The 57,671-nt window shown below is 49.2% G+C and carries 18 protein-coding genes and 2 rRNA genes (2 of these 20 only partly in view); 5 read left to right on the top strand and 15 right to left on the bottom strand.

Annotated features, from left to right (window positions below; translation table 11 throughout):
- The 9 genes from HUF19_RS01485 to HUF19_RS01445 all read right to left on the bottom strand — a co-directional run.
- On the bottom strand, positions 1 to 97 hold the start of the coding sequence (locus tag HUF19_RS01485) for a thrombospondin type 3 repeat-containing protein (RefSeq protein ID WP_260998176.1). It extends 3,488 nt beyond the left edge of the window; 97 of the gene's 3,585 nt are visible here — the first part of the coding sequence; the start codon lies at positions 95 to 97; the stop codon falls past the left edge of the window.
- Positions 98 to 103: 6 nt separating this feature from the next.
- Entirely contained in the window at positions 104 to 904 is an 801-nt protein-coding gene (locus tag HUF19_RS01480; RefSeq protein WP_260998175.1) for a hypothetical protein, read from the bottom strand.
- Positions 901 to 1,719, bottom strand: coding sequence for a peptidylprolyl isomerase (locus HUF19_RS01475; RefSeq protein ID WP_260998174.1), 819 nt, complete (start codon positions 1,717 to 1,719; stop codon positions 901 to 903). The genes HUF19_RS01480 and HUF19_RS01475 overlap by 4 nt, the downstream gene beginning before the upstream one ends.
- Positions 1,720 to 1,745: 26 nt before the next feature.
- On the bottom strand, positions 1,746 to 37,883 hold the full coding sequence (locus HUF19_RS01470) for an IPT/TIG domain-containing protein (protein WP_260998173.1): 36,138 nt from the start codon (positions 37,881 to 37,883) through the stop codon (positions 1,746 to 1,748).
- Between the two features lie 219 nt (positions 37,884 to 38,102).
- Positions 38,103 to 38,897: a DUF817 domain-containing protein gene (locus tag HUF19_RS01465; RefSeq protein WP_260998172.1), complete on the bottom strand. Its 795-nt coding sequence runs from the start codon at positions 38,895 to 38,897 to the stop codon at positions 38,103 to 38,105.
- 3 nt (positions 38,898 to 38,900) lie between these two features.
- Positions 38,901 to 39,437, bottom strand: a complete 537-nt coding sequence (locus HUF19_RS01460; RefSeq protein ID WP_260998171.1) for an SPOR domain-containing protein — start codon at positions 39,435 to 39,437, stop codon at positions 38,901 to 38,903.
- A 77-nt stretch (positions 39,438 to 39,514) separates the two neighbouring features.
- On the bottom strand, positions 39,515 to 41,200 hold the full coding sequence (gene argS, locus HUF19_RS01455) for an arginine--tRNA ligase (RefSeq protein WP_260998170.1): 1,686 nt from the start codon (positions 41,198 to 41,200) through the stop codon (positions 39,515 to 39,517).
- 553 nt (positions 41,201 to 41,753) lie between these two features.
- Positions 41,754 to 42,353 (bottom strand): FMN-dependent NADH-azoreductase, encoded by a 600-nt coding sequence (locus HUF19_RS01450; protein WP_260998169.1) that lies wholly within the window; start codon positions 42,351 to 42,353, stop codon positions 41,754 to 41,756.
- A 378-nt stretch (positions 42,354 to 42,731) separates the two neighbouring features.
- A complete protein-coding gene (locus tag HUF19_RS01445) occupies positions 42,732 to 44,114 on the bottom strand; it encodes a ribonuclease J (protein ID WP_230331860.1) in 1,383 nt (460 codons plus the stop codon).
- Positions 44,115 to 44,357: 243 nt separating this feature from the next.
- On the opposite strand from HUF19_RS01445, the gene HUF19_RS01440 reads away from it, so the two are divergent.
- Both HUF19_RS01440 and HUF19_RS01435 read left to right on the top strand, forming a co-directional pair.
- On the top strand, positions 44,358 to 45,059 hold the full coding sequence (locus HUF19_RS01440; protein WP_260998168.1) for an AzlC family ABC transporter permease: 702 nt from the start codon (positions 44,358 to 44,360) through the stop codon (positions 45,057 to 45,059).
- Positions 45,056 to 45,382 (top strand): branched-chain amino acid transporter permease, encoded by a 327-nt coding sequence (locus HUF19_RS01435; protein ID WP_260998167.1) that lies wholly within the window; start codon positions 45,056 to 45,058, stop codon positions 45,380 to 45,382. Before HUF19_RS01440 ends, HUF19_RS01435 begins: the two co-directional genes overlap by 4 nt.
- A 22-nt stretch (positions 45,383 to 45,404) precedes the next feature.
- Here the strand turns inward: HUF19_RS01435 and HUF19_RS01430 are convergent, their stop codons facing one another.
- Positions 45,405 to 46,115, bottom strand: a complete 711-nt coding sequence (locus tag HUF19_RS01430; protein WP_260998166.1) for an HNH endonuclease — start codon at positions 46,113 to 46,115, stop codon at positions 45,405 to 45,407.
- 482 nt (positions 46,116 to 46,597) lie between these two features.
- On the opposite strand from HUF19_RS01430, the gene ilvD reads away from it, so the two are divergent.
- Together ilvD and HUF19_RS01420 are read left to right on the top strand one after the other, a co-directional pair.
- Entirely contained in the window at positions 46,598 to 48,433 is a 1,836-nt protein-coding gene (gene ilvD / locus HUF19_RS01425) for a dihydroxy-acid dehydratase (RefSeq protein ID WP_260998165.1), read from the top strand.
- Positions 48,434 to 48,496: 63 nt separating this feature from the next.
- On the top strand, positions 48,497 to 49,753 hold the full coding sequence (locus tag HUF19_RS01420; protein ID WP_260998164.1) for a hypothetical protein: 1,257 nt from the start codon (positions 48,497 to 48,499) through the stop codon (positions 49,751 to 49,753).
- 62 nt (positions 49,754 to 49,815) lie between these two features.
- Here the strand turns inward: HUF19_RS01420 and HUF19_RS01415 are convergent, their stop codons facing one another.
- From HUF19_RS01415 to HUF19_RS01405, 3 genes are read right to left on the bottom strand one after another with little or no spacing between them, the layout of a single operon-like run.
- On the bottom strand, positions 49,816 to 51,105 hold the full coding sequence (locus HUF19_RS01415) for a cyclic di-GMP phosphodiesterase (RefSeq protein ID WP_260998163.1): 1,290 nt from the start codon (positions 51,103 to 51,105) through the stop codon (positions 49,816 to 49,818).
- Between the two features lie 59 nt (positions 51,106 to 51,164).
- A complete protein-coding gene (locus HUF19_RS01410) occupies positions 51,165 to 52,595 on the bottom strand; it encodes an ATP-binding cassette domain-containing protein (RefSeq protein WP_260998162.1) in 1,431 nt (476 codons plus the stop codon).
- 6 nt (positions 52,596 to 52,601) lie between these two features.
- Positions 52,602 to 52,946, bottom strand: coding sequence for a histidine triad nucleotide-binding protein (locus HUF19_RS01405; RefSeq protein WP_260998161.1), 345 nt, complete (start codon positions 52,944 to 52,946; stop codon positions 52,602 to 52,604).
- Between the two features lie 214 nt (positions 52,947 to 53,160).
- Between HUF19_RS01405 and HUF19_RS01400 the strand changes: the two genes are divergently transcribed.
- Positions 53,161 to 54,189, top strand: a complete 1,029-nt coding sequence (locus HUF19_RS01400; protein ID WP_260998160.1) for a hypothetical protein — start codon at positions 53,161 to 53,163, stop codon at positions 54,187 to 54,189.
- A gap of 511 nt (positions 54,190 to 54,700) precedes the next feature.
- On the opposite strand, the gene rrf is transcribed toward HUF19_RS01400, so the two are convergent.
- Positions 54,701 to 54,816: ribosomal RNA gene (gene rrf, locus HUF19_RS01395) — 5S ribosomal RNA — on the bottom strand.
- Between the two features lie 150 nt (positions 54,817 to 54,966).
- Positions 54,967 to 57,671, bottom strand: a 23S ribosomal RNA gene (locus HUF19_RS01390); it runs 183 nt beyond the window's last position.

Raw genomic sequence — 57,671 nt, 5'->3', positions numbered from 1 at the left:
CATTAGCAAATAATGGGGAACACTGGTTCACATATCCATACGCTGATGATATCTGAAACAAAGAAAAAGCAATGACCAATCTGGAAAGGTATTTCATAAGCCATTAATCGAGATACTCGATTTCCTTGCTGAATTTTAGCCGTTCTTCCTGGAGGGCTTCCCTTAAAAAAGAAGGGGCCAATGATTTCCGAATATCAGATGAGACTTCAGCCAAAGGTTTTGGGCTGCCTTCTCTCTTACTTTCAATATGCAGAACTTCCTGAATACCTCCTGCCCGAACCCAATAATCCCGGCCGACAATCAGATCATCTGGCAAGGAAGGGTATGTCCCTTTCAACTGCTTTGAGCTATATAGCGCTGAAGAGACTTTCTTAGCACAATCTAGTTTCTCAACCTCTGTGATTACAGACTGCTCTCGAGACGAATCAAGCCAGACGGGCTTTACAGCGCATTGATCTGATAGGGAAATTACTGTAAGGCGATACTTCTCTCCACCTCCAAACTGATCAAGATGCGAGAGATAATAAGATTCAACATCTTTCTGGGATGGTACTTTTCGGGGTAAATTTCTTTCAATATATTCTTTTGCCAGAAGTTCACGTCGATAAGCCTGGGTTGCAAGCTCAATTTTAGCGAGTTCCTCTTCACTCATCATTTCCTGCTGCTTCTGCGCAAAGAGGAGCGTTAAAGCCATGCTGTCTACTAACTGACGGCGCTGCTCTGAATTATTAAGAACGTTCACGGCACCTTTACCCGCCAACCTTGACGCCTGATATTCAAGCTCGTCATAGGAAATGCTGCCATTGCCAACTTTTGCCACAATATTCTGAACGGGCTCGTCTGACACCTGATTGCAGGATGCCAGAAAAAAAACAGGGATCAGTGCCAGAAGCCGCACCATCATTCAAGCTCCGCCAGATTCAGCTCAATATCATAGACTGACAATAAGCGATCAAGCTCTGCCTGCTTCGCTTTAGCTTTCAGCATATGACGGATTTCACCTTTTACATCATCCAGTGATTTACGGATTACTTTCGGCTCTTCCAGCACTTTCACAATATGGTAGCCATACTCAGTCAACAGAGGATCGCTCACTGCGCCAGACTTTGTACTGAATGCTGAGCTTGAAAATATTGGCGATATTGAGCCACGTTTAATCCAGCCTAAGTCTCCACCTTTCTTCCCGGATATTTTGTCGTCAGACCGGCTTTTTGCCAGCTCTTCAAACGACTCGCCAGCCCGAAGTTTTGAGTGAATTTCAAAAATATCGGTTTTCACTTTCTGGATTTCATCTTCTGTCATGCCTGAATTCGTACGAATAAGAATATGTGCAACATGCACACGTTCTTCTTCATACTCACTTGCATGATTGGAAAAATAATTTTTCACAGAATCATCCGTGACCCGATCATTAATGAAGGATTCAAAATACCGGCTTACAATCATATTCCTGCGATAGTCGGATACAGCCTGATTGATCTCTGCCAGGTCTACTGAATCTTCGCCTAAAATCGCCTTCTCCAAGGCAACTCCCTGAGCATACTGTTTAAGAATGCTCGCCTTATTTTCCGGACGGTCTTCCTGAACGCCCTTCACTTTCAGATAGGTCGAGAACTCCTCCGGCGTAATACGCTGGCTGTCAACCTTGGCCACATAGTCGGAATCGGAGCAGCCAACCAATAGCACTGCAATTAAAATGGACATAGTGTTCTTAATCATATTCAATCCTTATCAATAAATTAAATTCAAACTGGTAATGGATTCGGCATAATCGGCGGCCTGAATCGATGCAAATTCTGATCATACGCAGGTCTGATCTTCTTCGTAACAACCCCACACAACTCCGATCCAATCTTAAACAATAATTCTTCCTCATCAACAAGCTCAGGCGAGCAGCTCATACAGCCAAAAAACTCTGAATTATCAAGCGACGGGTATGTGTATGACCAGCTATAAATATCTTCCATCCTGATCATTGTCTCCACACCTTCCTTCCCAATAGATACAGAATCTAAAAAGTATGGCGATGAGATTGAAAAAGCCGAGTAGAAATTTTCATGTTCAGGAGACCAATAAGGAAGTGTCAATGCCTCGATTTTTATAGAATCTTCACAATACTCCTGGGTAACCGGAAGTACTTCAAAGGTAAACGATTCTGTATCGTAGAAGCTACCATTGACAAACACCCGCAGGAATCCGGTTTTTCCATCCAGAGTTTCATTCAGATAGATGCTTAAAGAATTCCATGTATCCCCATCAGAGCCCTGATGATTCCAGCCTTCGGCACTTTCAGGAAAGAATCCAAAAATCCAGTCTTCAGGTAACGGGGTCTCCGGATCATCATCAGGCCAGCCAGCTGATGAACTATAAGCCCTTGTCGTTCCATAAAAAGCGAATACCGATCCCAGATATTTATCTTCAAATGCCACCAACGAGTCCCGATCTTTAATAAAAGAAACACCCTCTCTTTCCGTCGAGTTGTAGATTACTCTCATATCATTACCCAGGCTGGCCAACGGCGCAGGTTCACCATCGACCATCAGCACTATCGCAGCAGGTGCGTTAAAGGAATAGCGCAAACCAAACGCATCTTCGATACGATCTCCGACATGATAACGCAGCACTTTATTTTCCGGATCGACCGCATCTACATAAACATTGAAGTACGGTTCAGAAACATCCACACCGATATCACCGCTGTAAATTTTATCGTCATTTTCAAACTGCATCATTACCTGCAATTTCCCGCCGTTCCTGACATATTCCAATGCGGCATTCAGCAACAGATATCTTGGACGTGAATCACCATTACCTCCCGAACGGAACTGCGGCTCCTGATTGCTCGGTTTATACAGAATGAGGTCGCAGTCTGTTGTTAATGGGAATTCGATAAGTTCCCACTCCTCAGTCATTTCACAGATACGCCACTCAGCTCCTGCCGGAGGCGTGATAAGCAATGAGGTATACTCAAAACCTGAAACACCGAAAAGAGCAGAATAATCCGTAATCAGAATCTCCGGATCATAATCATAAACTTTAAAGGCATCGAAAGACTGCACAGATTCAGGCAAGGCTTCAATATTACCCGGTGCTACAACATCAAAGGATACATTTTCCCGGATTATTGCCCCGGAAGACAAATCCATAAGAATAACCTGATCCTGATAGGCTCCAGGCGGCAGAAGACCAGATAAGTAGACCGGAATATCAACAACAGTCTGATCGACTGACGTGTAGAAGCCAAATGCTCCCTCGCACGAGCCACCGCCATCACCACCATAGATGCTGAAACCATCCAAATAAGATGCACCACTGTAGCAGCCTGCCTTCAGATGGTCTTCAAACATAACAATATATCCACGACCACCGATAGGGGTGCCGTTAATACTGATGGACTTATCCAGCTCCAGCTTTAATCGCAGATTAACCAGGCGATTGCTCCCCAGGGCCAAGACAGGGCGATTCAGACTCTGAATACTGGAATCCGGCCGGGTATTAATATCGATACCAGCAGACAATGTCGGCGGCAATGTACTCCACTCAGGGGTTGTTGCATCACTTACAAAGCGATCAAAATCCTGCCATAGCGCTGTTAGCTTAGATTGCTCCGAATAGTTGGAAGTAATCATCAAGGATTCTGCCCCTCCCAACTTGTAACTATTGCTGAATTTTAACGACAATGCTGATAGCGGGGTTAATGAACCACCTGAGCCAGCAAACAACTGAGGCCCTATGTGCAGTAAATCCGGAGAGTAGAACATATTACTATTAACCGGCTGTGCAAAACCTGGGCTACCGTAGTAACAACCTGTGCAGTTAAGACTGAAGCTATGCTCAGCAGATGACCCAAACCAGCTCATCGGAAGCCTTAAGCCAGTCCACCACTGAATGTCTGAACCAGCCGTTGTTTTAATGCCTCTACTTCGATACAGATCAATATGACTGAGCTCTGACAACAACAGAGGATTGCTGACTGACGGCATCAATTTTAACCACTGCAACAGTTGCGAATCACGCAGAGTGATTGTTGAAACTTCCTCTCCTCTGGCATTACTGAGAACCAAACGAACGCCATTTGCTTTAACGTCTTCGGCATTGGCTGAAATATATTTACCCAAAACTTTGGTAAAATGCAGCCACTGCGGATCATCGCTGAACAGCATGTTACCAGCCGCTGGTAGTGTCCAAGGCTGAGCGAATGTATTCAGATTATTATCCAATACACCACGGTTTAATAAGTAGGCCTCATAAACCGCCCATCGCTCTGATTTCAGCTCAAAGCTCAGCGGTTTCACAACCGGGAACAGCGAAGATGACGAAGATTCTAATTGTGCAATGAAAGCTTTTTCAGCATCCATACTCATCGGATATTCCAGCGCATTTCTGCCCAGTTGCTGGGCACTGATGATTAACCGATAACCAGACTCTGCCGCCAGATCACCATCAAAATGCAGGGTAATAAGAAGATCTTCACCGCTGATCTCCTGATTTTGCACACTGCCGAGGCGGAGCTGGTCAATATTCTGCGAACCCGATGCATTGGCAAGGTAGAAATAAGGAATATCCGTAAGTTCCGTTACTCCTGAGATGCGATAAGTCAGGGTCAGCCCATCATAGACAGGGCTAATCGTGCTGAATTCATAAGAAACCACGGAGTCATCTGCAAAGGTTGATATTTCACCAGGTCCTTCTTCCAACGAAACACTCCCACCCTCAGCGTTCTGCACCGTCAGGAAGACAGAGGACGGGGTATCGTTCATCACACGCAGCAGCCAGGTAGAGATCAGCGTGTCAGCTTCATGAATTGTTACACTCTGATCTCTGGCTGTTCTCACCGGAATACTGACTGCAAGAGTATGCTCTGTACCATTAATATCCCTGACCGTCATTTCAACGGGAACCAGCTCCGGTGCATCTGTCAGCTCACGTTTAACATACAGGGCAAAGCGCAGGTCATTCTGCTGAGGCTCTATTCCGTCGAACTGCGCAGACGACTGCTCAGCCAGGCTGTCTTGCGGCACAGCTTCCGGCCAGTCAAATATATTGATCAGACCCATATCGCAGCCAAGCAATGAGTCTTCGCCCGTCAGATTACCACGCTGATCATAAACGGCCTGACAGAAGGAGGTATCCTTACCAGCACTTGTATCGAACCCAACAGGCTGACCATTCACTCTTACCGACATTACCTGAACATCAGCCAGAGTTTCGATTTCCATCAGTACAATGTTTCGATCGGTATTCCGGTACAGTGCTGCATCATATCCGGCATCAATTAAACGGAGTTGTGGTGCAGGCAACGCCGCACCGCCCTGCACATGGATAAGCTGCTGTGCATCAACCTGAGGCAACTCGGTAAGATAAGCCCGCACAACCGTCGTTCCACTTCCTGCAATTTCAACCTGTTGCGTGCCTGCCGGAATACTGACAACAGCAAGATCACTGCTGTTCAGCGTATACAGCCCAGCCATGCCACTGATATCCAGCCATACCGACAGGTTTTCGTCAGCAAAATGCGCTCTGATTTCCGGCTGGTAAGTTGTGCCGATATCACCAGCCGTAAAGTCGCGACTGGTTTGAATAAATTCAAGCTTATCGATAAAGAATGGGTCGATAGCATGATCGTCCGGATTGTTCGGATCCGACAGGGACACATATTCGACATAGTCCGGAATGCCATCGTTGTCAGAATCAAATCCGGATTCACCAACCGCAATCGTACCCAGCTGGCGTTCTAAGCTATCAGAAAGTCCATCATTGTCGGTATCGTCATTATCGTAATCCGTGCCGAATATGAATTCTTCAGCATTCGTTAAACCATCCTGATCGACGTCTTCATCACCATCCGAAATACCATTGCCATTAGTATCCGCCAGAGTAGGATCAAATTCTGTCCGGCTATGCTCATCCCAGTTACTGATACCATCACCGTCAAAATCGCCATCACGGGTCAGCATACGGATTGGCAGCGTATTGCCGAATGCTGGATTGCTGTATGCGTAACTGCTAGCACTGGCGCTCAAGATACGAATCTCGCCATCGGTAAAGCTATCCGTCAACATCCATGGCATAACCCAACGGCGCTCGGGGCCATTAAAGTCTGCCGGAATCTCATCCGTCAGCCCGGACAACATGACTCTGGCATCCTTAATATCGTAATAGTTGCTTGCTGTCAGGGCCTGCAGTTCCAGCGCATCATCTTCGATTTGATATGTTTTACTCGCTGCAATATAGATATCCGGAGTGTCAATCCAGCTGCTGCTGCCAACCTGTGCAGGGCGGAATGCCTTACCTGTAGCCACAGACTGTACATTCAGATCTTCGTGCTTCAGCTGGTAAGTACGGCTAATAACCATATTCTGAGCTGGTGTTACCCGAAGTGTTGTTCCTTCTTTTTCCACGGACTCAGCCAATACGTTTTCGATACCCGTTGAACGTAAGATGAATAGATCCCCTGCCGCACGACCCGAAGGAAGTTCGACGGCTTCATCAAATTCAAATATCAGCTGTGGACGAAGAGCAGAAACACCAGGCTGCCATGTAATATTCAGCAATCCCGGACCTTTCTGTTCAACCTGAACATCAAACGAAGTATTCAGATAGCGATAAGCTTCATCTTCAAATATTAAACTGAGTTGGTGTGTTCCTGCGTCTGAAAACAGCAAACTGAAAGAGGACACGCCGTACCAGATATAATTAGAGAGCAGAAGATGACTATCTTCCATGATTCTGTAATAAAGGCCCCGATCCTGTGTCTGGTTACCAAAACGATCGAACAGGCGTACCTCATAACTCAGCTGATCTCCCGTTTCGATTTCTCCTTTGACCGACCCCGGATTCAGCTGGAACTGGTCACGAACAAATACTATTCGCGCCTCATCTGCCAGAGCCGGACGAACATTCACTGGCAACTGATTGCTCTCTGTTAAAGCTGTGCCATTGCGGTAATAAACAGTCAGCGCAGTATCAACAGAGAATTGGTAATTTCCTGCTGTTTCCGCTGCGGAGACAGTCAGGTTCAGCGGTTGCTGCTCAAGTGTGAAGCTGAGCACTTCAACACCGTCAGCGGCGGTCGTAATATCACCGGCAGAATCAAGAGCAAAGTGGAACCCGCTATCCAGGCGTATCTGAATATCCTGTGCTGCGGTGTTGACCGGTATATTGCCAGCCTTATCTGAGGGCTTCAGCGTCAGCTGGATTTCTCCACCAGCAACCACATTCTGGCTGTATTCGGCGATGACGCCGGTAAGCTGACCGGCCTCAACATGGATAACCGATTGCGCTGGTTGCAGTCCAAAGCGGGAATCAGCATAGGCAGACAGAACATAATCCCCGGTTGTCAGGCTACTGTTCAACGCCCACTCTGCGTAACCTGCAGAGGATGTTGCTGTGCGTCCCAGATAAGTTTGATTATTTGCATCGTTCCGGCGGGCGATGTACCAGGTAATATTTTGTGCGGCAACACCCCGTGCAGCATCATCCTCCAGTACCACCTGATATAACGGACTTTCATCCGGTGTAATAAAGGCCGGATTAACATCGGCATTAACAGTAAAGCGGACCTGATTTGGCCGGCTGGTTACAGGCAGTTCATAAATTGAAGAAATATCCTGCTGACCAAAGCGGTCAACAACCTGCAACAGGAAGCGGAACTGACTCAGGTTACGATCTTCGGCAGCAACCGGAACTCGCACCGTACCATCCATACAGGTAAATTCGAGAATGACCTGTCCTGAGGTGTTCAGGACATTACAGCTTAACTGTTGTCTTCCAGCATCATCTACCGTCGCAATTCCACTTAATCGGATACTGGCTTTTTCGCCATAAATAGCAGCCTGTGGCAGCTCAACAATCAGCTTACTAATATCTGGCTGCTGATCTTTTTTCAGCAATACCGGAACCGGATACTCCTGCGTTCTGCCTGTGCGGTCTGCAACCCGGAGAGAAAGCGTATGCGATTCATCTCCTTGCTGACGCACGGTACGCTCATCCTGCAACTGCAGATTAAGGGCACTTTGCTTACCCTGCAGGCTCAACGTCTGCTCCGCATCCAGCCAGCGGATACTCGCCGCTTCAAGCCATACGTCATCCCTGACACTACCTGTCAGACTGAGCGTATCACCTTCAATAATCTGAATACCCTGCGTATCGGGTAATGAGAGACTGATATTATTTATTGTCAATGACGTAATTTCAGGAGGCGTATTTTCAATAACGGTCAGTGCCCGCATTTCTTCAGATTGATTACCGGCATAGTCTGATGCGACCACACGGTAGTTCAGCGAGGCTCCCGCAGAATTAGCAACATCATTAACAGACAAGATAGTGTCGTCAAAAATGGCCGCTTTCAGTTCGCTCTCACGGTACAGAAGAATACTTTGTACGCCACTTTCATTATCAGCCGCGGTACTGATAACACTGAAGTTCTCATCGGAGATCACTGTATCAATATCAACAACCGGCTCACCTGTCAGAACAATATTAAGCTGTGGAGACTGAACATCTGTCTGGCGCTGAATCTGGCGAGCAGCAGACTCAGCAAAGTTGCCATAGATATCGACGGCCCGTGCTTTCAGCCAATAACCGTCTTTTTCAATACCGAAATTACGGCGGATAATAAACTCAGGGCCATAATGTTTCGCAATCAGCTCATAGGGGCCAGCCTCAGCCGAGGCCATGTAATATTCAACAAGCTGAACAGGCTGACTGGCCTCATGGAGCACAGCCTCAATCTGCAATGGTGCCGGATAATAGCTGATACCAGGAAAATCCAGACTAACCGTCATATCATTGCCTGGCAGGTCACGTGACTGTAAATCTGCGCGGGTAACCGATCCTTCATAGATACGGCCATAATGATCCTGAACTCTGGCCCGGATATTAATCGACTGTCCATTCAGCAACCAGCCAGGGACAATATCACTGTAATTTCCAAATGCCGGCAGCGAATAACTCAGATTTTCATTTAAAGAAATATCGGATGCAGCGATAGAAGTATTATCACTGAGTTCGAAGTCTAAGAATTCGCCGTAAGCAAAGGTGTTGCGGCGACCAGGGCGCACAACATCTGCTGAAGCCCTTTGAATACCGGTACTTACATGCTCAATGGTGACGGTACCATCGACAAAACCAACAGCCAGATACGGGGAAGATGCAGCCAAAGCTGTAATTTCTGTTTCGTAACTGAAATCACCTTCCAACTGCAGGTTATCCAGCTGAACTGCCCGCAGTTCTGCGGTCAGTTCTGTTTCATAAGCCACCCAAAGCAGCCCACCCGCAAGGGCAATCTGACTGACATGTTTCGCATCCGGCAGCGAATACCCATGCACTTCACCATTGTCCGGTGTGTAGTACTGCAGACCACTTTCCTGACGTAACCAGATTCTTCCGGATTCAGCAGCGATTTGCCGCACAGGCTCAGTTAAGCCGATATCATGCTGATACCAGCGAACATCGTATGGATGTATTGGCCATTCCGGGAAGTAATATTCCAGTAACTGACCATTATCTGTCGCCACCCACAGGGCATCCTCGCGCCATGTTAAAGCGGCAACTTTCGCGTTGCCAGGTAACGCCAGAACAACTTCTCCGCTATCAGGATCATCATCCGACACAATATGCAGAGTTCCACCATCAGCCACAGCAACATAAGGCTGGCTTACCGCCATATATGCAGGCTCAAAACCACGTATCCGGGTTTTCTGAGTTGCTGCTGGATCAGTCAGATGAACAACCACATCAAGATCCTTCTTCGCAACCCACATTCCATGATCGGTATGACCAAGCGCTGCGACACGTTCTGCATATGGTGAACTGAGATGCCGGGAGTGCCACTCGCCATGATCATATGCCATGCGGTAAGCACCATAGTGGTCGGCAGCGACATACAACTCGCCCATCCACCAGTCCATCGCTGATACACGACCACCAGGCTTATAGCGATCCATAAACGATGGCCGTGCATCAGCATCAACGCCGATTCTCCAGCGCTTACCATTAGCCGCGTAAAGGTAACCGTTACTCAGTAATAGTTGCTGACGCGAAATACCTTGCAGATCAACATAACCAAGAGACTGAACCTCTGGCAGCAAATCATCAGCAAGGATGACAAGCTGATCGGCATCTGCAACCAGCGCCAGAGATCCTGCGACACTGATAGCCTGCTCACTGACAGGGAAAATACCTGCACTGGTAAATTCACTCAGCTCATCACTCTGCAGCGTAAAGCGCTGCAATTCACCACTTTCAAACTGTATCCAGTAATTATCATGGTGACGAACCAACCATAATGGCGACGCATTGAATTCTTTTAATTTTTTGTCATCCAGCCACAGAGCCTGCTGTTGCAAATACAGCAAATGATCCCCGGCAACGACAGAAGATGTAAGCGTATCACTGAGCGACCAACCAGATTCGGCGTGCAGAGCATTACCAAATATTGTGAACCGGGCCATCTGACCCTGCCCCCAGGTCCAGAGGTAACGGCCATTCAGTGCAATTCCATTCAGGCCCACCATTGGATGATGCGCCACCTGCTGATAATTAAGGTCGCCATCAAAAATGCTGATACCCTCTTCGGTCAGTACCACCAAACGACGCCCAAGCGCTTCAACTGCAATGATATTCTGACTGGTTTCCAGCAGCATCTCGCCAGCTTCGTTCTGCACTGTACGACCTCGGGCAAAAACAGTATCCCCCACTCTGGCAACGCCATCAGAGAAGGAAGCGACATCGGCCTGAGGCTGTAATTTAAATGGCGCAAGAATTACAACGCGATAAACAGCCGTATCACTGTTCCCCTTTCCGTCATCGACATAGGAACGCACCACGACTTCCTGTGCATCGTCGGGAATATCAACCCGCAGGAAATTCTCAGCGGAAGCCAGGATATTTCCCTGAATATCTTCCACCAGAATTAAACCCGTATTAATGCTTTCAGTATTGCCACGCTCCAGTTCCAAAGCGGAACCTGCAAGCTGAAATTGCGGCACACTCAGTGCAGCACTGATCGACTTAACTAAAGGTACGGCCTTCAGCGCAACCTTACTCTGGGTGAAATACAGCTCATCCCCATAATAAGCCTGAACTTTTACATAGTAATTTTCTGCCAGGTCCAGAGCAGGAAGCTGCAGATTAACATCACCGTCACAACCACCAACATTAACAGCACTGATTGCCTGACCATTAAAGTCCTCCAATATGACACGGCTGTATCTGACAGCGGGCATCCCGACACAGTCAAACCGGACCCGCAGCCAATCAGTTTCGCGATATGCCGCATTATTTTCCGGACTCAGAATATCAATACGCCCTTCGCTTTGATTCGCAGTTCCAATCCAGTCATAGGTTTTGGCTGTACCTGATGCATTAAAAGTATGACTCAGACTTGAAGACATTGGCTGCCACCACTGCCAGCCCAGACCCGCCAGCGGAGCAACTTCAGTATCGTCCGTATTCGATATAACAACCGGCTCACTATCCGGTGTAACAAGCAATGGAACATTTCCCTGCTCAGCAAGAGTCTGCCCCGCCGGACTTACCAGCACCTGGTCAGTAAATACAGGCTCATTAAGCAACAGAGATTCTTCCCCTGAACCTGACATACCAACATAACTGACAACAATACTGGACATTGCAGCGTGATATGGCAGAAGCCAGTTATACCGGTCAATTTCATGCAGTATTCTCTGCTGGCCTGAAGTATCCCGTGCAACAACAGTTAACGGCTGGTCCGAACTGATGTGATAACCGGTTTTCGCGTTCTCCACGCTGAAGGCAGGAGTAACAGAATCACCAATGACTTTTTCCCTGACAACCAGATCAGTTCCATTAAAGTAAGCGAAACGGTGACTACCAATAATAAGACGCTGCACTTCCGATAGCAGGCCAATCTGCTCGGCGCTACGTACCGCGTGCCAGGTTCCATTGTTCAGTTGCAGCCACCAGATGTTGTCGTCAGGCACCAGAGCCTGAACCGGCTCAGCAACAGAATATTCTCCATCAGATACCAGACCTTCATCTGTCAGCTGGTAGAAATCAATACGCTGACCCGCGTTCAGCGCAAAGCGCTTATTAACAACCGCAAAAGACTGATAGCGCTCTGAATTGAAACGTTGTGCTTCATAAAGACCAATCAGACCATCAATCACCGTTGGCTGGATATCGACAAGGGCATTGTCCGTCAGTACCCACAAATGGCCAGCATCGTATACGGTACTGATAATCTCACCCGGCGTTACACCCGGCAGGTCGGTTATTGTGGTTCCGGTCAGCTGCCACGCCAGAATCGTGTTACCGGCCTGAGCAAAAAGCAGATCGCCATTCATTCCAGCCAGATCACCGTGCAAGGCAACATCCGTAATAACCGTTGGAATATTGTCACGCCATTCAAGCAGGCGAACGCGGTTCGCACCGGAAATTTCATAGGCAACAGCTACCCGGTCTCCATCGACCTGAATACTGCGAACAGTACCTTCAGCAGAACGATAAACCTCTGCATTTTCCACCTGTAACAGGAAGCCACCATAGACCTGGTTCAATGCGGAAACAAAGCCAAGTGAAAGGCTGTTTTTCGCATCAACAAAGCGTTCTGTTCCTGCCTGAAGAGACAACAATGTCTGGCTGCCAGACTGCAAATAAGGCAGGACATTCAGTGTTTTTCCGACTGAGGCGTGATTGCCACTCAGATCATACAAATGCGCGGACAGTGACAGTTCTGCGGAAGCATTGCCGGCTGACAGCTGTACATCATGCAAGGCATTCTCCTCGCCGAACGGTACATCGGAGTCACCGTTTTTCTCACCGGTCAGACGGATAAATGAATTATCCGCCTGATCTGAAATTTCAGGCTCAGCGGTCGCCGCGAAAAGCAACTCAGTTCCTGACAGCAGTTGATTGTCTGGTTCTGTAATCAGGAGCGGTACCGCTCCAAGAACCTCATCATCTTCAATATTGATATAAGCCTGAGCACGAACCTGCCCGTTACTGAGAACCCGGATAACCGCCGCCGAGGCACCGTTCACCGACGGTATGGCAAAGTCGACCGTAGCTCTTACAGTTGCTTTATCAGGCTGGCTGAGTATCCGGTCGGCAGGATTATCAGGATGACCTTCTTCACCACCGATCCAGAATTGCACGGTCGCTTCTTCCAGGTTCTGCATTTCAATCAGAGCATTTAAGACAGTACGCTCTTTAATACTGACGCCATTAGCCGGAGCCAGCAGACGTATAGCGGGCTCACCCAGCTCAGCATCATACGGGGTTAACAGAATCTCACGGCCATTAGCAACCGATGCCTCGACACTCTGATTACCGTTCGGGTCCGTTGCCCGGACACGAATCCGGATATCATCGGGATACGCGTCATGGGTCGGAGTAAACGACAACCGGTTTGGCTGTTGCAACGACTCCCAGGCGCCATCATTGACCGATGCCTCAACACGTTCAACACCGTAGCGGTCAAATGAGCGGATCAACACATCCAGTGGCAGATCCCATGGCACATAACCACCATGCTGAGGTGAAACAATACGGATATCCGGCGGAGTGATATCTTTATGCAGAGTATAAGAAGCCGAGAATTCTTTACTGCCGTCGATTCCAAACGGCACGCGAACGCGAACCGGAATACTGGCTTGCTGCTCTCCCTGATAATCCAACAGCATATCGGCCAGTTTTGGCTGGAATATATCAGCATAAACGTCGACAGATACGCCATTACTTACTGCCTGAGTAACCACAGGCTTCCAGCGTCCGCGTTCAAACAGGTCAATGCGTACTGCCTGAAGATCAATCAGTTCAATATCGCCAGCGACCGTAAACTTCAGCTGACTGTCGCTTACCTCTTCAATAACATCCGGCGTTGTGGAAAATCCGGCCAGATTAATCTGAGGGTCTTTCAGCGGAACCTGAATGGTTCTGTGCGCCAGCATTGCTCCGTCACTGACAGTCGCAGCCAGCGTCAGGTCCTGCTGTGCCAGCGCAACAACAACCGGGAAGGCTCCGGCTGAACAGTATTCATTTCTACTATTCTGACCCAGCTCCGGGCCAAAACTCAGGCCGGCATCATTGCTAATACGATATTTTATCCGTAATTGATCTTCTGGCTGAAGATTATCTTCCGCCACAAAACGCAGGCAGTGCACTTTACTGCGGGTCAATGCGACAGAAGACGTAATTTCCTCATCATTGGCAGCGTTCAGTAACCGTATATTGGTAGGGGCTTCACGATCCAGCGTACGGGTTTCTGCGACAAAACTCCCCTGATCATCAATGCTGTATGACTCGACCGGAAGATTGCCATAAATATCAGCAAGACCGAATAATTCCAGGCGATAGACGGAATTATGATCGGTGAAAGCCGTGCTGCGGTTGCCCAGCTGAATTATGCGTCCATTATTCAGCATTTTCAGCTCAAATCGCTCCGTCACATCGTCCGTTACTATCTGGCCATTAGCATACAGTGTGCGCGATACACGGTAGGCCGGCAGCTGCATTGGCTCATCAGCCTCCAGTGTCAGAGGTTGTTCGTAATAATATTGATTAACCAGCTCCAGCTTCGGTGGAGTATTGTCCACCACCCTCAGAACAGAGGATTCAATTTGCTCAGTGGTCTGTTCGCGAACAATAACCACATGATATTCACGACCAACTTTATAGGCTTTATCTTTAGAACGTACCGGCACCAGGAAAGACAATTCATTGCCTGAAGCTTTGTGCTGTACACGATAAGTGTCTTCCAGCTCAAAACCGTCTTCGGCAGGTATCCAATAAACGTCAAGCCCGGCACTGTTACCCGCCAGAGTCATCCGGATAGTATCCCCCCCTGTATCGCTGACCGTAGTGGGATCTGGCAGGTCAGATACTACTGCCGATATGACCAGCGGTTGCACAATGTTGAGTGCCGCTGGCGTACTGAAGATCTCGGCGGCGGTATGCAGATGCAACGGTTTAATACCCAAAGACTGAGCAGAGAAACTGAAACGGATATATGCGGAGCTGCGTTCCGCATCCGTCAGATCAATATCCGCCTCTCCGATTTTCAGTGACTGCACCTGATCAAACGCCGCACCAGATAGCTTAAGCTGATGAGTGCCCCCCAGCGTAACCGTATCCGGAGATAAGGCTCCGACTTCAGGCTCTCCGATATCAAAGGCAAGTGGTGTCATAAACTGATACTGACGATCATGTAACAGCTCAAGGCCATCAACATACTGCCGTAATTGATCCGTCAACTGCAGATAATAAGTACTTGCTGGTTGCAGCTCCCCTGCATAAGTCTCCAGAAGCAAATGATGATCGACAGGACGTGATATACCGTCGGCCATGCTTCCATCGGATGATTTCAGTGAAATATCTGCTCGTGCCCAGTTCGGGTGCAACATCGATAACGGTAAATAAATATTGGCACTGCTGCTGCGAATAACGGACAAGTTTTCCGGAGCCGCGGTCAGCACTGGAATCCGGGTGTGATACAACTCTCCGCTCCGAATCCACTCGGCCAGACCTGCACGATAATTCAGGTTCCGGTTGCCGGTTCCTTGCAACTGATAGCGGGTTATCTCCTGCAGCGCAACCTGGTGAGCATCATCAAAATTGATGTCATATACCATCTGGATGTGTGCTGATGTATTCATCACTACCAATATTTCACCGTTCAGACTAACCAGAGCATTAGCCGGAATACTGGTCAACCCTGCCTGTTGCTGGCGGTCAGTATCGAGCCAGTGTAAGCGGGTACCATCGACAACTGCTGCTAAACCATGGTGCATAACCAACTGCTGGGGATGAATTGCAGCATGAGCCAAAGTTCTCGAACCAGCATTACGGCTCAGCGGCAAGCTGATCAGCTGTGTTGCCGTTAGTATATGTACTTCGCGATCAGAAACCGCAACATCAACCACTGTGCCGGAGATCGGCTGGGAGTCCCACTCACTACCAGTGGCATGGGCGAAATAAACTGCTTGTTGATCCCAGGCAATCAGCTGACGGCTTGTAGCTGCAATTCCTTTAAATCCAAACTGCTGAGGATTTGAGATTTCATTAATCAACTCCGGTGCATAGACATTGCTGATGTCATATACAAATACTGAACCGGATTTATTCATCAGAATGTACAGGAAATTTCCGCTCAGTCTTATCTGCTCAACACGATCACTTTGTGGCATTGAGAGGGATGACAGGAAAGACGGTATATCACTCTCATCGGTGGTCAGTAATTGCACGGTAGACGGATAAGCTCCGCGGCTGATCGCCAGCAAGTCACCATCACGGGTGTAGTCGTTCACAGTAACGCCACTGCGCTCAGGCTCCAGCTCAACCCTGAGCTGATTATTTTCAGCAGAACCAATGCCCTCATTTGCAACCACAATATGCAGAGTGCCGAGCGTATTGTCGGGTTGATCAAAGGCCAGAATATCGTCACGTAAGAGTTCAACATTCCGTGCAGGTTTGCCGTTTACAGAAACAGAAGTGAATGGACCATAGCCCTGCCCTTGTATTGCCAGTCTGTGTTTTTCGTTGTAACCAAAAATCTGGGTAGATGACTCGACACTGACATCAGATTCCCGGTAGCGTCCTGCCAGAGAAATCGATGGATCAGCAACAACATTCAGACGACCTGTATACGTTTCCGAGCTCTGGCCATCACCAATACTGATGGCATACAGTGCATTCTGATTCTGAGCGTCAGGGAGCGGCGGCAGTGTAATGCGGATATGGGTGTCACTAATCCACTCAATCATCGATGGATCGATAATTACATCGCCAATCTGCACCGTCATACCGGGATAGAAACCGCTGCCAAACAGATCTAAAGTTTGACCTCCCTGCCAGCTGATATATTGACTGCTTACCTTAGTCAATTCAGGACGAGTATAATCACGATAAATAAAATCCGTACGATAACGGCCATGCAGAGGCTGCCCATAAATATCCAGCACATCTTCGCTGACTCTCAGCTCATACTGAACGCCATCCTCAAAGGCAAAGTCCGGAATGATACTGACCTTTGTCAGTCCATTAGTAACTGTCTGACTGAAACTCAGGGCAATAGGGGCGCCTGATTTATACAGGCGGATATTATTGTTATTAACCGTTAATTCGCTAACAACCCGGTTAAACGTCAGACTGAGTGTTTCATTTTTCAGCAGGGCTTTGCTCACCCCCGGGTGCTGATCAACGATAACAAACAAGTCATTCTCAATCGTAGCAACCTGACCGCTAATGCCAAGTCCAGGAGTAGTTTCGTATGGATTTTCGTAAGGCTGATCACTATTAACCAAACCATATGCCGTACCGGCATAAAGCGCTGCTGGCTGAACAATCAGACTGGTCGTATTCCCCAGAACCGAATAGTAATAATCCAGAACCGGCTGACGACTGAAGTCTCCATGCAACCAATCCGAGATATTAAATAACTGCACATCACCTTCCTGAGCAGCCACATATAAGGTTTGCCCTTTGAGGGTGATGCGATCTGCACTCATATCACCATTAGCAATGAGATACTCAAGGCGCGCCTCGCCTGCCAGTTGACCACCATACGCAAGGTCATCCACATAGACCTGAATACTGCCTAACGGCCCGGTAGCAACCAGATATTCTTTGCCAGCATCAATAAAGTCATAAGGTCTGATACGGCGCCCGTCATTATTAACGGTTTCAATAACATCAATCAGTTTGTAGTCTGAGGTACGCATATCCAGGCTAACCACCCGGCGCGCAATTGTCTGTACGACCCACAACTTATGGCCATTACTGGATAAACGATACGGTGACCCGCCGATATCTGTTGTACTTATATGGGCTATGCGCTCAAAGTCATCATCCTGCTCCCGATAAATATCAATGCCCAGCGCATGAGCAATATAAATCTGCCCCTGATGTATCAGTACATCTCTGATAGCGCCGGGGGTTGCAATATCCTTGAGCAGGAATGGGTCTGTAGCCAGTGTGGTATCAAAAATAAAGAAGCGATTTTCTGCTGCCGCGACCAGACGGTCACCCGATACTTCAACATCAACAAAGGCTCCGTCTTTGCTACTGCCTTCAAAATGATAATTCAATACCTGATCAGCAATCTGATTAGTGACCAGCTGCGGAGCCACAGGATCTGAAGTATTGATAATCATCAGCCTGGCTTTCTTGCCGTAGCGGGTCGGCAGCTCTTTGCCTTCGCGGTTTCTTGGTGTGAATTCGCCACCCGTTACGGCATACAGCAATTGATTCTGGTAGGCCAGTGCGGCAACCGGAGAGGGTGCATCAGTTGGCATATCCAGCTTGCCAACCGGCTGCCCCGCATAGAAATATTCTTCCGGTGCCTGCGACTGCTCACCGGAGAAATATGGATTCTCGATTCTGACAGCCTGATAGCCGAATGAGTTAGATGGCGCAATAACCTGTGCATGGTTGGCACTGATCAGACGCAGGTTCCCTGCCTGATTCTCCCCGAAATAGACATTCATAAAGCGGTTGAAGCCTGTTCCGTACAGATCAATACGGTTTCCACCCTGCGGTGGCCCAATCAAAGGGTAAAATGCTTCCAGCCGGCCACGGGGCATGACCACAACAGCCCCCATAAGAATGCCTTCTCCATGTTCATTCTGAACGCGGAGATTAACGGAAATGGCAAGCTCGCCTTTGAACAGATCCGGAATATCAAGTTCCAGCTCGGTAGCAGACAGTACGCGGACTGAAGCATCATCGAGTAATGTGTCTCCGACATAGACGGACATCCCTGAAGCAAAGTATTGCCCCTGAACACGCGCGACTTCAGAGCCATCCGCATGGAAATAATGGCCTGCTGGGGCACCATTAACCCAGCGCTGTACCGACTTAATATCCGGAGCATGGGCGGCTGAAAAATATAATGGATGCTCAATCGGGCGAATCATACCGAGACCATCAAGATCTTTCAGGATATCGCTGACTCTTAACCTGAATTCTCCTTCAGGTAACATTTGCTCCAGATGAACGGAAACCTGCGCACCACGTACGGTATTAATTGCCTCCAGACGATATTGTTCTGGCGGAATAACGCTTCCATCCTGAGCAACAAGGCTGATTGCAGCACCGATACTTTCCGCTGAAGTATCCAGCAGAGAATTAAATTGAATCCGGATCTCACTGCCAACAGAAACACTGGAGTCAGCCAGAGGTGTTACAGAACGAACCGCCAGACGATGCGGCCGAACAACCACAAAACCTTCTTCCGTCGAAGTCAGAATGCGTCCTTCCTGCGCAAAAAGTTCGCCTCCGGCATCACGCTGCTGCCAATAGTTGATACTCGCTTTATCCTGCGCATCCAGCTCATAAATATACTGCGCGTCAGGAGCACCGAGATATACCAATCCTGATTCAACTAAGATGGAGTACTCATGCAATTCACGATTACCAGAAACTTCTTCTAATTCATTGGTAACCCAGACAGGCGCCCCATCTCCCAGATTACTGATTACCGTCAGCAGTAATTTCCGATCGGCGCGATGCAGCACATATAACTTACCTTCATTCCAGGATATGTCGATCGGCTGCCCCTGCAGAACATGAGGATCATTATCCGCATCGGCAAAGGTCAGGGTTTGATAACCAACCGGAGTCAGGCGATCTTCATCCAGCAGATCCATAAAGCGGATAAAGCCGCCGCCCAGAGGATCAGTAATAGCAACGGCCAATACCTGCTGACTGCGACGGATTGCAACGTCCATTACTTTCAGACCACTGAAGGCTTCTGTTGCTACCAGCAGCGGGTTTTCTTTGTCGGTTATATCGATCAGGTGCAAGCCTGCAGTGTCGCCGGCCAGATAAGCCTGATTATCTGCCATGGTAACGCCATACACCGGCGCAGACAGACGAACCTGTGACAACCGAACCGGACGGTCCGGAATGGTAACGTCGTAAAACTCAAACCCGTATTTCATCAGGAAACGGTTTGTTGCTGTAGCGTCCACACCATCTTTTACGCCGATCAGCAGGTTTTGTTCCTGCAGTTCGGCGCCACCGACCTGCATTGGCGGATAATTAGGCAAGTTCCACTGATGCCCCAGACCACGACTGTATGAGAATTGCCCCAGCAATACCTCGCGGGTTGCAGCACCAGCAGGCATAACGGCATACACATCATAAATACCCGGGTAAACCACGCCAGGCGCGCGGAAGCGCATCTGATTCAGATGAATAACATCGTCATCCAGATTAATCAGCTCGTAGTCGTTTTCACTGATGGTGGTTTCGATTACCTGCCCCGTCAGACGGGAGACAAAACGTGCACGGCTGCCAGGCTGGAACACCGGCTTGCTGGCTGAAACCGTAATATGATGCCCACCGGTAATGTCTCCGGAATTTACATTCAACTGGAATTCAGTATAAGCAGGTGCTGCAGTATACATAACAGCCCCCATATACAGGGCGCTGCGCTCATGATTGCTGAGTTTAAGATGATGCTCACCATAATCCAGATCCAGCATTTGCAGAGAACCTGCCGGAATCAGCGCGGTCTCATCATCCAGCACGGTCACCGGAACATTGTAATTATCAATCTGTGCTTTTAATTCACCGTCGGAAAAATGAGAGCCCTTAATTTCAATGGCTGTCGAGACATCATCCGCGAGTATCTGATTATTTTGCAGATAACGGATTTCCGGAATACGGGCACTATGCTCAAGCACCCGGAAATGTTCGATATGTGGCGCCCACAACCCGGTTCCGCGGATATTCTCCAGATCGTTAATACTCAGGGTGTATTCACCCGGCTGACGATCAAACTGCAATTCAAACTCAGAGGCACTGCCATCACGACCGTTTAATGCCACCCAGATTGCAGCAACAGCAACTTTTTCACTGCTTGCTGCGCTGTGCTTAAGTAACTCATAGGCTCCGGCATGCAGGAAGGAATCCACACTGATAGCTTCGTTAAAGCTGACGACCAATGACTCATCAGGATTCATGGAAATACCGCCATCCTGATCAAGGCTGGTTCCAGTTACCAGGGCACCCGGCAACTCCATATTGAGCAACCCACTACCACCAGCAGCAACAACCAGTCGGTTGCGGAATATATCGATGCCTTCTGCGAACTCAATATTGCCCGCACTGATGATCTTCGGATGTTCCGGATCATTCAGATCGGCAACAACAACCGAACCGCCCCGACCGGACATAAACAGCATATTGCCAACCATTTCGGTACGGAAAATATCAGCTGGATTTTGCTGCAGTTCTTCAGAAATCGAGATACGTAAACGTTCATTGTTACCCATATCCACCAGTTCAACGCCTTGTGTTCCCAGCGCTGCAATCAGATGATTATTGTGATAGGTAAGATCCGTAACCGCTGAATCAAAGGCAATAGTTCGGGATAATACAGAGTCAAACAGGTTTAGTGCATTGACGGTTTTAGCCGGTTCATAATCTCCAAGATTCCCCGTACCGGCAATCGGCGTATTTGCGCCGATGGTTTTCCAGAACGCACAGAATTTATGGGTTTTCTGCAAAGGATAGGCACCATAGATACCGCCGCCATAAATCCACTCTCCGTGCTGGTAGACACTCACACCGGCTTTAATTGGCAGGCGGCTGAGTTCAACCGGGTCTTCACCCTGCAGATAATTAATAACACGGATGTTTTTCATTGTTTCTATATCCAGCAACCCCTTTGCAAAACAGGGGCCATTGGGCTTTAAATTGCTCTGCGCAGACGTTTCGGCGGCATATAAGCTATTCCCTTGCTTGAGCAGATCGGTAATCAGTGAATACCCCTGATTACCGCCAATCTCATTGGTAATCTGTAAACCATTCTGCTCATCCAGATTCAGACGGGAAATACCTGCCGTGCCGTTAGCAACATACAGACGCTTACGCCAGACACCCTGCTCGTATTCGCGGGTTGCCTGTAACGATAATGAGTCGAGATTGGTCGCAATATATTCATGGCGGACTTTGTTATAGAGCTCTTTATCTTCATCGGTCAGAGCGCTTCCGGCACTCAGCTTAATCCGTAAAATATCGCGCGCCAGGCGCTCCTGCCCGTCTTCACCCAAGGGTAAATTACCAACACCACCCACCTGCAGAATATGCTCCTCACCCTGCACATCAAAGGTCGCTGCCCGTAAGGCATCCGGGTACAGTGCTCCGCCGAAAGATTTATACTGCAGCTGCCAGCGCTCTCCTTCTGGGGGATCATAAGGGCCAAATGCATGAACAAATGAACCGGCCGTAGTGATGGCAACACCGGTATCCTGATCAACAACAACCTGACTCGGATGGACAAGTGCAGCGCCCGCTTTGCCTAACTGCCGTAAGCCATAACCAAAGCCATGTGCTTCATCAAGTTGTGCCAGTTCCTGATAGCGGTTACTCATACGCACCGGCTGGCGCCCGGTGACACCGCGTGGGGTGTAGGCAATTAACCGGCGGGAAGAAATCACATCAATATTTGTTACCGGCGCCGAGCCAACAAGCATCGACAGCCCGTCCATAACGGTATTACCCGGCTCAAAGCCGCTGCCGCTGACTTCAATACGGGTACCTCCTGGCAAAGGTCCCCACTGCGGAACAATACTGTCCAGCGTCAAAGGCGCATCTATTGCGATTGCGCCTAATAATCGGGTCTGTTCCCACAGTCCATAACGATTAATTTCAACCGTTACATCGTAATAACCCGGAATATTCAGTGCCGGTACACGACCGTACAGAATACCAACGCGCTCCTGCTCATCATTACTTTCCAGACGATCCAACGTCACCGGATGACCACCTACCCAGGCACGAACCCTGGCCGGGTCCAGTGGCAAACCATGAACGCTCATGGTGACATGCAGCGGCAGCCCTGCCAGCTGACGGCGAGGTAACACAGAATCAATCCAGAGTTTGGCTGATACCCTGCCCCGGAAACGGAAGCTGGCTTGCTGCGCCCGTTTCAACTGATATAAACGAATAACATTGGTGTCGGTCAGCGGTTTCACCGAAGCCAGACCAGCATCGACGTGAACAAATATTTCATCACCGGTTTTCAGGCTGCCAATATCCGTCAGGCTCAGCTCTGCCTGATTGCCGTTAATATCCAGTTCAAAAGCGATCGGAGAACCATCAGCATTTTGTACCTTAAACGCTGCCTGATTTGGAATGTACTGATCGATGGCTTTACTGAAGCGCATAATAATGCGGACTTTGCCATCGGCATCGTAATCGAGAATATGATTCTGCGGATCAATGCGGAACAACTTCAGCTCAGAATCCGGTATAACCTGAATAGCCCCATAGGTATGATTCAGACCTCCCGAAACAACCGATGCCGACAACGCCACAACATGCTGACTGCTCAGATCATTAAAAGCATCCATCTGCGACACCAGAACCAACGCTGAAGGGTCTGTAATATCGATGGCATAAATACCCTTTTTGCCAGCCGATGCATAAAGCATATGGCCAGACAGATCAATGTCGTAAATATGACCAATATCCGACATCCGGGTTATCACTTTTGGCTTCGTCACATCAGACAGATCAATCACAATCACACCACGGTCACCGGCGGCGAGATACGCAATATCTCCGGATATACGGATCCGGCTTGCAGGGATATCCAGCACCGCAATTTCTTTCAGCCCTTCAGCATTACGGCTGACAAGGTGGAAACCTCCGGCACCGGAGGCCTCCTCACTAACCAGCTTTTGTGCAGGATATTCCCAATCACCGGCAGCCAGCGCATAAACCGGCTCGCCGTTGAAGGTACGATTAACACGACGAACATCCAGTGCAGGAAGAGTTCCGGATAAAGCACTCCAATCCATCAGGTACGCTTTATAAGGCAGATACGCATCCACCAGGCCCAGACCTTCATGCCCCATGGCAGTTACGACCTGATTATTTTCTACCAGCAGGCCACGGGCCATTTCGCCAGGCAGTGGCAATTCCCGCACCAGTGTTGCTCCACTGAAATCGTCATTAACCGCCAGCACCAGCAACTTACTTTCAGAAAACTCGGTATCAGCCCACTCCCCTGTCGGCCTGGCAACAGTCATATAGATCAGGTCATTACCGCGCTCGAAAAAGCCTTGCACACCCAAAATATGATGGCCTGTTGGCACGGACCAGTTAAATACGACACGGTCATCACCAGGCTTGTCGTCCAGATCAATAGGACGACGTAAATCATCAGGATTCAGTGGGTCGTGGGTAACAGGATTACCATCTTTATCGTATTCAATATTGGAGGCCGTCCACTTAGACGGATCAATATTAATAATTTTTAATACAGGCCCGGAAGCAACCATCATGTAGGTTGCGGTCGGATCAATCGCCATCGCGGTAACCGCACCAGTACGGATTTCAGACTGTATCGGTTGCTGGTAGGTATAAGCCTGCTCCAGTACATCTTCTTGCCCATCAGCCAGCACGACACGTACATCAACGGTGCCCAGATGCCACGGTGGAGTATTCAGTTGCAGTTGATCGTATGCAATCAGAGTATACGAATCGACAGGGGCTAATTGATTGCCAAAATAAACCTGAATATCGGCCACATCCGGTGGTAAGCCATCAGCATAGATCACAACACTTTGCGAACCCTCCAGCGTCCCTGCATCCGGCGTTATGCTTTGCAGATGCAATGGCTCTACATACACAAACTTACCTAATGCCTGCCAGCGGCGGCCATCGGCATCGATAATTTCAAGACCGACAGGCCCAATCTGCCCGGGTGGAACGGCGACACGATAACGCTGTTGGGTATCGGAGAGAGCTTCCGAAGCAAGGACGGATGATAATTTTCCGGCAAAATGGAATTCCGGGTTATGAGCATTGGCCAGAGTAATCTCAACTTCATCTCCCTGAGTTGAGATAAAGGTTTTATTGCTACCTAACCATTCAATTCCGGCACCCTGGTAAGCTGCGGTAGTAAACGAGATGTTAAGGTCGGCCAGACCAAGAGTACGACGTGAAGCTTTTACTCCCTGAATGCGAACTTCATACTGTTGATTATCTGCCAGTGGTACTTCAGGGATAAGCCATAACTGGCGTGAATTTTCAGGATTAATCTGCAACTGAACAGAGACAGGCTCCCCTTGTTCTTCACCATTCATACGTACAAGCTGCAGGTAATCGGTAAGCTCACTGGTGTTCCCCAGAGGCAGGGTCCAGTTCAGTGCAATACGGACATCGGTAGCAACGCCCTGCATACCATCATAAGGCCAGCTGTATACCATATCCTGGATATGAGTATCGATCAGTTCCAGAATCCCCTGCGGCTGCTGATTATTGACGGCCGTTACCACAATACCGTCATCGGTAAATACAAACGGGCGATACTGTGCAAGGCCACAGCCTAGTGGAAAGGACACGCCATCGAGTCCGACATCTGGCAATACATCACTGATGTCCTGACCAGGATCAACACCATCTGCCGGCAACACCATAGTATCCAGCAGATAAGGGTTGGCAGCATCAGAGTAATCAACCAGTGACAGATATTTAACAGAAACACCCTTGCCACACTTACGACGATTTATTTTGGCCGCTAATGTTGATTTTCCTGCAATTGCAATTGTGCCTGGCTGATAGATGACATCGCCGAAATCCTCTTGCTGCCCCCGCAGCTGCCACTGCTCCGTTCCTGTACGCTCAAACACTCGAAAATCGTCAGCCAGATGCAAATTACCGGCGACCGACGGCGCCATATTGCCGCTGACTTTCAGTAAGTCCAGCTGTGGAGTACTGGCTTTACTTAGGTCAAAGGTAGCCCAACCAAAGCCTTCATTCCCCTGCGGAATTTTGGCAAACAGTTCATTTCCGGCGATATAAAGACGGCTTGGGCCAAATGGCAAAGTGCCACGTTCCGACTGCACTTTATCAATTACGCTGATTAATCCGGGGCGCACAGGGTTGATCAACGAATACAGATAAACGCCTGTTGCCGTATCACCAATAACTAACAGATTATCTTTTGCTGCCAGCGAATAATCACGTAAACCTTTCTGCGACGGCAGAGGAATTGCATTTATAAAGCTTCTGTTTAACCCTTCCGCCTGATCAATACCATCTCCACTGCCTGGTAATGCAGTAACAGCTTCATACACCAATAGCCAGTCACGCCCTTCATAGCGGGTATCAAAGCCGGGGAAATTTCCTCCCTTCGCAGTCACATAGAGGTAATTTCCATGTTTTTTCATCGCTGTCGGCATAAGGTCGGCGGGCATATTGTAATAACCCAGACCATGCATAGGCGCGGCATTCTCCAGGTCATCGCGTTCATAATGAACCAATGCCAGCCAGCTTGGGCGAGCCTTCTGGTTCAGCTCCTGCTCACTGCTAATACTTTTAGTGCTTGGAATACCAGTTGTCCCAAGTACATACAGAAGCCCCAGATCAGCATCGCTTTCCAACGCAGCAATATTACCGAAAGGCAGTAACGCTGGCTGCAAAGCTGGCATTTCGGGTTCGCGGGTACGGATACGAGCATCAGAAACCAGGGCACCATAGAAAACCGCTTTCGGCAGAACCGATTTCCGGGCGCCGTCAGAGATTTCAACGGTAACAAAACCGCGGAAACTGTCAGCAAAATCAGGCAGAGTCCAGAGTATCCGTTCAGAACTTCTCAGAACCAGGCGATCATTATCAATACGGTCGGTAATAGCCCGATCTGGTTGCCCTTCAGGGTAAGCCTTAACAACAATATTCCGCGTAAAACCGTAACCAATAATTTCTGCACGATCGTTTTCACCGTCCTGACGAACCCGCACAACGGATGGATTAATAAAGCTAAGACGCAGATCATCAATATACGTCAGAGCTCCAATAACGGTGTCACTGATGCCAAATGAATTCTCAACTTTAATACTTGCCGGTCCAGCATAGTTAGCAGGAGCCACAACCGAAAGCCGGATAAGTCCTGACGAATTATCAACAACCTCAGTAGCTGTGATTACTGCATCGCGACCACCGATTTCGACTTTATTAACGGTGTCAAATTTATACCCTGTAAGGCTGATAATTTCACCGCCATTAGTGCTGACCGTATTTGGAGATACTCCTTCTATATTCGGAATATCAGCTTCGCTATCAACGATACTGAAAAAGCTAAACTCATAAGGCTGGGCCATCACGCCGCCCGTTACCGGTTTGATACCAGACTCAATATGGACGTGGTATTCCTTACCCGCTCTCAATAAATTTTCGGGCTTCCGTCTCAGAACAATCTCACGGGAAGTATCCCCTTCAGCGCCGGTAGTCTTCACAGATACTTCGAATTCATCTGTAACATCTTCACCTAACCCGGTGACACCAAGCCAAACACTGATTTTAGATTTATAGTCATCATTAATATCAATAGGATGAGATACGCGAATATGAATTTCTTCTATATCCAGTGCGACATTATTCTTACCATGAACAGGGCTGTGCCCTAATACTGTCAGACTATTCAGATCAAGTTTTTTCAGGCCCTGCTGACCCGATGCTACAAAGACTTCATCATACCCGACTGTAATACCCCTCGCCCCCACATCCTGCAAGGAAGGTGTGCGATGGGTTACAGCATTTCGGGTTTCGTAATACTCATAACCCTGATTTCTGGTTGTGTCGATAATCTCCACAGACGACTGTGCTGGTCTGTCTTCCTGGTCAGAGTAGTTGACCGTGAGATAAGCAAGACCACCAATTACTTTAAGATCATAAATGCCATCAAGCTCGTAGTCTGCCCGGCCGTGATTAACATCATAGGCGTAAACGTGACGGGGATTCTGTGGATCGCGGATATCAATAACATTCAGTTGAGCAACAGTTCCCTGCCCCGCCATATTCGCGACGTACAGTCTGTCACCTTCTATATCAATACGATTGGCAATCCCATAGGTATCAAAAACAGCGACAATCGGCAGATCCGGATGGGTCAGATCAACAACGACAATGCCCTGATAAGATGCAGCAATATAGGCATAATCGCCCTTTATTTTAACATCGCGGGCAAATCCATCGGGCTTAACAAAACCAATTCGATATGGCATAGATAAATCATGAATATTGAATGCAATAACACCGCCATCCCCATTAGCGACTAATGCAATATCTCCTGACGCATCAAGACCATAGGCTTCACCATGAGGTAAATCTGCGCGCCCTTTAAGGAGGTAAGGTAAACCAAACTGCTCATCGCCGTTCTGGTGATTAAATACAAGCAACTCAGCTGATGAATAATCGTCAATGCGACCAGTTTCAGAATATTTATTAATTTCGCTGATTAAAGAGTCTACAAAGCCTGTATTACCAGATGGAGCTTCATTTGGTCTGTTACCTCCCACTCTGGTACCAGAAGATTTAGCGGCCAATACAATACCCTTGGCAGAATGAACCTCTGAGATTACTCCAGAGAATACTTCGGCCGAGCCATTAAGATTAGAAGAGAATGCATACGTAATACCACCAGGCATCTCTGTAAAATCAGATTGCCCGATATTGTAAAGCCCAGTCATCGGCCCATTTTGCCAATGATAGTTACCCAGGCCACTCTCAGAGTTATATGGACTTTCACTTGCCCATGCCACAACTAAAGGACCATGCTGACTCTCTGAAATAAATTGGTCCGATGCGGTATAAAATACCTTCGTCGCCTCTGATCGACTGGACACATCACTATTAGGCTGAATAAAGTAGCTGTTACGGAACGCCATGCCGATTTCAGAGTAGGATGTAACAACCTCTGGAGTTTGATCTGCAGGAGTTTTCACCCAAGATTCTATTTTTACTCTGAAAACACTACTGTCATCATGGCTCAGAACAGCTCCTGAGGCATAATCATAGCTGTATATATAGTAATAATTCTCGGGTTCACTATGTGGCTCATCTGAAGCAAGACGACTATCGTCGTTAATCAGCTCAACGACCTCCGATGCATCGGCGCTCCATACACCGTTTTCAAATCGTTCTTTAGTCAGCCGGGCAAAAACATGCCGATCAAGAGGGTTGCCGATGTCCTCAACCGCAACCAAAAGGCGTAAGTTATTTTCTTCAACTGAGGCTGACAGTGTCGTTATATCGCCATCGACAGGAGAAAGTATGTAAGGTTTTGGCTTAACAGTGTCATCAATCTGCTTTATAAATCGTGGTTCAGATCTCCCACTAAGCCCTTCCCGGTCATATGCAACAACCTGCAACACTGCTCCCTGAATACCTTCAGGAAGAATGATAGTAGCCGCATATTTATTATCGCCGGCAGAGGTACCATCTGTTTTGCTCATATTTTGATATACGGATTCTACTAAAATATCATTCAGGTAGAAGTCGACATGAGTTACAGCATCAGACCCAAGATCATCATAAACTTCGGCAATCACCTCCAGACTCTGTCCTTCAATGATTGCGGAATCATTATTAAATGGTTTAATGATATTCGCCTGAGGCGGCTTATTTTCAGTAACGATAAAACTAAGATCGCCGCCAATTTCGGACCAATATCCATCAATATCTTTCGCTTTGGCCTGAAACTTAAGTTCCGTTCCTACAGAGTCTGAGATCTCATAATGATATTGGAAAGGTGCAGCAAAATCAGATGAGACCAGAACAGGTTTTCCAGACGAATCTAGTTTATAGAGTTCAATCCGGTCGATACCAAACTCATCGAATGCAGTTACTGTAATAATAACCGCTCGCCCTTTAGTTATACCATCCGCATGACTGATACTATAACCACGATGATCCAGAAGCCCCATATTATTAATTATCGGTGGCAGGTTTTTCTTTATTTTCAGCGCGGCTTCTGAATCCGACACATTACCAGCACCATCTGTAGCAGTTACCCGGAAAGTAGCCGCAAGCTCTGATGGCAAAGACTCTTCGCTATTGAGATACTCAGCTATTGATTTTACCGGGATTCGTCCAAAGTATGGAGGTGAGGTCGACAGTGTTGTGGATACAGAATGGCCATCAACAATAAACTCATAGCGAACAGTTAACACTTCAACGTTATCAGTGACAATCGCTTCAAACGGCAGTTCTCTGTTTTCAACTATATAGCTTACGTCATCAGGCTCAGGGGCCTTCAGGGTTATTAATGGTGCCTGGCTATCTTTCCCGATGCTGATCAGTGTTGGCGATATAACAGAGACTGCCCTTGCCTCTTTGTCACCGTATACCTGTTCAACAACAGTAGCCGATATGGAAACCTCGCTGCCAGCCTGGCCATATGGAAGTTTAAAAATAAACTCATAGGGATACTCGGTGTCGACAAATGTCTGTTCTCCACCAACAAGCCCATTAACAGAAAGAACAACCTGATTAACACCAATGTCATCTGTTGCGTTGACTTCAACCAATACCGCTTGCCCTTCAGTGTATTCCTTCCCGCTTTCTGGTGAAGCAATAGCAACTACAGGGCGTTCATCCTCAATAATAAATAGTGCAAGCCGCTCAGTGACTCTGTGCTTATCTAAATCGCCAACCTTATCACCATAAGTATCAACCGCTTCGGCAACCAAAATTAACCGATTACTATCAGCATCACTATCGTCATAAGCGGGAACATCCACGATAAACTGATATGGGCCACCAACCAGTTTTAATTCAGAAATCTTATTCTCCGCCTGCTCCGATCCGTGGTATGCGGTCAGCCTGACATAAGCCAAACCTACATCATCAAACCCATGAATATTAACCGCCAAACGGTCTTCTTCAACAGCACTTTCACCCGGAGCTGGTTTAACAAAATCAATTACCGGTCTCTCATCCACACGCACAGCATAGCTGAGTTCTCTGATCCGGATATTGCCATTGGAGTCTCGCGCCTCAATTTTTACCCAGAGATCAAGACGATAATCCTCATTGAATTCTCCCAGGAGAGAAGGATCAATAGTCGTCAGCACTTCTGGTATCGTTGGTACATGAATGAGTTTTTTATAAATTGGCGTATCAATATTTTCCGCCGAGGCTGGATAGGCATCATCCGCTGATATGTTATTAATATTAACAATAGGTTCCGAATACTCTTTCTTCTTATAACTGCCATCGGGTAAGCTGACGCCATAGGATGTAGAAAGCACAAGCTGATCGACTTTAACATTATCGAATGCTGAGAACTGCAGAGTAAGATCTGTATTCTCAACCGGCGAATATGCAAAATCCGGATCCCATAACACCACTTCTGGCTTGATCTCATCTGGCGCAGCGACAACCTTAATCAGATGGCTATTTATGACGCCTTGTTTATCACGAACAACGGCTTTTATTTCCAGCTCTTCGGAAACACGAGCCACGCCTTCAGGCATACTGAATATGTAAGATGCCGTTCCTGCATATTGACTATCAACGCGCCCTAATTCAGAAGCCACATCCTGACTATAGCGAAGTTCCAGATTGTCATAGATTTCCTGAAATGCCTTGATAACCTCAGGAGGTTTTTCGGTGTATTTATAGCTTTTTAATACTGGTGCTTCTACTCCACCAACATAAAATGATACATCGCTCTCTTTCTTAATCTCGGTATCATCAGTGAAAGCGACGACAGCAAGAAGTTTGGATGCCCCCGCAACGATATACTGACCGTCTAGTGGTGCAACAATACGAACCTGCGGCTGTATATTCTCTTTTGGATGAACAATAAACTTCAACTCACTGGTCTTGCCATTAACATCCGTCACAACAGCCAGATATTCTGTTGGCTCAGCCTGATCAAAGAGTACATCAGTACTCACAATATCCATTTTGTCCCAAAGTTCATCACAGATATCGGTATATGTCTTCTCTGCCCTTAACTTAACCCTATCTCCAGAGCGGGTTAAACGATACAGGTTAAAGGAGTGAAGACCTACATCATCCAGAATCTTCATATCTGCCTTAAATGTATCGCCATGACGAACCCAGAATTCGCCATAGTTTAATCTGGATAAGTCTACAATACCCCGATCAGAATCCCGGAATTGCTTCCATGTAATTGCCGGACGCTCATCATCTGTAGCGTTAATTTCATAAACATGACTATAAGTATTACCGCTCCGGTCCAATGCATTAATCTGAAGAGAAAAGTTTCCATATTTGTATTCAGCGGGATGTTCATAAACAATGCTGTTATCTCTCATCGAATAAGGGAGGTGCTTATCACTCTGAGCAATACCATTCAGCTCGGTATTAATCTTTTCAATGATCAGACCATCATCCAAGCCATTGAGTTTTATACTGACCTTCTGTCGTGGAAGGATTTTCGATACGCTCGTTTCTGCAATCAAATCCGGTGCTTCAGTGTCCGCAACGATTACAGACGACATTAAAACACGCACCGGTACATCACCACGTTTTTCACTCAAGTGATCCATAGCAAAGCCCAACAATGAGAATTGCTTATTTTCTGCAGGAGTGACGGATACGAGGTTGTGATAAATAGTATCCACGCTGGCATCTCGCATGGACAACAGTCCACCAAAAGATAGCCGAGAGCCTACATCAGGCTTGGCACTGTCGGATAAATGAATAAAGGAATTCACCCAGCCTGTTGATACCGAGGAAAATTGATTCAGCTGTGCTATAGATCCATAATTTAAAGCATGTGCAGGAGAACGATGTTGCTCGATTGCCTTCAACACAGAGTTGGTATTTGAAAAATCAATTTTCAGAGAATGAACATTAGCATCACTATATATTTTCTTTAATTCATCCCCCAAAGAACCTACAGTGGTTAATATGACTGAGTTGGAAATACATTGACTTCTTGAATGTATATTAATTGATATTTCAGCATTTTCATCCAGCCCTGTAATTCCCGCAATAGTAGGATCAGAGGGGAAGTGTTTAATTCCCACTTCTGATTCACCAATGATGACCATACCCTTCTTCTGACTATCATGAATGACTATAGGTGTAGAATTTGTGTGCTCGGGATATGAAACCCATGTATAGATATTACTGTAAACAGGTTTTTTAACATCAGCTTTAACAGCTTCTCCTATTGTAATATCAGACTCACTATAGTCATATGAAACTCTTACTGGCCTGCTATTATCAGCAAGGCCGCTAAGGGAGGAGTAAAAGTATCCTGCATTGACAAGCTGTCTTCCCGGAACTTGTTGGTCTTTAACAAGAATCTGATCTACTGACAAACCAGAAGCCTTCAAAGAACCATCGGAGATGGATTTAATTACATCAAATTCCGGCTCAGGATCAACCCCGAAGTTCAGATCGAAAATTTTCTCAGCATTGTTCCCGGAAGCATCTTCGGCTCGAGCAATTAAGCGAGGAGCCTCCTGCATACCTTCACTGAAGTTATCGTTATAACTTAATGCTACTCCACGGATACGTGCTTCTTTGCTCTGCACATCCTTCAATCCAGCAATAAGCTTTTCTTCGCCATTATTCTGAAGATATACATTCAGAGTTTGCAGTTCAGTTTCATCTTCCGCGTCAACATTAAACACAACGTCCTGATAATGATAAATATCAGAATCTATACCGGAAAAACTGATCACGGGAGGAGTTTGATCTCTTAGAATTCTTAGAACATAACTCTCGGACTCGGTGCTGTTATCCCCATTATCCGTAATAATAAATTTCAGTTCTAAATCCTGCCCCTCATAATCAGAAAACTCCTGACCAACGACGACCTTCCCAGAAAAATCTCTACGATACTGCTCCCGGTATATAATTTCGCCAAAGCTGCCAGGATTAGGTAGCTTGATATTTTCTACGACTCCTGACGATATTAAAGCCTTCCAGGAAAGCGTGTAATCTTCGCCACTAGGTAATCTGACCAGCGCCCGTAAATTCTGAACATTAGAATCGTCGATCCAGATGTTATCCGCTATAAATTTGTCATCAATGGCGACGCCTTTAAACTGAAAACTACCACCCGGCCGAATTTCAATTATATTCTTCGATGGCTGATCAACACTTAAAGCAGGAGCATTATTATCCGGCAAGGTCTCAATACTTATGTCTTTAGTTGTTTCCTGTCCAGAGCTGTCAACAACATAAGCAGCCAGTCGTACCTCTCCCTGTTTCGAGCTCAGAACCCGATACGTTCCATTTACATAAGCACCCGATTCTACAGAACTATGGCCAGATTTTGGTGCCAGCTGGGTACTAAACAGTTTGTTATCGTTTCTATAAACATGATACCCGACCTCTTTAATACCCAAGTCATCAAAAGGCAGAAGAGATATCGGCACCAGCTCTCCCTCATAATAACGGGATCCGGAAGATGGCAGTCGCACACTGATTTCCGGGAGAGAATCCTGTTTTACAATATAGTTCCAGTTAGTGTTTCGTATATTCCCGTAACCATCAGTGGAGGAAACAACCAGTGTTATTATATCGCCATCAGAACACAGCGCGTTAATTTCACAGGCTTCTTTATATAAATTAAGATTAAATGCATTATTAACTTCTGCCTCAGAGATTACATGTTCAATTAATTGCTTACCTAATAAGCTGACAGACCACCTCTCAACAACCGAAGCATCGTTTATACGCAGATGAAACTCATTATTAGCAGAAAGCTGAATCTCACTTCCCTGAACAGGGGAATACAATGAAATAACCGGAGGATCATTATCTGACTGAATAGCAATGTCTTTTGAATAAACACCTGTGGCAGGATGAGACTGATCCTGATTATCTCTTGCAACAACAATCAACTTAAGAAGATCATTACTATTAGGTAAATTCAGCTCATCTAATTCTATTTCAAATGTCTCAATGACTGTTGAATTCTGAACCAAACCATCTTCTGAACTATAACTCTTCTGAAACAAAATATTTCCGGACGATTCAAGCTGATATATTAATTCGGAAACTTTAACATCATCAGTAGCCATTACTGTAAATTGTAAGGTCTCTTTCGGATATAATTTATCTTTAAGAACTTCCACATTCCGGATAACTGCACCGATATTTTTCTCTACCCTGATAACAGCAGGAGCCGACGACGTATTTTTATTAGTATCAGTGACAATAGCTTCAACAGGAAAGCTTCTGTAGCCCAGAGAATCATTTTCAGAAAGCTCCGGTATTGCGAGCAAAACTGCTGACGAATACTGGTTCATACTGTTAGGTATTTTGTTAATCGCCAGCGTTTCCCGATGCGCCGGATTATCAGAAAGAATATAGCCGCTTTCTGTTTTCTCAATACCTGTCACAATCAGAGAGGATATTGCGATGTTGTCATAACCGACAAATTTTAGAACTTGAGATGAGTTCTCCGGCAAGGCTGCAATCGTTTCCTCTCCTTCCAGCTTATTGATTTCAGGAGATACCCACTCAACAACCGGCGGTCTGTCATCATGACCCAGTGTCGCCTTTACTGTCTGACTACGACCCTCTTGTCCATCAGAATCATACGCAATAGCAGAAAACTCCAGAACCTGTTCGGCCTGAATTCCAACAGGAGCCTGATATATCGTCATGTATGGCTCACTGGTTAGCGTCTCGTATAAAGTTCCATTTACATAGAGTTCCACCCTGGACAAGGCAACATCATCCTGTGCCACGGCTTCGAATCGTACCTTTTCGCCTTCCGTTATATACTGTGACGGGACTGGCGCGACAACAGACGTACCTGGGGGCTGATCAGCGATTACAGCCACACTGATTTCATTTGTTTTAATCAGAACTCCATTGCTATCTTTCGCCTGTAAACGAATATGAATATCATCACCAACTGAGTTTTCAGCGACTTTATATTGATATTGATACTGCGTTTTTTTGAATTCGAATGCACCCTTATATACATCCGGCAACTTATATGGCTTTGACTCATCAAACTCCTCAGCATCAGAATCCTTTATGCTGATATATTTTTTCCCAACCTCGTCTCCATCGATAAACAGTCTTATATCCGTGCCATGGTACAGAGTATCATCGAGAATCGTTCCTGAAATATAAAGCGTTGCATTAGCGCTTATCTGCGTATTATTAACGGGTTTATCCAAAACAACTAAAGGCGATGAGTTTTCAATAACCCTTACTAAGTATGTATCCTCAATAAAGACAGAGCCATTATTAAGATGGTATTCCGCACGAATGGGTAAAGATGTCTCATTCGTTGATATCTCCGGTGCTGTTAATTCAGTTTGCCAGAGTTCATACATATACTTAACCAGCACTCCCTTCACGAGCTTCATTCTCGGTTCCATCAGAGGGTAACGGATAACAGCAACTTCCTGATCATCGGCGTAAATTTTTATCAGCTTTATATCTGAGCGCGATTCAGCAGTCAGAGATGATGCTGGACCAAGATCATAGGCTGCACGGTACCAATAGCGACTTCCCTCAACAACAGGCATCACAGAACTTGGCGATTCATGCAGATGCCCTGGATTATATGATGGGGCTTTTTCGGAAATCAGAACCCTAAGTGCTGAAGATTCGGTCTTTTTTCCCTCGGTATCTTCCGCAATAGCCGAGAAAAGATACTCTTTACCATCCATCGCTTCCGTGATACTCAGATTCATTCTGAAGGGTTCATGATCACTACTGGACAGCAGAACTCCGTCCCGCATAAAGCTGACGGATTTAATACCAACATCATCCGACGCCTCAGCGCTAAGCTCAAGCAACTCACCAACCTCTACCCTTACCGCTCCCTGTACGGAAACCTGCGGCTCAGCATCACGGAACGCAATTGGTAAAGAAAACTCCTTACCCGGAACACGGTTTGAGGTTACAGATAAAATTACCGGCGCCGTTTTAGAAATAGCAGCCTTAGAAAACAGACCTTTCGATGTAACTTCTACAACACGCGTAAGATCCTGATCAATCTTTACCGACAGAGGAAACTCTGAGTCCAGAAGTCGCTTACTGCCATCATCGTAAACAACTGCAACCTCAGGCCAGTCATGCCTTTTATTTAAACCGTTTAATACTGGAACTGAATCATCATTCAGCCACGATATTTCATTAATTCGCTTATTAAAATCCAGCGATACCGGAATTTTGACCTCTGGTCCATCCGAGTGAGAGACAATAACGTCCACCATTCGGGGCTCAACTTCCTTTTTCGGATAAATAATACCCGCCGCTGTTACCCCAAGAACCTCCGGGTCACTTACGCTATATGTAACACCTGAGCCTCTTCCCAGCAGGGGAACGTCACCACGGAACTTGTAATGCCCAACAGGGACAAGCTGGTAGGAATCAAGAAGATCGGTAAGAACCACTGAGGCTGCAGGAAATGTTATAGATTCCAGCCTGTCCTCTATGCTCCCCCCGGTGTAGCGGAATTCGCTGAATGAGTTACTGTTCCCCGAAGGATCTACAGCCGTCCCCTCGATAATAAGGATTCCATCACCAGACAACTGCGATACATCAAGCTGACGCATGAAATCCAGGCGAATCGCCAGCTCTTCATTATCATCTGACCTAGGGAAAACCTTACCCCGAAAATCAATAAACGGGACGACTCCTTCACTATTCAGCACCCCTCCTGCATTACGTATTTGACTAGCAAGATACCCCTTTACGGATAGGTCGACATAAGAGATATCAACATCATCTGAAGCCGCCAGCTCCAACAGCAACGATTGCGTCCCCACTCCTGCAGTTACACTAACGCCACTCAGCTCCAACTCAGGGGGAGAGTCTTCCACTTGATAATTTTCAGAAAATGAAACTAAAGAGCCATCTGCATTGATAATCTCAACCGAAATCGTGGCCGAGTTGGAAAAAAATGCCTTCAAACCAGAAAAACGACATGCTGAAGCTGAACCATGCCCCCTCAGAGCCGTCGTTACCGGTATGTCCACCCCATCGTAACGAATTCCCTGTATCTGGGTGCAGTCTGCCACTTCAATGGTGAATTCTTTTTCTGATTCTAAAGAACTAAGAGGGACATCAAGACGGATATCCACATCAACTGATCCAGCTAATGCAGAAGAAGATAATAAGAAAAACAAAGCTGCGGGAAACAGGCGCATACCAGTCCTTTGATTGTATCCGTCCATAGATGCGCGGATACTAACAGCCTACCCAGAGGCTTTCAACAGACTTATCAACACCCCGGGAAGTTATTGATATAAAGCAAGACTGACCGCTCTTCTTGCCATAGCTCAGCAGTATTTTCCCCCTGATTGCTTTACAAAAAGTAAAAAGCTCTATACTGCGCTGATTTCTAAGTCGGCCAATCCATGTCCAGACTATTTCCGCACCTGTATCTCAATCCTGTTAATTAACGACACCAGCACAAAGCTCAGCAGCATCAGTAAATACCAGGAGGACAGTTTGGCCAGCGGCACCATTTGCCAGCCATTCTGCTGATTGGGGTAAATCCATATATTGGTGTAGGTGGCGATATTTTCTGCCAGCCAGATAAACAGGGCCACCAGCAGCCAGCCAACCAGTAGCGGCATATGGCGGTGCTCGCGGTGCATACGGAAATAAATATGGGTGCGGGCAAATAAAACGATGGTTGCCCCCAGCAGCAGCCAGCGCAGATCCCAGATAAAATGATGGCTGAAGAAATTCAGGTAAATCAGAACCACCAGAATAATGGTCCAGCGGCGGCGCGGGTAATACGAATAGCGGAAGTCGAATATCCGCCATACGCGGGCAATATAGCTGCCCACGGCACTGTACATAAAGCCGGTAAACAGCGGTACGTTGCCTATACCAAATACATAATCTTCGGGGTAAACCCAGGAGCCGATGGCGTCTGAGGTTTTGAATAATTCCATCACGGTGGCCACCAGATGGAATACGATGATCACCCAGGCTTCGCGCAGGGTTTCCAGCTTAAAGGCCAGTAACAGCAGCTGAAAAGCGATAGCGGCAAGAAAAATAAAATCGTAACGGTGCAGAGATTCAAGCGGATACCAGTAACGGGTAACAATCATTACCAATAAAAGGAATCCGCCGAACAGGCAGGCATAGGCCTGCTTCAGACCAAATAACCAGAATTCGTGCAGCCAGTCCATGGCACGATGATGTTGCACGGTTTATTTCTTAACCGGTTCTTTCAGCGCTAACGGACTGATATTACGGCTGACCAGCAAGTCCTGTGCTTTGTTCATCTTTGAGCGGTCAGTAAAGGGGCCGACAAATACACGGTGCCAGGTGCTGCCATTAACGGTCGATTCCTGACGGTAGGCATTCAGGCCTTCGAGCAGCAGGCTGGCACGCAGGCGCTCAGCATCGTCAGCGGAGCGGAAAGAACCGGCCTGTAAACGATAGGTGTAGCTGACTTCGGCGTCTTTGGGTGTCGATTTATACACATCGACTTTAGGTACCTCGACGGTCTGATTTTCCAGCAGCTGGTAAAATTCATAGCTGGGCTTGGCGACTTCTTTTGCCGCTTCTTCTTTGGCTTTTTCCACACCCAGTTTCAGCGCTTTTTTGGCATCGCCTTTTACGGCTTCCAGTTCATCGCCGGCGGGAATGGTCGCCAGATACAGAATAAATCCGATAAAGGCGACTGCCAGTGTTGGCGTGGTTACCCACACCCACTTGGGAATACGACTTGCGCTGTCCGACATTTCGTTGCCTTTTTCCGTGTTCGTTAAAAAGAATAAAGCCGCAGACTCCGCTGCGGCCCAATCATGCAAATAAAAGGTTACATTTCCTGCGGCGCAGAAACACCTAATAACCCCAAACCATTGCTGATCACCTGACGCACGGCTTCCGCCAGTGCCAGACGGGCGTTACGCACATCGGCATCGTCCACCAGGGTTTTTTCTGAGTTGTAGTAGGTGTGGAAATCACCGGCCAGATCGCGCAGGTAATTCGCCACGCTGTGCGGCTCGTGATTATTGGCAGCCACTTTAACGATTTCCGGGAAACGGCCCAGTTTTACAATCAGGTCTTTTTCGCTTTCCAGTTCCAGTTTTGGCAGTGCCGCCAAACCTTCGGCCAGCGTCCAGCTCTGACCGGCTTCGGCCAGTTTGCGGAAAATAGAGCATACACGGGCATGGGCGTACTGGATGTAGTAAACCGGGTTATCGGACGACTGTGAACGCGCCAGGTCGATATCGAAGGTTAACTGGCTGTCGGCTTTACGCGCGGCCAGGAAGTAACGGGTCGCATCGCGGCCCACTTCGTCGATCAGATCGCGCAGGGTCACATAACTGCCGGCACGCTTGGAGATTTTTACTTCTTCGCCGCCACGCATTACCGTCACCATCTGGTGCAGCACGTAGTCTGGCCAGCCTTTTGGAATGCCGGCATTCAGCGCCTGCAGACCGGCACGCACACGGGTAATGGTGCTGTGGTGGTCGGCGCCCTGCTCGTTCACCACACGCTCAAAACCACGCTGCCATTTGTCGAGGTGGTAGGCTACGTCCGGAACAAAGTAGGTGTAACCGCCGTCTTTTTTGCGCATTACACGGTCTTTGTCGTCACCGAAATCGGTGGTGCGCAGCCACAGTGCGCCGTCATCTTCGTAGGTGTAGCCGTTATCGATCAGGGTTTTTACGGCGGCTTCGACTTTGCCTTCGCTGTACAGGGAAGACTCGAGGAAATACACATCGAAATCGACAGCAAAGGCTTTTAAATCCAGATCCTGTTCGCGACGCAGATAAGCCACGGCGAAGTGACGGATGGCTTCGAGGTCATCGGCGTCTTTGGCTCCGGTAAAGCTCTGGTCGGCAGATTCAACGGTATCGCCGTTCATATAGCTGTTGGCGAGCTCGACGATGTAATCGCCACGGTAACCGTCTTCCGGCCAGCTGGCATCGTCCGGGGTCAGGCCTTTGCAGCGTGCCTGTACCGACAGCGCCAGATTGTTAATCTGCGCACCGGCATCGTTGTAATAAAATTCGCGGGTTACATCCCAGCCGGAGGCATCGAGCAGACGGCAGATACAGTCACCAACGGCAGCCCCACGGCCGTGGCCGATATGCAGCGGTCCGGTCGGGTTGGCCGACACAAATTCCACCTGCACTTTGCGCCCGGCGCCATCGCTGTTACGGCCGTAAGCTTCTTTCTGTTCCAGCACGGCTTTTACCAGACTGGCGGTCGAGGCATCGCTCAGATAGAAGTTAATAAAACCGGGGCCCGCAATTTCGACTTTTTCCACCAGCGTGTTGGCCGGCAGGGCGTCCACCAGCAGCTGCGCCAGTTCGCGTGGATTTTTACCGGCAGGCTTGGCCAGCATCATCGCCAGGTTAGTGGCCAGATCGCCGTGGGCTTTGTCGCGGGTGTTGTCGATCTGGATGCGCGGTTCGAGATCAGCGGGAAGGGTTCCCTGGGCCTTAAGAGAGGCGACGGCAGCGGACAAAAGCTCAGCAATTTGCGGTTTCATAGAGGAAATCTGGCCTGATTAATTTGTGTTCAGAAGATGTTTTCAGAAAAGGGCGCGATTATCGCAAAAATGCCGGTTTGGGTGAAGGGCGCCGGGGAGATTTAAGAGGTGATCTTAAATGTTTGTTTTTACAGCAAAAATGCGGCTTGGCCCCAGCTTATACGCAACTTGCCCGCAGTTAACTCACAAAGTTATCCACATTTTATTTTTTGTAAACACCGGCGCAAACCACGCGCCATAACACAGCCGCTGCGCTCATCCTACTGATTTTTCTTACAAAAATTTCTTGCCAGCGCTTGCTATCCGTGGCCTGCGGCCGAATTCGTACAGGCGTTTAAAATTCGCACGATCTGACAACAACGCCCACAGAAAGTGCCCTGCAGCCCCTTACCCCAAACTTGTCCACGTTTTTATCCACAGAATCTCTGGATAACATTCACATCAGGCGCAGCAGGCTGATCGTTGTGGATACAGGGCTGGAATCGCAGGCATAAAAAAGCGGAAGCTGCTTTCGCACCTTCCGCTTTCGCTGTCGCACCAGCAAAGCCGGGAATTACGCCAGTGCGGCGATTTCCTGACCGGCAGCTGCCAGAGCGGCATTCTTGCTGTCATCACCCAGGTTCAGACCTTCGGCATAGACAAAGCGCACATCGCTCAGACCGATAAAGGAGAAGATGGTGGTCAGGAACGGCGTCTGGGTATCGGCCGGAGTGCCTTTGTACAGGCCGCCGCGGGTCGCCAGAATATGCACCGGTTTGTTATCGAGCAGACCCACCGGGCCGGTCTCGGTGTACTTGAAGGTGATACCGGCACGGCATAAGAAGTCGAGGTAAGACTTCATCTGCGCCGGAATGGTGAAGTTGTACATAGGCACGCCCACCACCACTTCGTCGGCTGCTTTGATTTCGGCGATCAGGGCATCGGAGTACGCCACAATGCTTTGCTGCTCGGTTGTACGCTGTTCAGCCGGGGTCATAAAGGCACCAACGCTGTTGGCATCCAGATAAGGCGGAACGTCTGTGGCGAGGTCGCGAATCACAACCTCGCCGTTCTGGTTAGCGGCTTTCCAGCCGGCGATGAATTTTTCGGCCAGCTGGCTGGACTGACCGTGGTCGCCGAAGATGCTGCCTTTGATATACAGAAGTGTTGCCATGTTTGTGCTCCTCAATATGAGTGATCGCAGGAATTGAGGGCATTGTGATTCAGACGGATTCGATTAAAAATCGCAAAAATCCGCATATATCTTTCTAAAAAGTTGTTCCTTTGCAGAGAGCAGCAGGCACATCGGCTGATTTTGTCTGGCGCCACACGATTTCTCGTTCCTACGCTCTGCGTGGGAATGCAACTGTACCAGCAAGGGCTACCACGCAGAGCGTGGGAGCCAGGTGAAAAGCGTGGGAGCCAAGTGAGGAGTTTCCTCGTTCCTACGCTCTGCGTGGGAATGCAACGGTGCCAGCAAGGGCTACCACGCAGAGCGTGGGAGCCAGGAGAGGGTTAATAATGCAGCAGGCCCATCGGCCGATTTTTGCACTCAGACCACCCGCACCAGCGCGCCTTTTTCCCAGCCCAGCCGTCCGGTACGCACCTTTTGGCGCTGTATTCCGGGCACTGGCGCCAGCATAAACAGGTCGCCATTGCGCCCGGTAAGAGTACGTGGCACGCCGCAGCCTTTGGCCAGTGCAGCGTGGGCTTTCATATGCACTTCTTCGCCATGCACCGGGATGGCGATTTCCGGCTGCACCCAGCGGTACAGTGTTTCCAGCTCTTCCTGCGCCGGATGGCCGGAGGCATGAATCGGCAGTTCGGCATCGTCGGCGGTAATCACTTCCACACCGATGCTGTGCAGCTGGTCGATAATGCCCTGAATAGCCTCTTCGTTACCGGGAATGGCGCGGGCGCTGAAGATCACCCGGTCGCCGGGCTCCAGTTCAAAATCCGGATGGGTGCCAGCAGCCAGACGGCGCAGCGCGGTATGTGGTTCGCCCTGACTGCCGGTCGCCACCGCCAGCACTTCGTGGCGCGGTAAATAGCCCAGATGCCCGGTATCGACCGAGCCGGCACTGAACGGCCAAACACCCGCCCGCTTGGCGCACTGATGCATATTGATCATCGAGCGGCCATAAAGGCCCATATAACGACCGGTGTCGTCCGCCACATGGGAAAGGGTTAACAGGCGCGCAATATTGCTGCCGAAACAGGTAACGATAACCCGCCCTTTGGCGCTTTCGATGTAATGGCGCAGGCCATCGTACAGATCGCCTTCCGAGGCGGAATGCCCGGCCACGGTGGCATTGGTGGAATCGCACACCATCGCCAGCACACCTTCCTGCGCAAGACGGGTAAAGGTTTCCTGTTTATAGCCGTGGCCCACCACCGGCTCGGGGTCGAGCTTCCAGTCGCCGGTATGAAACACATTGCCGGCGGCGGTGCGGATCATCAGCGCATTAGGGTCGGGTACCGAATGCGTTAAGGCTAAAAATTCCACCTCAAACGGGCCGATGGCCACACGCTCGCCGGTTTCCGGCACGATGATTTTTACCTGATGCAGCAAGCCATGTTCGGCGAGTTTCTTTTTCAGCACTTCGGCGGTAAAGCGCGTGCAGTACACCGGGCAGCGCAGTTTGTGCCACAGATAAGGCACCGCGCCGATATGGTCTTCGTGGGCGTGGGTAATAATTAAACCGGCCAGCTGATCTTTACGCGCGGCAATAAATTCCGGATCGGGCATTTGCGTATCCGGCTCGCCCGAATGGTGGCGGGTGCCATCGGCGCTGACCCGCCCCGGTTTGGGAAAGGTTACGCCGCAATCGACCATCAGCCACTGATCGTCGTGGCCATAGAGGTTCATGTTCATGCCGATCTCACCGGTGCCGCCAAGGGGCAGGAAGAAGAGATCGTGTTCGCTGGGGCTCATGGTTATTCCTGACTGGCTTCCTGACAAGGCGCACAATGCGCGGCATTAATATATTTAATAACGAGTATACCGACTGCCAGACTTTATTCAGCCCGTAAAACCCTCAGCCGGTTACTAAAGTCCACTTGTCCACGCTTAAGCCCGGCCTTAGACTCCGCGCTACTGATTGATCGCTCGACAGGCTCTCGCCGCGACTCGCTGTTTACGGATTCATCCACAGATTCACGACCCGCAGATTCTGCTATGACACTTTCCCCTCTTAACACGCTGGTGCTGCGTACTTCGCTACCGGTGATGTTTGGCTATTTGCCCTTAGGCGCGGCCTTCGGCGTGCTGTTCAGCGAGCTGGATTACCACTGGCTGTACGCCACGGCGATGGGGCTGTTTATTTACGCCGGTGCCGGACAATTTCTGGCGGTGGGATTACTGGCTAATCAGGCAACGCTGACCGAAATGGCGGTGGCCACCCTGCTGATTAACTCGCGCCATATTTTTTACGGCCTGTCATTAATCAGCCGTATGCCCAACCGTGGCTGGCGCCGTCTGTATCAGATTTTTGGCCTCACCGATGAAACCTACTCGCTGATTACCGCCACATCGCTTCCGGCGGATATCGACCGCGGCCAGTTCCAGCTGCGCATTACTGCGGTGAATCAGGTGTATTGGATAATCGGCTGCACCCTTGGCGCCTGGCTTGGCAGCCAACTGGAATTCGACACCGCCGGCATCGCCTTTGTATTACCGGCGCTGTTTATGGTGCTGACCATCGAGCAATACAAACACCTGCGCGATATGCGCCCTTTTGTTGCCGCCCTGCTGATTGGCTTCGGCACATTGCTGCTGATCAGCCGCGAACAGATGCTGCTGATTGCCATCCTGCTCAGCCTCAGCGTACTGATGATGCAATACGCCGCGCGCCGCACACATAAGGGGCCTGAAGCATGAACGAATTCTGGTATCTGAGCAGCGTAATTGCGCTGCTGGCAGGCGTTACCTTCCTGACCCGTGCCCTGCCTTTTATGGTGCTCGGCCGGGTGGCCGACCACCCGCTGCTGGAGCACCTCGGCCGTTTTCTGCCGCCCATCGTCATGGTGCTGCTGGTGATTTATTCGTTTAAAAACGACGTGGCATTCTCAGTGGATTTTCTGCCCGAACTGGGCTGCCTGCTGCTGGTAACGGCGCTGCACCTGGCGTTCCGCCAGGCGCTGATCAGTATTGTCGGAGGGACGGCGATGTATATGCTGCTGGTGCAGATGGGGGTGGGGTAATTAGCCTGAGCTTTAAACGACGTTAATACGGTGCTTTGCGAAAAACACAGTCGCGGTGAAATGCTAAGTAATCCTGATGCTGTTTATCTAGCCTCACTTTCATATTACTAGAAATACCGAATAACTCCGGCATCTCTAGTTGCTCCGACACTTTTATTTTCCCGCTTTCTTCAAATGTAATAAGTCCCTTATCGAAGGCTTTATCGAGTGTTGGTAGTAGCAAGAAACCGTTATAAACGTTTAGACGCTCTTCATTTGAACTTTCGCGCCAAGGCTTAATATGCGATGCCACCAATAATGTGGTATCTGGATATTGAGTCACTGCACAGCCCTGCCAATAACCAATTAACCTTTGGCGAAATATGCCTTGGCCCAAGCGGGTTTTAACTGAGGTAATTTTGTCAGTTTCCGTGCAATCTTTTTCACTTAAAATTTCTGAAAGATCATCTTCTACATCTTCTTTGCAACTCGATTTCAAATACGCTGCAAACTTATTTAATGCAGCAGCGTACATTCCATTGCCAGTAGAATTGCGCTGTCTAAAGACTTCTAGCTCTCGAATCTGTTTGGAGACCTCTGCAAAGCGCTGATGGCTTTCAACAGCATTGAGTGGTCCTTGCAACAAGTCAGCGGCTTGCGCCCAGTCTGAAATAACGCCTTTAATCGCAGTATCGTAGTTATTAACCGATGCCGCAGATAACCCTTGATACTCCATCCACTTTCTAAAGGTCACGTGTTTTCCTTGCGTATCTGCGATGTTAGGTAATTTACTTGCGGGAAAGTGTTTTATCAATTAATCGTACAGGTAGCCATGTCATCCGATGGGTTTTCCTCAAGCAACAACCAACTTACCCCCAATCTTACCCACAAAACCACCAACCAATAACTTAACTAATCCCCTTGACATCCTGTCTTACATCTCTCAACTAACCCCCTGAATCTGTTACAAAAAACCTGCACAAAACCCTTGCTGCATCAGGCTTTTTCTGAGCTTCTGGCTTTTCTGCCTGAACGTTCAAACTTTCATCAATCTGTCACGCTGGCCCGGTTTGTCTTACCTGTAGCCATTCATCCCAAAGTTAGTCACAAAGTTATCCACTGAAGATGGGGGTAACTTATGGCTCGGCCAGCCGAAAATAGGCAGATGAGCTATTGCGCCGCGGCTGATACAATAAGCGCCTTTATTTTTCAGCCGTTGATCAGACGAGGGACACCATGCCTGAATACCGTTCCAAGACCTCCACCGCAGGTCGCAATATGGCCGGAGCCCGTGCGCTGTGGCGCGCTACCGGGATGAAAGATGACGATTTCCAGAAGCCGATCATTGCTGTCGCGAACTCCTTTACCCAGTTCGTACCTGGCCATGTGCACCTGAAAGACCTGGGTCAGCTGGTTGCGCGCGAGATCGAGAAAGCCGGTGGTGTGGCGAAAGAGTTCAACACCATTGCGGTGGATGACGGTATCGCCATGGGTCACGACGGTATGCTGTACAGCCTGCCATCGCGTGAAGTGATCGCCGATTCGGTTGAGTACATGGTGAACGCGCACTGCGCCGATGCCATCGTCTGTATTTCCAACTGCGACAAAATCACTCCGGGAATGCTGCTGGCGTCGCTGCGTCTGAATATTCCGGTGATCTTTGTTTCCGGCGGCCCGATGGAAGCCGGTAAAACCAAATTGTCTGAGCACAAGCTGGATCTGGTTGATGCCATGGTGATCGCCGCCGACGATTCTGCCAGCGATGAGAAAGTGGCCGAATACGAGCGCAGCGCCTGCCCGACCTGTGGTTCCTGCTCTGGTATGTTTACCGCTAACTCGATGAACTGCTTAACCGAAGCACTGGGTCTGGCGCTGCCGGGTAACGGCTCGCTGCTGGCGACCCACGCCGACCGCGAACAGCTGTTCCTTGAAGCCGGTCGCCGCATCGTGGAAATCACCAAGCGTTATTACGAAGAGAACGATGAGTCGGTTCTGCCGCGTTCTATCGCCAGCTTTAAAGCGTTCGAAAACGCGATGACGCTGGATATCGTGATGGGTGGTTCAACCAACACCATTCTGCACTTGCTGGCGGCCGCTCAGGAAGCCGAGTGCGACTTCGACCTGAAAGACATCGACCGTCTGTCCCGCGTGGTTCCGCAACTGTGTAAAGTGGCGCCGAACTCGCCGCTGTACCATATGGAAGACGTACACCGCGCCGGTGGCATCATGGGTATTCTGGGTGAAATCGACCGCGCCGGCCTGCTGCACAGCGACCTGCCGACCGTACACAGCAAGACCATGAAAGAAGCGCTGGATAAGTGGGACATCATGCGCAGCCCGAGCGAAGAGGTTGTGAAGTTCTACAAAGCCGGTCCGGCCGGTATCCCGACCCAGACTGCGTTCAGCCAGAGCACCCGCTGGCCAACGCTGGACGGCGACCGTGAGAACGGCTGTATCCGTAATCTGGAAAACGCCTATTCGAAAGAAGGCGGTCTGGCGGTTCTGTACGGCAACATTGCACTGGATGGCTGTGTGGTAAAAACCGCCGGTGTGGATGAATCCATTCTGGTATTCCAGGGCAAGGCGAAAATCTTCGAAAGCCAGGACGATGCGGTAAAAGGCATTCTGGCCGATGAAGTAAAAGCCGGTGATATCGTGATTATCCGCTACGAAGGCCCGAAAGGCGGCCCGGGTATGCAGGAAATGCTGTACCCGACCTCTTACCTGAAATCCAAAGGTCTGGGCAAAGCCTGTGCGCTACTGACTGATGGCCGCTTCTCTGGCGGTACTTCTGGTCTGTCGATTGGTCACTGCTCTCCGGAAGCAGCAGCCGGCGGTGCCATCGGCCTGCTGCAGGACGGCGATATCATCAATATTGATATCCCGAACCGTTCGATTAACGTCGACCTGAGCGTTGAAGAACTCTCTCATCGTCGTCACGAGCAGGACAAAAAAGGCTGGAAACCAGCAGCAGAGCGCCCACGCAAAGTGAGCACTGCACTGAAGGTTTACGCCAAGTTCGCTACCAGCGCCGATAAAGGTGCAGTACGCGATAAGAGCCTGCTCGACTGAGTCTGCTCTGATTCCGGCCGGAGATTGACCTGCGGGGCGATCTTCGGCTGTGAACCCTTTATAATGCCTGCACTCATTATTGTTATGGTGCGGGCATTTTTGTATACGCCCGCCATGATTCAGGGATTATTCATGCTGCGTTTTGCTTTTAACTCTTTTTCTTTTTCCACCCCACTGCTCGCGGGTTTACTCAGCCTGTCACTGTTAAGTGGCTGCGCGGCTCAGCGCATTGCCAACGAAGACAGCCTGTCGCAGGCCACCAACGAAAAGGTCAGAGAACTGGGTAACGATTCTGAACGCGCACTGAGCCAGGCCGAAGCGGCTTACGCGACCGCCAACAGCGAAGAACTGAGTTTTTATGCACCACTGCATATGGAGCAAATGCAGCAGGCTTTAAAACAGGCACGCAGCCATGAACTGGCAGGCGATGCTCAGGCCAGTATTGAATCGTCTGCGCGGGTAATGAGCCTGCTCGACAGCGCGCTGAAAAATAAAACCCGCGCACAGTCTGCCCTGTCGCCTCTTTTTTCCCAGAAAGTCGTGCTCGATGACATTAAAGCCGGCAGCGTGATGAGCGCGCGCTATCAGCGTGAAATGAAAGAATTGCGTAATCTGATCAGCATGGTGGAAGCCGGGGAAAGCGATAAAGTCATCGATAAATCGGCGGATGTTCTGAAATCCCTGCAACAGCTGGAACTGGATACCATGCTGCGTCTGCACTGGCAGCCGGCCAGCGATACGCTGGAAAAAGCCGATGATGAGAATGCCGATACTCATGCCCCGGCAACCTTCAGCGATGCCGAATTACAGGTAGAAAAAGCGGCACAAATCATTCGCCGTCATTATCAGGATCGGGTGCTGACGGAAAACACGGGCAAAGAAGCACTGCGCGCCGCGCAACATGCCCTGTATATCGCCCGTGAAGCCAAGAATATTACCCGGCTGGACTCGGCTCAGGCTGAACAGGCCGTACTGGACTTTGAGCAATACCTGCATCAGCTGAGCACAGTACTGGGCGCAGGAGATATGCGTCATATGGCCCTGAAAGATCAGACTCTGGCTATCGTCCAGTATGCCGAAGAGCAGGCCCGCCGCCGTGCTGCGCAGCAAGCGCAGACAAATACCGGCCCGCTATCGCAAACCGCAGGACCTCAGACAAAAAACACACAGACAGCTGAGTCTGCAGCAAACAACGAAGAAAAAACGCTGGAAAATCCAAAGTCGGAAGCAACGGCGGTTAACAGTGCAGAAAATACGGCGGACAGCTCAGCAACTGAAACCGGGAATAAAAAGCCCGCGCCTGCAACGCCGGAACAATAACGGCCGTTCGGCAAGAATTAATTTATGGCTGAAAACCGCTGCGGAGATAATCTGTCAGCGGTTTAACCGGCCGCTATCGCGTATTCAAATCCTTTAATCCGCAGACCGCGATTAATGTAATCATTTACATGCACACCAAAGCAGCCACTGCGGAATACGGCCTGCGGGCGATATGGCACGCCCTGATCATCCTCCGGCTCCATGGATAAATTCACAATGCGCTCCGGCTGGGGCTGTTTATCCGGGCCTAGAATCATAATCACCTTAGGTTTCAGCTGATAACCGGGATCGGCGGATAAAATAATACCCACTTCGCCATTACTCATTTCCAATAAATATCCCGGCGGATACAGCCCGATCATGGCGACAAACCTGCGTACCAGCTCCGGATCAAACTGGCTGCCGCTGTTATTGTTAAGCACCTTTAATGCATCCAGTGATGACATGCCGGATTTATAACAGCGGTCACTGGTCATGGCGTCGTAGGCATCGGCTACGGTCACGATACGGGTAAATAATGACAGCTTGCTGCTGTCGATACCGCGTGGGTAGCCTTTGCCATCAAGGCGCTCATGGTGACTGTAGGCAACATCGACCGCGCCCGGATAAATATCGGTACGCCCCATTAACAGCTGCTTTGCATACACCGTGTGGCGTGCCATTTCGGCAAATTCTTGCGGATCGAGCGGACCGGGTTTATTCAGGATTTCTGCCGGTACTTTCATCTTACCGATATCGTGCATTAATCCGCAGATACCGAGATTTTCCAGCTCATAAGGTGCCAGTTCCATTTCGCGCCCCAGGGCAATGGACAACAGACAGACGTTAACCGAATGCTCCGCCGTGTATTCGTCCTGATGTTTTAAGCGGGTCAGCCAGAGAATAGCATTGGGGTTATTTAATACACGCTCGACACAGTCCTTAACTGCGGCCTGCGCCTCTTTCAGATTCAGCGCCTGCCCCAACTGCGCGCTGGCCAGCAAACGCTTAATCTGCAGTTTGGTCGACTGGTAGGTGTGGCTGGCAGCGCTTAGCTGCTGTGCCATATCCTGTTTTTCAACATAGCGGGTACGATGCTGCAGAGAGGCTTTTCCCCTGCCATCAAGTTCACACCATTCCTCTTCCGTAACTTCGACGACAACCCACTCGCAGAGTGTTTTTATAAGCAGCAGGTCTTCGTCATTTTCCAGTAAAAATCCCTGAAAAAGAAAAGGAGAGTCTGTCCATGGCCGGTCCAGTTCAACAATGTACATCCCGGCTGTAAGTTCCGACACATCCATGCGCTTACGCGTGTGTCGTTTATTGATCTGAAACTTGCGGCCATTACGCGTTGTTGTAATGGATCCGATCACTGATAAATACCTTTGTTATTGTTGTTATTTTAAAGGCTCACAAGCCTGTTGGCACTTTATTATCTGCGAGAGATTTGTAGTCTGCTTTTGCCATCTTTCGTTTCAAACTGCAACAGGTTAACAATGGCTGCCGGGATTTCTGTCGGATGATGGGTTACATATAACAACGTCGTATTCTGCTGCTCTGACAAACGATTAATAAAGGCCAGAACCAGCATACGGCTGGGGTCATCAAGCCCCTGACATGGCTCGTCCAGAATCAGTAATGGCGGCTGTTTGATTAATGCCCGCGCAATCAGCACCAGGCGCTGTTCGCCATAGGAGAGATGCTGCAGACTCTGGTTGGCTTTATGGCGCAGACCGATAATATCCAGCCATTGCAGGGCCAGTTGTTTATCGTCATCACCGGTTGCCTGATACAGGCCAATGCTGTCATACAGGCCCGAAATGACCGTACTCAGCACGTTAGTGGTCGCGCGGTATTCCCATTGCAGCGAAGCCGACACCAGACCAATGTGCTTTTTAATATCCCAGATACTTTCACCGCGTCCGCGCTGCATACCAAACAGGCGCAGGTCGTTAAGGTAGCACTGTGGATTATCGCCGGTAATCAGCTGCAGCAGGCTGGTTTTGCCACTGCCATTCGGCCCCTGAATGGCCCAATGCTCCCCGGCTTCAACACGCCAGTTAAGGCCGCTGAACAGCTCACGTTCGTCATAGCGGATGGCAACGTCTTTCATACCGACCAGAGGTTCACCTTCTGCCAGCTGCAGGGCTGAACGCCCGGTTGCAGGAAAATCCGGCAACGGCCGGTCAAAGTGCATCAGGCCGCGCAGTTCAGGCTGCGCCAGCACATCGTCTTTTGTCCCCTGATACAGCAGCCGGGCATCGTGCATAAAAGCAACGTGCGTGATCCAGCCGGGTAATTCATCCAGACGGTTGGCAACCCACAACATGGCCTGCCCCTTCTGCTGCAATTCATTCAGCGCGTCACTGACGGCTTCACGGCTGATCTGATCCAGCCCTTCAAGCGGCTCATCCAGCACCAGCAGCTCTGGTTTATGGCGCAGAGCGTTAATCAGCAGCACTTTGCGGCTCTCGCCGGTCGATAACGAGCGGAAGCCCTGATTGAGCAGGTGGCGGATGCCCAGGCGATCAATCCAGCTCTCCACTTCTGTCAGGGGAGCAAGAAAATCGCAGATTAATGTGCCTTTATCCGGCGCATCATTCAGATCACTCTCGTCATCATGGCGCTCCTGCTCAATCTGCGCGGCCTGTGCCTCCAGCGAGACGTAGGCCACCGACTCTGGCAAATCGCAGGCTTCGCCATGACTGAGCACCACCTGATCACCGGCCAGCGCCGACAGCACGGTTTTACCGCTGCCGTTTGTGCCGGTAATCGCCCAGTATTCACCCGGGTTCAGCTGCCACTGCTCAACCTCTAAATGACGGCCATCGTGCAGGCGTGCCTGAATTGCAGAAAAACGCATAAAACCTCAGCCCGGAGGCCAGCTCAGCGAGCGACCGCCAATAATATGCAGGTGCAGATGGAAAACCGACTGACCTGCGCCTTCACCATTGTTAACAACCAGACGATAGGCATCACCCAGCCCTTCCTGAGCAGCGATTTTACTGGCGGTCAGCATCAGGTGGCCAAGCAGCGCCTGATCTTCAGGCTCCGAATCGCACAGGCGCGGAATCGGCTTACGCGGAATCAGCAGAATGTGCATAGGCGCTGCCGGATAAAGATCGCGGAAGGCCAGACAGTGCTCATCTTCATAAACCATGGTCGCCGGTAATTCACCACGGGCGATCTTGCCGAAAATCGTATCCTCAGACATGGGTAACTCCTTTACTGGAAAGCAGCAACCATAGGAAAAATTGATGAATATGACAATGACCAGACATTCAGTTAACGCGTCCTTTGGTTTCAGATCCGGTTGGTTTCAGATCCGGTTGGTTTCAGATTCAGCCCGGCCTCTTATGACCATGACAGTGCTGCATGGCTTGGGTACGATGGCATCAATAAAATAAAAATCACCACAGGAACCTAACATGACCCCGATACTGCGCATCTTTGCTGCCGGGCTGCTGGCTTTGTCTGCGCTGTGCCAGGCTGACACCAGCGATAACCCGGTAACCACCTTTGAGTGGCAAGCTTTTCCCTATGAACAGACACCTTATGACTATGCCGGCGAACGGCTGAACGAATACTGGTTTCAGCTTAACCGCGCGACGGATTACCCCTTCCCCAATGCGGATTATTTATCGGCGGTGCTGAGCAGTAATCCGGAACTGAGACTGGCAACCCCGGAATTTGAATCGGTTGAACAACTGGCGGAACAACTCCAGCAGGCCTGGCGTGAATTTTATAAAGGCAATTTTCAGACTGCCGCCAGACAGGGTTACGCCATAGGACCACTTGGGCACGGCGTGGCATTTTATTCTCAGGCAACTTACGGCCTGCGTCTGGAAAATGATAAAGACAAGCGCCATGCGCTGTGGGAGGACATTATTGCCCGCCACGAAAAAACAGCCGAGCTGACCCGCCACGATATTATGGCGCGCTATTTTGCCTTTTATGCCATGGCCCGCCTGAGTGAAGAAATTTCCTCCCCTACCGTACTCAGCCGCGGCTATATGGATACCATGGCCACCGAACTGAATGCGATGGCTGAAGCTGAACCCTACAATGTGTTTGTGCTTGCCGCCAAAGGCTCAATGGATGCCGGAATCGTACGTAAAATGGGGCATTTTATGGGACGCATGGCTTACGGAGCGGATGATCAGGTGGTGGAAAATTACTACAACGCTGCACTTGCCCAGAACCGTTTAATTGCCAATGTTCATCTGGAAGCAGCGCAAAGTCTGCTTTATATCTACAAACAGAAAGCGCTCGACCGCGCCCTTGAACAGATGCGTATAGCCGCAGGCATTGACCCTATTTCAGCGATGGAAGCACTGGACAGCTTCCATGCGAAAAAGCTGCTGAAAGAGCTGGAAGAAATAAAGCAGGATAACGGCATCGGGCTGCGTGATTATATTAAACGCGGTACGGAGTCGGGCAAAAACTACTACCTCTGATAAAACAACTTTCGCTGTGATAATAAAAAGCCTGCAAATGCAGGCTTTTTATTTACCTCCGCGTTATGGAGACACAAGTAACTCCGGATAACCGGGTAGATACACTCGCAATATTCAAGCAGCCGTTCAGCTGGTGCGGCGAGAATACGGCGATCAAGTGCAGACAAGGCAATGCGGATTGACGCCGACACAGAACAAACTCCGACAGCTACGATATCAGCCTGAGCGTTGCCAGAGCGGGTCTGTGAGTTGTTCCGGTTATCCTGCCGATATCGGCCCTCGAACTGCGTTCAGGACGCTTACAGGCGCCTGGCGGTGAGCCGGCTGGGCGCAGTGCAGGATTCTATTTCGTCAGTAACCCGAACGAGTATAAACAGAAGGACCATAAGGTCGTGGGGAAGTGGCTGAGCCTGATATTGGCGGAGCTGCAGATGGGCTGCGTAGAGTTTTATTTTTCTTAGCAGCAAAGAAAAAGCCCCAGCAGCTTTCGCTACTGGGGCTTTGAATAAGAGCTTGACGATGACCTACTCTCACATGGGGAAGCCCCACACTACCATCGGCGATGCTGCGTTTCACTTCTGAGTTCGGAATGGATTCAGGTGGTTCCACAGCTCTATTGTCGTCAAGCAAACCTTTATGAAGCTGGTCGTCTTACGCGTTCTGCGACATGACTTCAAATTAGGGCGGATACATGAGTCACTGTTAAGTGAAGAGATTCTCAAGCGAACAAGCAGTTGCTTGTCGTATTCAATCAACCCTTCCGGGTTTGGGTGTTATATGGTCAAGCCTCACGGGCAATTAGTATCAGTTAGCTCAATGCCTCACAGCACTTACACACCTGACCTATCAACCTGGTAGTCTTCCAGGGCCCTACAGGGAACTCGAAGTTCCAGTGAGATCTCATCTTGAAGGAGGTTTCCCGCTTAGATGCTTTCAGCGGTTATCCTGTCCGAACGTAGCTACCCGGCAATGCCACGGGCGTGACAACCGGAACACCAGAGGTTCGTCCACTCCGGTCCTCTCGTACTAGGAGCAGCTCTTCTCAAATCTCAAACGCCCACGGCAGATAGGGACCGAACTGTCTCACGACGTTCTAAACCCAGCTCGCGTACCACTTTAAATGGCGAACAGCCATACCCTTGGGACCGGCTTCAGCCCCAGGATGTGATGAGCCGACATCGAGGTGCCAAACACCGCCGTCGATGTGAACTCTTGGGCGGTATCAGCCTGTTATCCCCGGAGTACCTTTTATCCGTTGAGCGATGGCCCTTCCATACAGAACCACCGGATCACTATGACCTACTTTCGTACCTGCTCGACGTGTCTGTCTCGCAGTTAAGCCGGCTTGTGCCATTACACTAACCTCCTGATGTCCGACCAGGATTAGCCGACCTTCGTGCTCCTCCGTTACTCTTTGGGAGGAGACCGCCCCAGTCAAACTACCCACCACACAGTGTCCTCGATCCGGATAACGGACCAGAGTTAGAACCCCAAATTGACCAGGCTGGTATTTCAAGATTGGCTCCACAAAGACTGGCGTCTCTGCTTCAAAGCCTCCCAGCTATCCTACACAAGCCAATTCAAAGTTCACTGTGAAGCTATAGTAAAGGTTCACGGGGTCTTTCCGTCTAGCCGCGGGAACGCAGCATCTTAACTGCGAATTCAATTTCACTGAGTCTCGGGTGGAGACAGTGTCGCCATCATTACGCCATTCGTGCAGGTCGGAACTTACCCGACAAGGAATTTCGCTACCTTAGGACCGTTATAGTTACGGCCGCCGTTTACCGGGGCTTCGATCAAGAGCTTCTCCGAAGATAACCCCATCAATTAACCTTCCGGCACCGGGCAGGCGTCACACCCTATACGTCCACTTTCGTGTTTGCAGAGTGCTGTGTTTTTAATAAACAGTTGCAGCGACCTGGTATCTTCGACCGGTCTCAGCTTACGGAGCAAGTCCTTCACCAAAACCGGCGCACCTTCTCCCGAAGTTACGGTGCCATTTTGCCTAGTTCCTTCACCCGAGTTCTCTCAAGCGCCTTGGTATTCTCTACCTACCCACCTGTGTCGGTTTGGGGTACGGTCTCTTTATAGCTGAAGCTTAGAGGCTTTTCCTGGAAGCATGGCATCGACCACTTCGGACTCCGTAGAGTCACCGTCATCAGTTCTCGGCATTAAGGACCCGGATTTGCCTAAGTCCTCTGCCTACCACCTTAAACACGGACAACCAACGCCGTGCTGGCCTAGCCTTCTCCGTCCCCCCATCGCACTATAAAGAGGTGCGGTAATATTAAACCGCTTCCCATCGACTACGCTTCTCAGCCTCGCCTTAGGGGCCGACTAACCCTGCCCCGATTAACGTTGGACAGGAACCCTTGGGTTTCCGGCGGGGGAGTTTTTCACTCCCCTTGTCGTTACTTATGTCAGCATTCGCACTTCTGATACCTCCAGCCTGGTTCACACCTTGACCTTCAACGGCTTACAGAACGCTCCTCTACCATGCAATAAATTGCATCCGTAGCTTCGGTGTACAGTTTGAGCCCCGTTATATCTTCCGCGCAGGCCGACTCGACTAGTGAGCTATTACGCTTTCTTTAAAGGGTGGCTGCTTCTAAGCCAACCTCCTAGCTGTTTTAGCCTTCCCACATCGTTTCCCACTTAACTGTAACTTTGGGACCTTAGCTGACGGTCTGGGTTGTTTCCCTTTTCACGACGGACGTTAGCACCCGCCGTGTGTCTCCCGTGATTGAACTCATGGGTATTCGGAGTTTGCAAAGGGTTGGTAAGTCGAGATGACCCCTAGCCTTAACAGTGCTCTACCCCCCATGGTTAGACACGAGGCGCTACCTAAATAGCTTTCGAGGAGAACCAGCTATCTCCGGGCTTGATTAGCCTTTCACTCCTATCCACAAGTCATCCCCTAACTTTTCAACGGTAGTGGGTTCGGTCCTCCAGTTGATGTTACTCAACCTTCAACCTGCTCATGGATAGATCGCCCGGTTTCGGGTCTAATGCTAGCGACTATACGCGCAGTTAACACTCGGTTTCCCTACGGCTCCGCTATTCGCTTAACCTTGCCACTAACATTAAGTCGCTGACCCATTATACAAAAGGTACGCAGTCACCGAACTAAGTCGGCTCCCACTGCTTGTACGTACACGGTTTCAGGATCTATTTCACTCCCCTCACAGGGGTTCTTTTCGCCTTTCCCTCACGGTACTGGTTCACTATCGGTCATCTGGGAGTATTTAGCCTTGGAGGATGGTCCCCCCATATTCAGACAGGATATCACGTGTCCCGTCCTACTCGTTTTCACTGCTTATAGGTTTTCGTATACGGGGCTATCACCCACTACGGCCGCACTTTCCAGAGCGTTCTACTAACCACAAAACAGCTTAAGGGCTGGTCCCCGTTCGCTCGCCACTACTTAGGGAATCTCGGTTGATTTCTTTTCCTGCGGGTACTTAGATGTTTCAGTTCTCCGC

This window comes from Thalassolituus hydrocarboniclasticus, assembly GCF_025345565.1.
Classification (GTDB): domain Bacteria; phylum Pseudomonadota; class Gammaproteobacteria; order Pseudomonadales; family Oceanobacteraceae; genus Venatoribacter; species Venatoribacter hydrocarboniclasticus.
Note: the sequence above shows the minus strand (reverse complement) of the source record. Positions and strands in the feature narration are given on the sequence as shown.

Excerpts from the sequence above, each read along its gene's own strand:
- HUF19_RS01445 (WP_230331860.1), bottom strand. The coding sequence starts at position 44,114 with ATGAGCCCCAGCGAACACGATCTCTTCTTCCTGCCCCTTGGCGGCACC.
- argS (WP_260998170.1), bottom strand. The coding sequence starts at position 41,200 with ATGAAACCGCAAATTGCTGAGCTTTTGTCCGCTGCCGTCGCCTCTCTT.
- HUF19_RS01470 (WP_260998173.1), bottom strand. The coding sequence starts at position 37,883 with ATGCGCCTGTTTCCCGCAGCTTTGTTTTTCTTATTATCTTCTTCTGCA.
- HUF19_RS01410 (WP_260998162.1), bottom strand. The coding sequence starts at position 52,595 with ATGCGTTTTTCTGCAATTCAGGCACGCCTGCACGATGGCCGTCATTTA.
- HUF19_RS01435 (WP_260998167.1), top strand. The coding sequence starts at position 45,056 with ATGAACGAATTCTGGTATCTGAGCAGCGTAATTGCGCTGCTGGCAGGC.
- ilvD (WP_260998165.1), top strand. The coding sequence starts at position 46,598 with ATGCCTGAATACCGTTCCAAGACCTCCACCGCAGGTCGCAATATGGCC.
- HUF19_RS01420 (WP_260998164.1), top strand. The coding sequence starts at position 48,497 with ATGCCTGCACTCATTATTGTTATGGTGCGGGCATTTTTGTATACGCCC.
- HUF19_RS01460 (WP_260998171.1), bottom strand. The coding sequence starts at position 39,437 with ATGTCGGACAGCGCAAGTCGTATTCCCAAGTGGGTGTGGGTAACCACG.
- HUF19_RS01440 (WP_260998168.1), top strand. The coding sequence starts at position 44,358 with ATGACACTTTCCCCTCTTAACACGCTGGTGCTGCGTACTTCGCTACCG.
- HUF19_RS01475 (WP_260998174.1), bottom strand. The coding sequence starts at position 1,719 with ATGATTAAGAACACTATGTCCATTTTAATTGCAGTGCTATTGGTTGGC.
- HUF19_RS01400 (WP_260998160.1), top strand. The coding sequence starts at position 53,161 with ATGACCCCGATACTGCGCATCTTTGCTGCCGGGCTGCTGGCTTTGTCT.
- HUF19_RS01480 (WP_260998175.1), bottom strand. The coding sequence starts at position 904 with ATGATGGTGCGGCTTCTGGCACTGATCCCTGTTTTTTTTCTGGCATCC.
- HUF19_RS01405 (WP_260998161.1), bottom strand. The coding sequence starts at position 52,946 with ATGTCTGAGGATACGATTTTCGGCAAGATCGCCCGTGGTGAATTACCG.
- HUF19_RS01450 (WP_260998169.1), bottom strand. The coding sequence starts at position 42,353 with ATGGCAACACTTCTGTATATCAAAGGCAGCATCTTCGGCGACCACGGT.